Annotated in this window: 59 protein-coding genes and 1 pseudogene (2 of these 60 running past the window's edge); 36 read left to right on the top strand and 24 right to left on the bottom strand. The window is 69.9% G+C overall.

Annotated features, from left to right (window positions below; genetic code table 11):
* Window positions 1-285 carry the 3' portion of an orotate phosphoribosyltransferase gene (gene pyrE / locus ABDC25_RS16940; protein WP_021198216.1) on the top strand. 276 nt of this gene lie to the left of the window's left edge, so only the last 285 of its 561 coding nucleotides appear in the window; its start codon lies beyond the left edge, outside the window; the stop codon is at window positions 283-285.
* Entirely contained in the window at window positions 282-1,184 is a 903-nt protein-coding gene (locus ABDC25_RS16935; protein ID WP_167255306.1) for an ROK family protein, read from the top strand. The genes pyrE and ABDC25_RS16935 overlap by 4 nt, the downstream gene beginning before the upstream one ends.
* Before the next feature lie 23 nt (window positions 1,185-1,207).
* Here the strand turns inward: ABDC25_RS16935 and ABDC25_RS16930 are convergent, their stop codons facing one another.
* From ABDC25_RS16930 to ABDC25_RS16915, 4 genes are all read right to left on the bottom strand, one after another.
* A complete protein-coding gene (locus tag ABDC25_RS16930; protein ID WP_347123780.1) occupies window positions 1,208-1,543 on the bottom strand; it encodes a hypothetical protein in 336 nt (111 codons plus the stop codon).
* Window positions 1,544-1,547: 4 nt separating this feature from the next.
* Complete coding sequence (locus ABDC25_RS16925; RefSeq protein WP_347123778.1) at window positions 1,548-1,787, bottom strand: hypothetical protein; 240 nt, start codon at window positions 1,785-1,787, stop codon at window positions 1,548-1,550.
* Window positions 1,788-1,923: 136 nt separating this feature from the next.
* The gene (locus ABDC25_RS16920; RefSeq protein ID WP_167255310.1) at window positions 1,924-3,072 is read right to left on the bottom strand and encodes an MFS transporter; all 1,149 of its coding nucleotides are present in this window, start codon (window positions 3,070-3,072) and stop codon (window positions 1,924-1,926) included.
* Window positions 3,069-3,971, bottom strand: coding sequence for a MurR/RpiR family transcriptional regulator (locus ABDC25_RS16915; protein ID WP_029266345.1), 903 nt, complete (start codon window positions 3,969-3,971; stop codon window positions 3,069-3,071). The genes ABDC25_RS16920 and ABDC25_RS16915 overlap by 4 nt, the downstream gene beginning before the upstream one ends.
* A 165-nt stretch (window positions 3,972-4,136) precedes the next feature.
* On the opposite strand from ABDC25_RS16915, the gene ABDC25_RS16910 reads away from it, so the two are divergent.
* From ABDC25_RS16910 to ABDC25_RS16870, 9 genes are all read left to right on the top strand, one after another.
* A complete protein-coding gene (locus tag ABDC25_RS16910; protein WP_021198222.1) occupies window positions 4,137-5,684 on the top strand; it encodes an ABC transporter substrate-binding protein in 1,548 nt (515 codons plus the stop codon).
* Between the two features lie 66 nt (window positions 5,685-5,750).
* On the top strand, window positions 5,751-6,722 hold the full coding sequence (locus ABDC25_RS16905) for an ABC transporter permease (RefSeq protein WP_021198223.1): 972 nt from the start codon (window positions 5,751-5,753) through the stop codon (window positions 6,720-6,722).
* Window positions 6,719-7,606: an ABC transporter permease gene (locus ABDC25_RS16900; protein WP_021198224.1), complete on the top strand. Its 888-nt coding sequence runs from the start codon at window positions 6,719-6,721 to the stop codon at window positions 7,604-7,606. The genes ABDC25_RS16905 and ABDC25_RS16900 overlap by 4 nt, the downstream gene beginning before the upstream one ends.
* The gene (gene murQ, locus ABDC25_RS16895) at window positions 7,603-8,508 is read left to right on the top strand and encodes an N-acetylmuramic acid 6-phosphate etherase (RefSeq protein WP_347123775.1); all 906 of its coding nucleotides are present in this window, start codon (window positions 7,603-7,605) and stop codon (window positions 8,506-8,508) included. The genes ABDC25_RS16900 and murQ overlap by 4 nt, the downstream gene beginning before the upstream one ends.
* Window positions 8,508-9,698 carry an anhydro-N-acetylmuramic acid kinase gene (locus ABDC25_RS16890; RefSeq protein ID WP_347123773.1) on the top strand — a complete coding sequence of 397 codons (1,191 nt, stop codon included), beginning with the start codon at window positions 8,508-8,510 and terminating at the stop codon, window positions 9,696-9,698. The genes murQ and ABDC25_RS16890 overlap by 1 nt, the downstream gene beginning before the upstream one ends.
* Entirely contained in the window at window positions 9,695-10,198 is a 504-nt protein-coding gene (locus ABDC25_RS16885) for a GNAT family N-acetyltransferase (RefSeq protein WP_347123771.1), read from the top strand. Before ABDC25_RS16890 ends, ABDC25_RS16885 begins: the two co-directional genes overlap by 4 nt.
* A gap of 22 nt (window positions 10,199-10,220) precedes the next feature.
* The gene (locus tag ABDC25_RS16880) at window positions 10,221-11,345 is read left to right on the top strand and encodes a dipeptide epimerase (protein ID WP_347126020.1); all 1,125 of its coding nucleotides are present in this window, start codon (window positions 10,221-10,223) and stop codon (window positions 11,343-11,345) included.
* Entirely contained in the window at window positions 11,342-12,445 is a 1,104-nt protein-coding gene (locus ABDC25_RS16875) for a serine hydrolase domain-containing protein (protein WP_347123769.1), read from the top strand. The genes ABDC25_RS16880 and ABDC25_RS16875 overlap by 4 nt, the downstream gene beginning before the upstream one ends.
* Window positions 12,442-14,070 carry an ABC transporter ATP-binding protein gene (locus ABDC25_RS16870; RefSeq protein ID WP_029266335.1) on the top strand — a complete coding sequence of 543 codons (1,629 nt, stop codon included), beginning with the start codon at window positions 12,442-12,444 and terminating at the stop codon, window positions 14,068-14,070. The genes ABDC25_RS16875 and ABDC25_RS16870 overlap by 4 nt, the downstream gene beginning before the upstream one ends.
* Before the next feature lie 40 nt (window positions 14,071-14,110).
* On the opposite strand, the gene ABDC25_RS16865 is transcribed toward ABDC25_RS16870, so the two are convergent.
* From ABDC25_RS16865 to ABDC25_RS16845, 5 genes are read right to left on the bottom strand one after another with little or no spacing between them, the layout of a single operon-like run.
* Complete coding sequence (locus ABDC25_RS16865) at window positions 14,111-14,278, bottom strand: hypothetical protein (RefSeq protein WP_021198231.1); 168 nt, start codon at window positions 14,276-14,278, stop codon at window positions 14,111-14,113.
* Window positions 14,275-14,853 (bottom strand): YdeI/OmpD-associated family protein, encoded by a 579-nt coding sequence (locus ABDC25_RS16860; protein ID WP_347123766.1) that lies wholly within the window; start codon window positions 14,851-14,853, stop codon window positions 14,275-14,277. The genes ABDC25_RS16865 and ABDC25_RS16860 overlap by 4 nt, the downstream gene beginning before the upstream one ends.
* A gap of 3 nt (window positions 14,854-14,856) precedes the next feature.
* Window positions 14,857-15,669, bottom strand: coding sequence for an HAD-IIA family hydrolase (locus ABDC25_RS16855; RefSeq protein WP_021198233.1), 813 nt, complete (start codon window positions 15,667-15,669; stop codon window positions 14,857-14,859).
* Window positions 15,670-15,723: 54 nt separating this feature from the next.
* Window positions 15,724-16,356 (bottom strand): metal-dependent transcriptional regulator, encoded by a 633-nt coding sequence (locus tag ABDC25_RS16850; RefSeq protein WP_029259444.1) that lies wholly within the window; start codon window positions 16,354-16,356, stop codon window positions 15,724-15,726.
* A gap of 9 nt (window positions 16,357-16,365) precedes the next feature.
* Window positions 16,366-17,022, bottom strand: coding sequence for a TetR/AcrR family transcriptional regulator (locus tag ABDC25_RS16845; protein ID WP_021198235.1), 657 nt, complete (start codon window positions 17,020-17,022; stop codon window positions 16,366-16,368).
* A gap of 83 nt (window positions 17,023-17,105) precedes the next feature.
* On the opposite strand from ABDC25_RS16845, the gene ABDC25_RS16840 reads away from it, so the two are divergent.
* A complete protein-coding gene (locus ABDC25_RS16840) occupies window positions 17,106-18,719 on the top strand; it encodes an amidohydrolase (RefSeq protein ID WP_167255318.1) in 1,614 nt (537 codons plus the stop codon).
* A gap of 85 nt (window positions 18,720-18,804) precedes the next feature.
* Window positions 18,805-20,250: a Na+/H+ antiporter NhaC family protein gene (locus tag ABDC25_RS16835; protein ID WP_347123763.1), complete on the top strand. Its 1,446-nt coding sequence runs from the start codon at window positions 18,805-18,807 to the stop codon at window positions 20,248-20,250.
* A gap of 31 nt (window positions 20,251-20,281) precedes the next feature.
* Here ABDC25_RS16835 and ABDC25_RS16830 read toward each other — a convergent pair whose 3' ends face one another.
* On the bottom strand, window positions 20,282-20,581 hold the full coding sequence (locus tag ABDC25_RS16830; RefSeq protein ID WP_029259448.1) for a hypothetical protein: 300 nt from the start codon (window positions 20,579-20,581) through the stop codon (window positions 20,282-20,284).
* Window positions 20,582-20,600: 19 nt separating this feature from the next.
* The gene (locus ABDC25_RS16825) at window positions 20,601-21,869 is read right to left on the bottom strand and encodes an Nramp family divalent metal transporter (protein ID WP_347123761.1); all 1,269 of its coding nucleotides are present in this window, start codon (window positions 21,867-21,869) and stop codon (window positions 20,601-20,603) included.
* A 152-nt stretch (window positions 21,870-22,021) separates the two neighbouring features.
* On the opposite strand from ABDC25_RS16825, the gene ABDC25_RS16820 reads away from it, so the two are divergent.
* On the top strand, window positions 22,022-22,702 hold the full coding sequence (locus ABDC25_RS16820) for a TrmH family RNA methyltransferase (RefSeq protein ID WP_347123759.1): 681 nt from the start codon (window positions 22,022-22,024) through the stop codon (window positions 22,700-22,702).
* Between the two features lie 27 nt (window positions 22,703-22,729).
* Here the strand turns inward: ABDC25_RS16820 and ABDC25_RS16815 are convergent, their stop codons facing one another.
* Complete coding sequence (locus ABDC25_RS16815) at window positions 22,730-23,107, bottom strand: hypothetical protein (protein WP_031206665.1); 378 nt, start codon at window positions 23,105-23,107, stop codon at window positions 22,730-22,732.
* Between the two features lie 140 nt (window positions 23,108-23,247).
* Entirely contained in the window at window positions 23,248-24,570 is a 1,323-nt protein-coding gene (locus tag ABDC25_RS16810; RefSeq protein ID WP_021198243.1) for an MATE family efflux transporter, read from the bottom strand.
* Between the two features lie 106 nt (window positions 24,571-24,676).
* Here ABDC25_RS16810 and ABDC25_RS16805 point away from each other — a divergent pair, with 106 nt between their 5' ends.
* A complete protein-coding gene (locus tag ABDC25_RS16805) occupies window positions 24,677-25,228 on the top strand; it encodes a DUF1992 domain-containing protein (RefSeq protein WP_347123756.1) in 552 nt (183 codons plus the stop codon).
* Between the two features lie 71 nt (window positions 25,229-25,299).
* Here the strand turns inward: ABDC25_RS16805 and ABDC25_RS16800 are convergent, their stop codons facing one another.
* Both ABDC25_RS16800 and ABDC25_RS16795 read right to left on the bottom strand, forming a co-directional pair.
* A complete protein-coding gene (locus tag ABDC25_RS16800) occupies window positions 25,300-25,797 on the bottom strand; it encodes a DoxX family membrane protein (protein ID WP_167255322.1) in 498 nt (165 codons plus the stop codon).
* A complete protein-coding gene (locus tag ABDC25_RS16795) occupies window positions 25,794-26,249 on the bottom strand; it encodes a DM13 domain-containing protein (RefSeq protein WP_347123754.1) in 456 nt (151 codons plus the stop codon). The genes ABDC25_RS16800 and ABDC25_RS16795 overlap by 4 nt, the downstream gene beginning before the upstream one ends.
* A 167-nt stretch (window positions 26,250-26,416) precedes the next feature.
* Between ABDC25_RS16795 and ABDC25_RS16790 the strand changes: the two genes are divergently transcribed.
* The 5 genes from ABDC25_RS16790 to ABDC25_RS16770 all read left to right on the top strand — a co-directional run bounded on the left by ABDC25_RS16790 (window position 26,417) and on the right by ABDC25_RS16770 (window position 31,748).
* Entirely contained in the window at window positions 26,417-27,115 is a 699-nt protein-coding gene (locus ABDC25_RS16790; RefSeq protein WP_347123752.1) for a response regulator transcription factor, read from the top strand.
* Window positions 27,116-27,117: 2 nt separating this feature from the next.
* Complete coding sequence (locus tag ABDC25_RS16785; protein ID WP_029258557.1) at window positions 27,118-28,266, top strand: HAMP domain-containing sensor histidine kinase; 1,149 nt, start codon at window positions 27,118-27,120, stop codon at window positions 28,264-28,266.
* Between the two features lie 10 nt (window positions 28,267-28,276).
* The gene (locus tag ABDC25_RS16780; protein ID WP_347123750.1) at window positions 28,277-30,241 is read left to right on the top strand and encodes a M13-type metalloendopeptidase; all 1,965 of its coding nucleotides are present in this window, start codon (window positions 28,277-28,279) and stop codon (window positions 30,239-30,241) included.
* A 110-nt stretch (window positions 30,242-30,351) separates the two neighbouring features.
* Complete coding sequence (locus ABDC25_RS16775; RefSeq protein ID WP_136024119.1) at window positions 30,352-31,317, top strand: serine hydrolase; 966 nt, start codon at window positions 30,352-30,354, stop codon at window positions 31,315-31,317.
* Between the two features lie 29 nt (window positions 31,318-31,346).
* Window positions 31,347-31,748, top strand: coding sequence for a hypothetical protein (locus ABDC25_RS16770; protein ID WP_347123748.1), 402 nt, complete (start codon window positions 31,347-31,349; stop codon window positions 31,746-31,748).
* Window positions 31,749-31,766: 18 nt separating this feature from the next.
* Here the strand turns inward: ABDC25_RS16770 and ABDC25_RS16765 are convergent, their stop codons facing one another.
* Entirely contained in the window at window positions 31,767-33,206 is a 1,440-nt protein-coding gene (locus ABDC25_RS16765; protein WP_347123746.1) for an MFS transporter, read from the bottom strand.
* 100 nt (window positions 33,207-33,306) lie between these two features.
* On the opposite strand from ABDC25_RS16765, the gene ABDC25_RS16760 reads away from it, so the two are divergent.
* A complete protein-coding gene (locus ABDC25_RS16760) occupies window positions 33,307-33,996 on the top strand; it encodes a GNAT family N-acetyltransferase (protein ID WP_029258551.1) in 690 nt (229 codons plus the stop codon).
* 40 nt (window positions 33,997-34,036) lie between these two features.
* On the opposite strand, the gene ABDC25_RS16755 is transcribed toward ABDC25_RS16760, so the two are convergent.
* Window positions 34,037-35,506 carry an oligopeptide:H+ symporter gene (locus ABDC25_RS16755; protein WP_347123744.1) on the bottom strand — a complete coding sequence of 490 codons (1,470 nt, stop codon included), beginning with the start codon at window positions 35,504-35,506 and terminating at the stop codon, window positions 34,037-34,039.
* 115 nt (window positions 35,507-35,621) lie between these two features.
* On the opposite strand from ABDC25_RS16755, the gene ABDC25_RS16750 reads away from it, so the two are divergent.
* A complete protein-coding gene (locus ABDC25_RS16750) occupies window positions 35,622-37,007 on the top strand; it encodes a glycine--tRNA ligase (protein WP_021198255.1) in 1,386 nt (461 codons plus the stop codon).
* 49 nt (window positions 37,008-37,056) lie between these two features.
* On the opposite strand, the gene ABDC25_RS16745 is transcribed toward ABDC25_RS16750, so the two are convergent.
* On the bottom strand, window positions 37,057-38,016 hold the full coding sequence (locus ABDC25_RS16745; RefSeq protein ID WP_021198256.1) for a WYL domain-containing protein: 960 nt from the start codon (window positions 38,014-38,016) through the stop codon (window positions 37,057-37,059).
* Window positions 38,017-38,084: 68 nt separating this feature from the next.
* Between ABDC25_RS16745 and ABDC25_RS16740 the strand changes: the two genes are divergently transcribed.
* Window positions 38,085-39,233 carry an epoxide hydrolase family protein gene (locus ABDC25_RS16740; RefSeq protein WP_021198257.1) on the top strand — a complete coding sequence of 383 codons (1,149 nt, stop codon included), beginning with the start codon at window positions 38,085-38,087 and terminating at the stop codon, window positions 39,231-39,233.
* A 129-nt stretch (window positions 39,234-39,362) separates the two neighbouring features.
* On the opposite strand, the gene ABDC25_RS16735 is transcribed toward ABDC25_RS16740, so the two are convergent.
* The 3 genes from ABDC25_RS16735 to ABDC25_RS16725 are packed head-to-tail and all read right to left on the bottom strand — an operon-like array spanning window position 39,363 to window position 41,684.
* A complete protein-coding gene (locus ABDC25_RS16735; protein WP_021198258.1) occupies window positions 39,363-39,788 on the bottom strand; it encodes a DUF1801 domain-containing protein in 426 nt (141 codons plus the stop codon).
* Entirely contained in the window at window positions 39,785-40,357 is a 573-nt protein-coding gene (locus ABDC25_RS16730) for an HhH-GPD-type base excision DNA repair protein (protein WP_021198259.1), read from the bottom strand. The genes ABDC25_RS16735 and ABDC25_RS16730 overlap by 4 nt, the downstream gene beginning before the upstream one ends.
* A gap of 31 nt (window positions 40,358-40,388) precedes the next feature.
* Window positions 40,389-41,684, bottom strand: coding sequence for a glutamyl-tRNA reductase (locus ABDC25_RS16725; RefSeq protein WP_029258544.1), 1,296 nt, complete (start codon window positions 41,682-41,684; stop codon window positions 40,389-40,391).
* Between the two features lie 87 nt (window positions 41,685-41,771).
* Here ABDC25_RS16725 and hemE point away from each other — a divergent pair, with 87 nt between their 5' ends.
* Window positions 41,772-42,794: a uroporphyrinogen decarboxylase gene (hemE, locus tag ABDC25_RS16720; RefSeq protein WP_347123740.1), complete on the top strand. Its 1,023-nt coding sequence runs from the start codon at window positions 41,772-41,774 to the stop codon at window positions 42,792-42,794.
* Between the two features lie 2 nt (window positions 42,795-42,796).
* On the opposite strand, the gene ABDC25_RS16715 is transcribed toward hemE, so the two are convergent.
* The gene (locus ABDC25_RS16715) at window positions 42,797-43,189 is read right to left on the bottom strand and encodes a hypothetical protein (RefSeq protein WP_347126033.1); all 393 of its coding nucleotides are present in this window, start codon (window positions 43,187-43,189) and stop codon (window positions 42,797-42,799) included.
* Between the two features lie 34 nt (window positions 43,190-43,223).
* Window positions 43,224-43,700, bottom strand: a pseudogene (locus tag ABDC25_RS16710) (NAD(P)H-binding protein); the annotation flags it as partial.
* 67 nt (window positions 43,701-43,767) lie between these two features.
* Between ABDC25_RS16710 and ABDC25_RS16705 the strand changes: the two are divergent.
* The 11 genes from ABDC25_RS16705 to ABDC25_RS16655 all read left to right on the top strand — a co-directional run bounded on the left by ABDC25_RS16705 (window position 43,768) and on the right by ABDC25_RS16655 (window position 52,570).
* Entirely contained in the window at window positions 43,768-44,100 is a 333-nt protein-coding gene (locus ABDC25_RS16705) for a metalloregulator ArsR/SmtB family transcription factor (RefSeq protein WP_021198263.1), read from the top strand.
* A gap of 46 nt (window positions 44,101-44,146) precedes the next feature.
* Window positions 44,147-45,748, top strand: coding sequence for an FAD-dependent oxidoreductase (locus tag ABDC25_RS16700; protein WP_347123738.1), 1,602 nt, complete (start codon window positions 44,147-44,149; stop codon window positions 45,746-45,748).
* A 162-nt stretch (window positions 45,749-45,910) separates the two neighbouring features.
* Window positions 45,911-46,369, top strand: coding sequence for a hypothetical protein (locus ABDC25_RS16695; protein WP_347123736.1), 459 nt, complete (start codon window positions 45,911-45,913; stop codon window positions 46,367-46,369).
* Window position 46,370: 1 nt separating this feature from the next.
* Window positions 46,371-46,778, top strand: a complete 408-nt coding sequence (locus tag ABDC25_RS16690) for a phage holin family protein (protein ID WP_021198266.1) — start codon at window positions 46,371-46,373, stop codon at window positions 46,776-46,778.
* A complete protein-coding gene (locus ABDC25_RS16685) occupies window positions 46,765-47,037 on the top strand; it encodes a hypothetical protein (RefSeq protein WP_347123733.1) in 273 nt (90 codons plus the stop codon). Before ABDC25_RS16690 ends, ABDC25_RS16685 begins: the two co-directional genes overlap by 14 nt.
* Window positions 47,038-47,116: 79 nt before the next feature.
* Window positions 47,117-47,797 (top strand): hydrogen peroxide-dependent heme synthase, encoded by a 681-nt coding sequence (gene hemQ, locus ABDC25_RS16680; protein ID WP_021198268.1) that lies wholly within the window; start codon window positions 47,117-47,119, stop codon window positions 47,795-47,797.
* Between the two features lie 4 nt (window positions 47,798-47,801).
* The gene (gene hemC, locus ABDC25_RS16675) at window positions 47,802-48,797 is read left to right on the top strand and encodes a hydroxymethylbilane synthase (RefSeq protein ID WP_021198269.1); all 996 of its coding nucleotides are present in this window, start codon (window positions 47,802-47,804) and stop codon (window positions 48,795-48,797) included.
* Window positions 48,794-49,591, top strand: a complete 798-nt coding sequence (locus ABDC25_RS16670; RefSeq protein ID WP_021198270.1) for a uroporphyrinogen-III synthase — start codon at window positions 48,794-48,796, stop codon at window positions 49,589-49,591. The genes hemC and ABDC25_RS16670 overlap by 4 nt, the downstream gene beginning before the upstream one ends.
* Window positions 49,588-50,565: a porphobilinogen synthase gene (gene hemB, locus ABDC25_RS16665; protein ID WP_167255346.1), complete on the top strand. Its 978-nt coding sequence runs from the start codon at window positions 49,588-49,590 to the stop codon at window positions 50,563-50,565. The genes ABDC25_RS16670 and hemB overlap by 4 nt, the downstream gene beginning before the upstream one ends.
* A 22-nt stretch (window positions 50,566-50,587) precedes the next feature.
* Window positions 50,588-51,910: a glutamate-1-semialdehyde 2,1-aminomutase gene (locus ABDC25_RS16660; RefSeq protein ID WP_347123730.1), complete on the top strand. Its 1,323-nt coding sequence runs from the start codon at window positions 50,588-50,590 to the stop codon at window positions 51,908-51,910.
* 210 nt (window positions 51,911-52,120) lie between these two features.
* Window positions 52,121-52,570, top strand: coding sequence for a hypothetical protein (locus ABDC25_RS16655; RefSeq protein WP_021198274.1), 450 nt, complete (start codon window positions 52,121-52,123; stop codon window positions 52,568-52,570).
* 102 nt (window positions 52,571-52,672) lie between these two features.
* On the opposite strand, the gene ABDC25_RS16650 is transcribed toward ABDC25_RS16655, so the two are convergent.
* Complete coding sequence (locus tag ABDC25_RS16650) at window positions 52,673-54,787, bottom strand: ATP-binding cassette domain-containing protein (RefSeq protein WP_347123728.1); 2,115 nt, start codon at window positions 54,785-54,787, stop codon at window positions 52,673-52,675.
* Window positions 54,788-54,900: 113 nt separating this feature from the next.
* Between ABDC25_RS16650 and ABDC25_RS16645 the strand changes: the two genes are divergently transcribed.
* On the top strand, window positions 54,901-55,015 hold the beginning of the coding sequence (locus tag ABDC25_RS16645; protein ID WP_347123726.1) for an enoyl-CoA hydratase/isomerase family protein. Its footprint extends 947 nt past the window's final position; 115 of the gene's 1,062 nt are visible here — the first part of the coding sequence; its start codon is at window positions 54,901-54,903; its stop codon lies off the right edge, out of view.

Genomic DNA, 55,015 nt, shown 5'->3' with positions numbered 1-55,015 from the left:
CTCGACGCGTTCGTCGTGCGCAAGGAGCCGAAGGACCACGGCCGCGGCCGCCAGATCGAAGGCGCCGATGTCAAGGGCAAGCGCGTCGTCGTGCTCGAAGACACTTCGACCACCGGGCAGTCGGCGCTCAAGGCCGTCGAAGCCCTGCGCAAGGAAGGCGCCGAGATCGTCGCCGTCGCCGTGATCGTCGACCGCAAGACCGGTGCGCAGGCGGCGATCGAAGCCGAGGGCCTCGAGTGGCGCGCGGCCTTCGACCTCGACGACCTCGGACTCGACCCGCAGTGACCCGCTACGCCCTGGCCGTCGACGTCGGCGGCACCAAGATGGAGGCCGCGCTCGTCGCGGAGGACGGCGTGCTCGTCGAGGGCAGCCGGAGCCGGCAGACGACCGGTCGCGAAGCGACACTCGCGTCGCTCGACGCCTCGGTGGTCGCGATCGTCGAACATGCTCTCGCGGCTCTGCCCGCGGACGCCCTGCTCGTCGGAGCGGGAGTCGGCAGCGCCGGCCCCATCGACCGCACCGCCGGCGCGATCATGCCCGTGAACATGCCTCTGGCGCGTGGTTTCAGGCTCGAGGAGTCGGTCCGTGCGGCGGCATCCACGGTCATGGGGAGCGACGTGCCCACCGTGCTCGGTCACGACGGTGGTGCACTCGCGCTCGCCGAGTCTTGGCTCGGGGCCACGCAGGGGGCCGGTGCCTCGCTGTCGATCGTCGTCTCGACCGGAGTCGGTGGGGGCTTCGTCGCGAACGGTGCGTACATCCCCGGAGCCACCGGCAACGCCGGCCACCTCGGTCAGGTCCGTCGCGAAGGCGGTCTGACGCTCGAAGAGATCGCCTCAGGGCCGGCGAGTGCGGCCTGGGCGCAGCGGCAGGGATGGACAGGCGCCACGGGTGAAGACCTCGCACGGGATGCGGCTGCCGGTGACCTCGTCGCGCGGGCGGCGATCGAACGTTCGGCGCGCGAGGTGGGAGAGGCTCTCGCGGATGCCGCCACCCTCGTCGACCTCGACGTGGTCGCCATCGGCGGCGGATTCTCGCGGGTGTCGGCGGACTACATCGACCTCGTGCAGCAGGCTCTGACCGGCAGCGCGGCGCATGAGTACTCGCGTCGCACCCGGGTCGTGCGCTCGGGGCTCGGTGACGAGGGGCCGCTCATCGGCGCCGCCGCCCTCGTGCTGCGGTAGGGAGGTCCGTCCGCACGCGCTGATCAGCCGCGCGCCGCGAGCAGATGTCGTGGTGGTCCTTCGAGGCGGGCGACGGAGATCTTGAGGTCGGTGACGTCGGCGGCCACAGCGTCGATGCGGGTACTGAGCTTCTCATCGACGGCGTCGATGCGAGCTGTCAGCTTCTCGTCGACGGCATCGATGCGTGCGCTGAGCTTCTCGTCGACGGCGTCGATGCGGTCGGTCAGCTTCTGCTCCACCGTGTCGAAGCGGTCGTCGACCCGGCGGACCATCCAGGCGCCGGCGGCGAAGAGGCTGGTGCCGAGGGTGAGCACGATGCCGATGGCGCTGAGGACGATCGTGAGGGTCTCGGTGGTCACGGTCTCATCCTCTTCCCGTGGTGAGCAGGTGTCGTGGGGGTCCTTCGAGGCGGGCGACGGAGACCTTGAGGTCGGTGACGTCGGCGGCCACAGCGTCGATGCGGGTGCTGAGCTTCTCATCGACCGCGTCGATCCTGTCGTCGATGCGGCGGACCATCCAGGTGCCGGCGGCGAAGAGGCCCGTGGTGATCGTCAGCGCGACGCCGATCGCGCTGAGGACGATCGTGAGGACCTCGGTGGACACGCGCGCTCTCCTTTACTGCCGATGGGTGTGCTGCGGATAGGTATGTCAGCGAGGTTACGCCGCAGTCGCCCCTGTGTGCGCCGGTATTCCAGCATCTGTGAAGAGGCTGCCGGCGCCGCGAGATGTGGAGAGGAGGTCAGTCCGCAGCAGGTGTCGGCCGGGGCGATCGTGCGGCGACCAGCACGAGCATCGGGACGAGCGCGCACAGGGCGGCGGACACGAGGAACGTCGTGCTCGATGCCGGGTCTCGACCGATCAGGAGGATCAGGGCGGGCACGAAGGTGCCGCCCACGGCTCCGCACGCGACGAGGGCGCCGGTCACCGCGGCGCTGCGAGCGGGGTCGAGGTGGTCGAGCGCGAGGCCCAGGATGAGCCCGTAGCTCGGGGCGAGGAGCACGACCACGGCGGCCAATGCAACGAGTGCCCCCGCGGGTGCGGACGCCACCAGCAGTCCTGCGACCGCCATCAGGATCGCGGCGGCGCCCGTGGCGGTGATGAGGATCGCGATCGGTGACACGGAGAGACGGCGCAGGGCCGCCGCGCCGAAGCGACCGACGGCCATCAGCGTCCAGAACGCCGAGGTCCCCAGCGCGGCGAGGCCTGGGTCGACCCCGAGGATCCGCTCGGGGATCACGGCCGACCAGCCGGAGAGCACGGTCTCGACGCCGACGTAGAGGGGGAGGGCGACGGCGAACGGCAGGAGCACGAGCAGCCCGCGGACGTCGCGGCGCGCGGGAGCCGCGGTGCGGGCATCCGGCGACACCGACCCCGTGAGCATCGCGATCGTGAGCAGCGGAACGATCGCCAGGATGCCGAGCGTCGCACGCACACCCGAGCCGGCGGCGACGATCAGCGGGGTGACGGCGGCGCAGACGGCCACCGTGCCGAGCAGTGCGCTGAGCAGACCCGTCGCGCTGCCGACCGACAGGGACTTCGCGGCGACCGACCCGGAGGCCTCGACCAACCCGAACCCGAACCCGGCGACGACAGCCGCGGTGATGAACACGGCGGGCGTGCCGGCCAGGGCCACGGTGACGATCGCGGCGGCCTGGAGGGCGCTGCCGAGCATCAGCACGGTGCGCGGAGGCCGGCGCATCAGGAGCGGACTCGACGCCAGCACCCCGACCAGGAGCCCGGCGAACAGCGCGGGCACGGCGGCGCTGAGGTCGGCCGTGATCGTCCGCTCGGTGGAGGGGAGGATGGCGGGAACGAACGCGGCCGTGACCCCGAGACCCGCGAAGGCGGTGAACAGTCCCGTCCGCGCGCGTACGATCCCGTCGGTCACGCCCCCGCCGTCCGCACGCGGTGCACGGCGGCGAATGTGTCGCGCAGCGCCTCCATCGAGCGGTCGTAGTTCGACTGGGCGACGCCGATGAAGATGCAGTCGACCACCATGAGCTGGGCGATCCGGCTGCCGAGCGCGCCGGAGCGGAAGCCGGTCTCACGGGCGGCCGTCGTCAGCACGATGTCGGCCTGATCGGCCAGCGGTGCGCCGGCGTGGTTCGTGATCGCGATGGTGGTCGCTCCGGCCTGCCGGGCGAGCAGCAGGAACTCGATCGTGTCGGTGGTGGCACCGGTGTGCGACACCGCGATCGCGACATTGCCGGGGCCGAGCGTCGCCGCCGAGGTCCACGCCGCGTGCGGGTCCGACCACTCCAGCGCCGTGCGTCCGATACGGGTGAGCTTGCGCTGCAGGTCGAGTCCGACGATGGAGCTCGCGCCCACACCGAAGATGTCGACCCTGGTCGACGAGGTGATGGCGTCGACCGAGGCCCGCAGCGAATCGGTGTCGAGCACCTTGGCGGTGTCGGCGAGGGAGAGCGTCTCGGCGAGCGACACCTTCGCGACGATGTCGGTCAGGGTGTCGTTGCGGTCGATGTCGCCGGAGACGGCGGGGAGCGCGGCCGTGTCGAAGGTCTCGCGCTCGACGTCGCGCAGCACGTGGTTGCGCAGCTCGCGCACGTGCTCGTATCCGAGGCGTTTGCAGAACCGCACGACCGAGGTGGTCGAAGTGTCGCAGCGCTGGGCGAGCTCGGCGACGGAGAGGCCGGCGGTGCCCGCGGGGTCGGCGAGGAACAGATCGGCGATGCGCTGTTCACTCGGACGCAGTTCGGGGCGGATCGCGCGCATGCGGACGAGGACGGGGTGTGCGCCGGCATCGTCGCGGGCGGCTTCATGAGGCATGGGGTCTCCGATCACTGTTCATAACAGTAGAGGAACTTCTGTTACATCTGTAGTGACCTTCGTGTACTTTTGGTACCAACCACGACCGACGACGTTCACGGGGCGGCAGGCAACAGCGCCTGACCCGACGCCACGGCGGCGCGTCACATTCAGGAGGATCCAGCAATGAGCACAGCACGCTGGGCGTCACTCGGCGCTCTCACGGCGACGGGCCTCGCCTTCGCCCTCGTCATCACCGGGTGTTCCGCACCCGCATCCGACCCGAAGCCCTCCGAGGGCGCGGCGGGCGGCGACCTCGTCATCGGCGTCACCAGCGACCCGGACACCCTGTTCCCCTGGAAGGCCACCCAGTTCCAGGCCGTCAATGTGCTGCAGAACCTGTACGGCACGCTGACCGAGTTCGACGAGGACCTCAACGTGGTCCCCGGCCTCGCCGAGTCGTGGGACGTCTCCGAAGACGGCCTCACCCTGACCTTCCACCTGCGCGAGGGCGTCACGTTCGCCGACGGGAGCACCTTCGGTTCGGAAGACGTCAAGTACTCGCTCGACGCGATCGCGGCTGAGGCGACGGCCGCCGTCGCGCGCAGCTCCCTCGCCTCGGTCACCGCGGTCGAGGCCACCGACGAGAAGACCGTCACCCTCACCCTCAGCGCTCCCGACGCCGCGCTCCCCGCGAACCTCGCCGTGATCAACATGGCGATGCTGTCCTCGGACGACACCGAAGAGGGGCTGAACACCACGCCGAACGGCACCGGCCCCTTCATCCTCGACGACCGCAAGGCGAGCCAGTCGATCACGCTCGCCAAGAACGAGGACTACTGGGGAGACACCGCGCTGCTCGACACGGTCGAGTTCCGCGTGATCCCCGACGAGTCGTCGATCGTCTCGGCGATGCAGTCCGGCAACGTGCAGCTGGCCGTGTTCGACGACCCGCTGGTCGCGCAGACCGCCGAGGGTGCCAATGTGGAGGTCGCCACGACCCCGCAGCTGAGCTACCACGCGCTGCAGCTGAACGCCACGCGCGGCGACCTCACCGACGTCAACGTGCGCCTCGCGATCCAGTGCGCGATCGACCGTCAGGAGGTGCTCGACACCGCTGCGCTCGGCGAGGGCGAGGTCACCGGCCCGATCACGTCGCCCGCGTACAAGTCCGACCCGGATGCCCGTCCGTGCCCCGAGCGCGACCTCGACAAGGCCGCCGAGTACCTGAAGAAGGCGGGCAAGGAAGACGGCGTCACCATCAAGACGATCGTCTCGCAGGGGGAGTACGCCACCTCGGTCAACGAGGCGCAGAACCTCAAGGCCCAGCTGGCGGACGCGAACATCACGCTCGACCTCGAGGTGCTCGAGTCCGGCGCGTTCGTCGACCGCTGGATCGCGGCCGACTTCGACGCGGCGGTCGCGCTCAACGGCGGTCGCCCCGACCCCGACGGCATGTACGGCCGGTACTTCACGAGCACCGGAAACCTGAACAAGGTCGCCGGCTACTCCTCGCCCGAGCTCGACGCACTGTTCGCCGAGGGCCGCCAGACGGCCGACCCGGACAAGCGGAAGGACATCTACGCGCAGGTCTCGGAGAACCTCGAGGACAACGCCGCGTGGATCTGGCTGTTCACGAGCTACACCTACACGGCGACCGCGTCGACCGTCGACGGCTTCGTCCCGATGGTGAACGGCTCGCTGCAGTACCTGCGGACCACCTCCATCAAGTAGCGGATCGAGGGGGCGCGGCCACCCCGCGCCCCCTCCCTCCCCGACGACAGGCACCCACACACGCGCATGTTCAGACAGCTCCTCCGCAACAGCGTGCTGCGACGCATCCTCGCAGCCCTCGGCACGCTCCTCGGCGTCGCCATCTTCGTCTTCCTGATGCTGCGCGCCATCCCCGGCGACCAGATCAGCTCCGGCCTCGGCACCGAGGCGGCCGCTCTCACGCCCTCGCAGCGCGCCGCCCTCGAGTCCTACTACGGCCTCGACCAGCCGCTCGTCGTGCAGTTCTTCTCGTGGCTGGGCAACATCTTCACCGGCAACCTCGGCTTCTCGTCACGGGCGCAGACGAGCGTCCTCGACCTCACCGCCGCCGCCCTCCCCGTGACGTTCGAGCTGGCGATCTTCTCGATCGTGATCGCGCTGGCCATCGGCATCCCGCTCGGCATGCTCTCCGCCTCGAAGCCCGACTCGTTCCGCGACGGCGTCGGACAGGTCGTCGGCCTCGCCGGTCTCTCCATCCCCGCGTTCCTGCTCGGCACGGCACTCCTGGCGATCCTCGCCTCGTCGTTCGGCTTCAACCCGAATGGCCAGGCCTACGCCACGCTGTTCGAGGATCCGCTGCTGAACCTCCAGCAGATGCTGCTGCCCTCGATCGTGCTCGGCTTCGGCATCGCCGCACCGATCATGCGCACCACCCGCACGGCCGTGCTCGAGATCCGCTCCAACGACTTCATCCGCACCGCCAGGGCGAAGGGCGTCCCTCCGCGTCGCCTGCAGGTGCGCCACGTGCTCGGCAACGCGCTGGTGCCCATCGTCACGATGACCGGCCTGCAGTTCGGCTACCTCCTCGGCGGTGCCGTCGTGGTCGAGCAGATCTTCTCGCTCCCCGGCATCGGACGCCAGGTGCTGCTCGGCATCCAGCAGAAGGAGTACGCGCTCGTGCAGAGCACCGTGCTCGTGATCGCGCTCGCCTTCGTCATCGTCAACCTGCTCACCGACCTGCTGTACCGGGTCATCGATCCTCGGGTGCGTGCCGCATGACCGACATCTCTCAGACTCCGGCCCTCGCCCCCGGCGGCGGGCGCACCATGGAGCGCGTGCGTCTCCTGCTGCGCAGCCGCAGCGGACTCACCGGCCTCATCATCGTGGTCCTGCTCGCCGTGCTGAGCCTCGTCTCGGCGTTCGGCCTGCTGCCTTTCGACCCGCTCGCGCAGGACCCGCCGTCTCGCCTGCAGCCGCCGTCGGCCGTGCACTGGTTCGGCACCGATCAGTTCGGGCGCGACGTGTTCTCGCGCGTCGCCGCCGGCGTCGCCAACTCGGCGCTGATCTCGGTCGTCGCCGTGGCCTTCGCGACCGTGGTCGGCACCGTGTGCGGGCTCATCGCCGGGTTCTACCGCGGCTTCTCGGACGGGGCGATCACCGCGGTCACGAACGTGCTGTTCGCCTTCCCGCCGCTGCTGCTCGCGCTCTCGCTGGCCTCGGTGTTCGAGCGCAATTGGTTCACCATCGCCGTGGCCATCGCGATCGTCTACGTGCCGATCTTCATCCGCGTCACCCGCGGGCCCGTGCTGTCGCTGCGCGAGGTCGAGTACGTCAAGGCCGCGAAGAGCACCGGCCAGAGCCGCATGGCGACCATGTTCCGCCACGTGCTGCCGAACATCACGTCGATCATCATCGTGCAGGTCACGCTCTCGCTCTCGTGGGCTGTGCTCACCGAGGCCTCGCTGAGCTTCCTCGGACTCGGCACGCCGCCGCCCGCACCCTCGCTCGGCTCGATGATCTTCGAGGCGCGCACGCTCGTCACGATCGCCCCGTGGACCATGATCGCGCCCGGCGTGATCGTGGTGCTCCTCGTCGTCGGACTGAACCTGCTCGGCGACGGGCTGCGCGACAGCCTCGATCCCCGGAACAGAGGGAAGCGATGACCATGGAGGATCTCGGTGGACTGGCCACGGAGGCCAGCGATCCCCGCTATGCGGAGCTCGACCTCATGAGCGTCGCCGAACTCGCGCAGACCATGAACGAGGCGGATGCCACGGTGCCCGCCGCGGTGCAACGTGCCCTCACGCAGATCGTGCCCGCGATCGAGGCGACGGCCGATCGCATGGCGCAGGGCGGACGCCTGGTCTACGTCGGCGCGGGCACCCCCGGCCGCATCGGTGTGCTCGACGCCTCGGAGTGCCCGCCCACCTTCAGCACCCCGCCCGAGCTGGTGTTCGCGATCATGGCCGGAGGGCCGGGCGCGATCGTGAACCCCGTCGAGGGAGCAGAGGACGACGCGGAAGCGGGCGCTGCGGCCATCGATGCCGCGGGCATCGGTCCGCTCGACACCGTGATCGGCATCGCCTCGAGCGGACGCACGCCCTACGTGATCGCCGCTGTCCGTCGGGCGCGCGAACGCGGTGCCCTCAGCATCGGTCTCTCCTGCAACGTCGGGACCGCCCTGAGCGCGGCGGCGGAGCACGGGATCGAGGTCGAGGTCGGCCCCGAGGTGCTCTCCGGCTCGACGCGGCTCAAGTCGGGTACGGCCCAGAAGCTCGTGCTCAACATGTTCTCGACCATCTCGATGGTGCGGAACGGCAAGGCCTACGGCAACCTGATGGTGGACGTGAAGGCCACCAACCACAAGCTCCGCGAGCGGGCGATCCGAATGGTGCAGACCATCGCGGATGTCGATCGGGGCGCGGCGAAGGCGGCACTGGAGGCGACCTCATACGACGTGAAGCTCGCGTCGATCATGATCCGCCGCGGCGAGGACCTCGCCGCGGCCACCGCACGACTGGACGCGGCCGACGGTCGGCTGCGCACTGCACTGGAGGAGAACTGATGCGCGTCCTCGGACTGATCTCCGGCACCTCGCACGACGGGATCGATGCCGCCGTCGTCGACTTCACGACCAGTGGCGGCTTCACCGCCCACGGCGTGGATCTGCACGGCACGGTGCTCGCGGCGACGAGCGTGCCCTACGCCCCCGAGCTGCGGGCGCGCCTGATCGCTGCGCTGCCACCGGCGCAGACCACGCTCGCCGAGGTGGCGGAGCTCGACACCCTCATCGGGCAGGCGTTCGCCGCGGTCGCGGCCGACATCGCGGCAGAGGTCGGCGGTGTCGATGCCGTGTGCTCGCACGGGCAGACCGTCTACCACTGGGTCGACGGCGCGCACGCGCTGGGCACCCTGCAGATCGGGCAGCCGGCCTGGATCGCCGAGAAGGTCGGCGCCCCCGTGGTCTCCGACATCCGCATCCGCGACATCACGGTCGGCGGCCACGGCGCCCCGCTGGTGTCGTTCCTCGACGAGCTGCTGCTGCGTTCGCGCGCCGGGGTCTCTGCAGCCCTCAACCTGGGCGGCATCTCGAACATGACCGTGGTGCGGCAGGACGGCCTTGTCGCGTACGACATCGGCCCCGCGAACGCACTGGTCGACGCGGTCATCGTCGAGCACGACCTCAACCCGCTCGGCTACGACGACGACGCCGCGATCGCCCGCACCGGTCAGGTCGACGAGGCGCTGCTGGCTGCTCTGCTCGACGACCCGTACTACGCTCTCACCCCGCCCAAGAGCACGGGCAAGGAGCACTTCCACCTCGGCTACGTGCAGGAGCACCTCGCCGCGCAGAACCGGGAGATCCCGGTCGCCGATGTGGTGCGCACCCTGACCGAGCTCACGGTCCGCACGGTCGCGGGGGACGTGGAGGCCGCCGGCATCGGGTTCCTCGCCGTGTCGGGCGGCGGATGCCGCAACCCGCTGATCCTCGACGGACTGCGCGCCGCGCTGCCGGACACCGAGGTCGTGCTGGCCGACGAGCTGGGCGCCGCGGCCGACAGCAAGGAGGCGATCCTCCTCGCTCTCATCGGCTGGTCCACGATGCACGGCGTCCCCGCGATCGTCCCCGGCGGCACCGGAGCGCGCGAGCCGCGCATCCTCGGCACCATCACGCCCGGTGTCGGACCGCTGCAGATGCCCGAACCCGTCGCCTCCATCGACTCCCTCGTGCTCACGGAGGCCGCGGCATCGTGAGCCTCCAGGTGCGCCCCGCGACCCCGGACGACCTGTCCGGGGTGCTCGAGGTGTTCCTCGCGTGCTGGCGCGAGAGCTACCGGGGTGTGCTGCCCGACGCGGCGATCGACGCGATGACCGATGAGCGTGCCGAGGCCCTGTGGCGCCGGGTGCTCGCCGAACCGGTCGGCGTCGTGCTCGTGGCCGTCCGCGACGGCGGGATCGTCGGGATCACCCGGTACGCCGCGACCACTGCCGACGACGGGCGGATCGACGGGGCCGTGCATTCCCTGTACGTTTCGCCACGCGCCCATGGCGGTGGGATCGGCGGCGCGCTGCTGGCGCAGGCGACCGCGGACCTGCGGGACGCCGGGGCCGAGGCCGCGACGCTGTGGGTGTTCGCGGCGAACGCGCCGTCGATCGGCTTCTACGAGGCGAAGGGCTGGCACCCCGACGGCGCCACCCACACGCAGCCGGAGTTCGGTGAGCCCGAACAGCGCATGCGCAAGGAGTGGGCATGAGCGGAGTCCTGAGTTGAGTGCCGTGGAGCGCATCCGCGTGCTCCGCGTCCCGTCGCCCCTGGTGCGTCCGTTCGTCACGGCGGTGCGGCAGACGGAGCACCTCGACGTCGTGCTCGTCGAGGTGAGCGACGTCGACGGTCGTCGAGGATACGGCGAAGCCGCCGTGAGCTGGCGCGTGACGGGGGAGAGTCCGCCGAGCGTCGCCGCCGTGGTGGCAGGACCCCTCGCCGAGGTCGTGCTCGGACGGAACGTCGGTGATCCCGGGATCGCCGCCGACATCGCCCGTGCAGTGTGGGGCAATGCCGCGGCCCGCAGCGCGGTCGAGTGCGCCGTCGCCGACCTCGCCGCCCAGCAGCGCGGACTCCCGCTTGCGCAGAGCCTCACGAGCGCACCGGCGCCCGCGCGCATCCGCACCGACATGACCCTGTCCGCGGGCGAGCCGTCCGCGCTGGCAGCCGTTTCCGAGGAGCACGTCGCCGCGGGCTTCGGATGCCTCAAGATCAAGGCGTCCGCGGCGCACGACACGGTCGCCGGGCTCCGGGCCGTGCGTGCCGCGGTCGGGCCTGCCATCACGCTGCGCGTCGACGCCAACCAGGCCTGGGATGTCGAGACCGCGATCCGGGTGATCCGGGCCGCCGAAGACGAGGGGCTCGGGCTCGAACTCGTCGAGCAGCCGGTCGCGGCGCACGACCTCGACGCGCTCGCCGCGGTCACGGCCGCCGTCGGCACGCCGATCATGGCCGACGAGTCGGTGCGCACGGCGCGGGATGTCCGGGTCGTCGCCGACCGTGGTGCCGCAGACCTCGTGAACATCAAGCTCGCCAAGACCGGCGGCCTGGCCGAGGCCTTCGTTGCGGCAGAAGTCGCCCGCACAGCGGGTCTGGGCGTGGTGATCGGCTGCATGATGGAATCGCACGTCGGCGTGACGGCCGCCGCCCACCTGGCCGCCGCTGTCGCCCCCGACGTGGTGCACGACCTGGATGCCGCGTTGTGGCTGCGGAGCTCGCCCGTGGTGGGTGGCGTGGCGCTGTCCGGAGACATGCTGGAACCCGGATCGGGCACCGGACTGGGCATCACCACCCTCGCATCCGATACCCGGCCCGACACCCTCGTCGACCTCGTCGACCGCTCGGAGGTGCGCGCATGACCGCCGCCGTTGCCGTCACCGCTGTTCTGGCGACGGATGCCGCGCCGCGGGGCGCCGTCGCCGGTGTCGTGACCGATGCGGGCCGTGACGTCGCCGCGGGTGGTCTGGCGGACCTGGCCGGAACCCCGATGACCACCGCGACTTCCTTCGACATCGCCTCGGTGTCGAAGGTCGCCGCGACGACGACCGCGATCCTGCGACTGGTCAGCCGCGGTGACCTCGGCTTCGACGACCCGGTCGACCGTTTCGTGCCCGGCACCGCCTGCGCCCCGGGCACGACCGTGCGCCACCTCCTGCAGCATCGTGCGGGCCTGTGGGAATGGCAGCCGCTGTACCTCGACCGCGAGCACGCCGGTGATGCCGCTGCGGCCGCCGACGCCCTCCCGCTGCGCTACGGCCTCGACGAAGGTCGTCATTACTCCGACCTCGGGTTCATGCTCCTCGGCCGCATCGTCGCGGCCGTCACCGGACTGCCCCTGGATGCCGCGGTGCGCGAACTGGTGACCGCGCCCCTCGGCCTCGATCACACCGGGTACGGACCCGTCGACCGCCCCGTCGCCTCGTCCGCCGTGGGCGACGCCGCCGAGCGTCGCATGGTCGCGACCGGAGAGCCGTATCCGATCCTCACCGTCGACAAGGACTTCGCCTGGCGTGACGGCGAGATCGCCGGCGTCGCGAACGACGGCAACTGCTTCCATGCGTTCGGGGGTGTCTCCGGTCACGCCGGGCTGTTCAGCACCGTCGATGACCTGCTGACCCTGGGGGCGGCGCTCGCCGCTCCGGAGCGGCATCCGGAGCTGTGGGGGCCGGATACGGTTGCCGAACTGTTCCGGGACGGACCGGATGCCGGGCAGGCGCTGGGCTGGCGCAGCGAGACGATCGCCGTCTCCGGGCGGCCGACCCGCATGGTCTGGCACCCCGGCTACACCGGCTGCGCCCTCGGGCTCGTTCCGGGAACGGGAGCAGCCGCCGTGCTGCTGACCAACCGCCTGTTCGCGGTCACACCCGCACCGACCGATCTGCTGTGGCGCGCCGCGCTTCCCGCACTCCTCGACGACCACGAACCTCTCCGCGAAAACGAAGGAACGAGAACACCATGAGCACCACCGAGCCCGTGCTGAGCATCAGCGGCCTCGCCGTCGCCTTCCGGACCGGTTCCGAGCTGGTCACCGCGATCAGCGACGTGAACATCGACATCGCCGCCGGTGAGACGGTCGCGATCGTGGGCGAGTCGGGGTCGGGCAAGTCGACCACCGCGGCCGCGGTCAACCGTCTGCTCCCCGAGAACGGGGTGATCACGGCCGGCAGCATCCGCTTCGACGGGCGCGAGCTGACCGACCTGCCCGAGAACGCGATGATCTCCCTGCGCGGCGCCGGGATCGGCCTCGTGCCGCAGGACCCGATGTCGAACCTCAATCCGCTCATGCGCGTGGGCGAGCAGATCGGCGAGGCGCTCGAGGTGCACGGCCACACACACGGCGATGCCACGAAGGCGCGGGTCGTCGAGCTGCTCGAGATGGTGGGGATCGCGGATGCCGCGCAGCGCGCCCACCAGTACCCGCACGAGTTCTCCGGCGGCATGCGCCAGCGCGTGCTGATCGCGATGGGTCTGGCCTGCAAGCCGCGCCTGCTGATCGCGGACGAGCCCACCTCCGCCCTCGATGTGACCGTGCAGCGACGCATCCTGGACCAGCTCGACACGCTCACCGACGAGCTCGGCACCGCGGTGTTCCTGATCACGCACGACCTGGCCCTCGCCGCGGAGCGCGCCGACCGCATCGTCGTGATGTTCCGCGGCCGCGTCGTCGAGGAGGGCACCTCGGCGCAGGTGCTCGGCGCCCCGCAGCACGAGTACACCCGGCAGCTGCTCGCCGCGGCCCCGAGCCTCGCCTCGCGCCGGGATGCGCTGCCGCAGCGCGAGGCCGCCACGGGCACGCCCTTCGTCGAGATCCGGAACCTCCGCAAGGAGTTCGCCCTCCGCGCGCCCAAGGCCGGGGAGCCGCAGACCTTCACGGCCGTCGACGGCGTCAGCTTCGAGATCCGCCGCGGCACCACGGTGTCGATCGTGGGAGAGTCGGGCTCCGGCAAGTCCACCACCGCGAACATGGTGCTCGGGCTCGAAGACGCCACGTCCGGCTCGATCCTGTTCGACGGGCTCGACCTCACCACGCTCCGCCGCAAGGAGCTGTTCGCCCTGCGTCGTCGTGTGCAGCCGGTGTTCCAGAATCCCTACGCCTCGCTCGACCCGCGCTACACGATCGAGCAGTCGATCGCCGAGCCGTTGCGCGTGCACCGCATCGGCACCACGGCCTCGCGTCACGCGCGCGTGCTCGAGCTGTTGGAGCAGGTCGCGCTGCCGGCCGCCATGGCCGAGCGCCTGCCGCACGAGCTCTCGGGCGGACAGCGTCAGCGTGTGGCGATCGCCCGGGCCCTGGCGCTCGAACCCGAGCTCGTGGTGCTCGACGAGGCGGTGTCGGCGCTCGACGTGCTGGTGCAGGCGCAGATCCTCGACCTGCTCGCCGATCTGCAGAAGCGCCTGGGCCTGAGCTACCTCTTCATCAGCCATGACCTCGCCGTGGTGCGGATGATCTCCGACGACGTGCACGTCATGCAGCGCGGTGTCGTGGTCGAGAGCGGCACGCCCGAGCGCATCTTCGACGCCCCGCAGCACCCGTACACGCGCGAGCTGCTGGCCGCGATCCCCGGGGCTTCGCTGGCGTCCTGACAGAGTTCCGATCCCGCGAGGTTCTCCGGCGGCCGCAGGCTCAGCGTCTGCGGTCGTCGTCGTCCCAGGGGCCTTCCCACCAGCCGGCGCGCCCGTCGTCCGAGCCGCCGCGTCCTCGACGCGAGCGCACGAACTGCACGATGAACACCGTCAGCGAGCTGAGCAGGATGAGGAAGACGACGAGGAACAGCAGGTCGTTCTGGTTCACGGGCGTTTCCCCTCCGCGGCATCCGCCACGATCTTCGCGATGCGGGCCGACCGGGTCTCCGGGCGTTTGGCCATCGCGATGTGCGTGAGGCCGAACTTCTTGACCGACTTCGGGAACGCGTCCCAGTTTTCGCGCGCGGCGGGGACGGCATCGAGCGCGGCGGCGAACTCCTCGGGTTCGATCCCGGCCTCCGGTCCGTCGAGAACCGTCCAGGAGCCGTTCGCCTTCGCCACCTCGAGCACACGGATGCCAGCGGGAGCCAGCAGCCCCTCGGCCTCGAGCTCCGCGATGCGCGCCTTGTTCGTGGCCGCCCAGCCGCTGCCGGGACGACGAGGAGAGAACCACTGACCGTTGGCGCGGTCGCCCGTGCCGTCGTCGAACACGCGCACCGGGCCGTCGATCCATCCGAAGCAGAGTGCCTGCCGCACGGCGTCCTCGTAGCCGACGCCGTCGGACGATCCGCGCACGCTGAGCAGCCAGACGCCCGCCGTGCGCTCATGGTTCTCCGCGAGCCAGGCGCGCCAGGCCGCGGCATCAGCCGCTCTGAGCCGTTCGCCGTCGTCGAGCGCGCCCATGGGCTACTTCTTGGTCTTCACCGTCGTGATCGTCTCGGTGATCCGCGGCAGCAGGTCGGCCACGGACTGCACGATCTCGTCGGGGCGGAACGGGTACTTCTCGATCTCGGCCTGATCGCTGATGCCGGTGAGTACCAGCACCGTGTGCAGGCCGGCCTCGATGCCGGCGACCACGTCGGTGTCCATGCGGTCGCCGATCATGCCGGTGCGCTTCGAGTGCGCGCCGATCTTGTTCAACGCCGAACGGAACATCATCGGGTTCGGCTTGCCGACGACGTACGGCTCCTTGCCGGTGGCCTTGGTGATGAGGGCGGCGATCGCTCCGGTGGCGGGGAGCGGTCCGTCGGTGCTCGGGCCCGTGGCGTCGGGGTTCGTGACGATGAAGCGCGCGCCGCCGATGATGAGGCGGATGGCCTTGGTGATCGCCTCGAACGAGTAGTTGCGCGTCTCGCCGACGACCACGAAGTCGGGGTTCGTCTCGGTCATGATGAAGCCGGCGTCGTGCAGGGCGGTGAGGATACCGGCCTCGCCGATCACGAACGCCGAGCCGCCGGGGAGCTGCTGCTTCAGGAAGTCGGCGGTCGCGAGCGCCGAGGTCCAGATGCGCTCCTCCGGCACGTGCAGCCCGCTGATGCGGAGGCGTGCCGACAGGTCGCGCGCGGTGAAGATCGAGTTGTTCGTGAGCACCAGGTACGGGATGCCTGCGCTCTCCCATCCGGCGAGCAGTTCGGAGGCTCCGGGGATGGCGTCGTTCTCATGGACGAGCACGCCGTCCATGTCGGTCAGCCAGCATTCGATGTCGTCACGTTGTGCCATGTGCACAGCCTAGAGGCCGGAGGTGACGCGCACCTGACCGTGTTGCGGCGGTGGCTAGGCGCTCAGCCAGACCACCTGGGCCGCGCCATCGGGCAACGCCGCTTCCGTGCCGTCGATCTCGGCCCCGGATGCCGTGACCGTCACGGTCGACGCGACCGCCAGTCCGAGTGCTTCGAGGGCTCGGAGCAGCTCGGGGTCGCGGTCGTCGACCCGCAGCACCTGTCCCGTGTGCCCGACCGGCGCGTCGGCGAGCAGCACGAACGGTACGCGCTCGATGCGACCGTCGGCGTCGGGGATCGCGTCGCCGTGCGGATCGAAGCGGGGGCGTCCCAGGCGCGCGTCGATGCCTTCGAGCAGTCGGTCGCTGATGGTGTGCTCGAGCACCTCGGCCTCGTCGTGCACCTCGTCCCAGCCGTAGTCGAACTCCTGCACCAGCCAGGTCTCGATCAGGCGGTGTCGGCGCACCATCGCGAGGGCGCGCGCCGTGCCCGTGTCCGTCAGCCGCACCGCGCCGTAGGGCACGTGCGAGACGAGGCCGGCGGCGGCGAGCTTCTTCACCATCTCGGTGACGGACGACGGCGCGATGCCGAGCTTCGCGGCAAGCACCGAGGGAGTGATCGGTGCGTCCTGCCACTCGGTGTGCGCGTAGACGGTCTTCAGATAATCGTCAGCTGCCGGGGATGCCACCGGTCCAGCCTACGTGGTGCTGTCGCGCGCCCACGCGGTGAGTCCGTGGATGAGTGCCCGCACCCCGATCTCGAACGTGCGGCGGGCGGGGTCCGTGCTGAGCTGCGCCCTGGCGGCCTCGGCCTCGGCGAACGTCGGGAAATCCGGCGCGAGTGCACCCGGGGCCATGTTGTCTGCGGGCGCGAGGGCATCCAGGGCGGAGCCGATGATGAACGACTCCAGCGCCACGATGGCGTCCACGATGGTGACGGTCGGCCAGCCGTCGTCCGCGAGCAGGCGTGCGATCTGCTCGTAGTCGGCGAACGAGCCCTCGTCGGCATCGATCGGTGAGGTCGCCAGCATCACCATGGCCTCGGGGGCGGCGATCGCGGCGTCGCGGTAGCTGTGGGCCCAGGTGAGCAGTGCCTCCTCGACGGACATCTCGTGCCGCACGGGGGAGATGAGCGCGCGGCTGACCTGCCCGCGCATGGCCCGGATCACGGCGTCGCGGTTCGCGAAGTGGTGGTAGAGCGCCGAGGTGCGAACGCCCAGGGATTCCGCGAGCGCGGTCATCGTGAACTGGCGCGGTGTGCGCTGCGCGCTGAGGGCGAACGCGGCCTTCAGGATGCGCTCCTCGGTGAGCACCCGGGTCGACGGTCGGCCGACGCTGCGCGGAGATTTCGTCATCGTGCTCGATTCTGCTCGGGCGTCTGGTATTTTATTGAAACTCTTTCAATACCGAAGGATCCAATACCGACGAAGGTACAGCCATGACCGGTTTCGACGCCGACACCATTGTCACCGGCGCGCACGTGGTGACGATGGACCCGCGCCGCCCGCATGCCACCGCGTTCGCGGTGCGTGACGGTCGCTTCCTCGCCGTGGGTGACGATGCCCTGGTCCGCGAGCTGCGCGGGCCCCGCACCGTCGTGCGCGACCTCGGCGGCGCGACCGTGACCCCCGGCCTCATCGACGCGCACCTGCATCCGATCCAGGGGATCGAGCTGACGGCCGGGATCGACCTGGGCGGTCTCACCACCGGCGCGGCGCTGCTGACCGCGCTGCGCGCCGAGGCCGATCGTGCGCTCGCCGAAGATGCCGACCCGTGGGTGCGCGGCTGGAACCTCGACTACGACGTGTTCCACGAGCTGCCCATGACGGCGGAGGCGATCCAGGATGCGGTGCGCGGACTCCCCGCACTGTTGATCGTGTTCGACGGCCACACCGCCCTCGCCAGTCGTGCCGGGCTCGAGCGTGCGGGCATCACCCGCGCACGCGAGTTCGAGGACTCGTCCTGCGTCGTCGTCGATGCCGATGGCCGCCCGACCGGGGAACTGCGCGAGCTCGGCGCCTATGAGCCCGTGCGACTGAGCGCCCCGGCACTGACCCGCGATCAGACCCTCGCGGTCGGCCATGATCTGCTGCGCGGCCTGCGCGACTCCGGCCTCACCGGCGGCACGATCATGGATGGCGGCTTCGCCACGCTCGCACTGCTCGACGCCCTGGAGCAGGGGCCGGGGCTGCCGATCCGCATCGTCTCGGCCATCGACCACGAGCCCGGCTTCGACGAGGATCGGACCGCCGCGAACCTCGCGATGCGCGACCGCCGTGGTGACCGGTGGCGCGGGGGCGTGGTCAAGCTCTACGCCGACGGCGTGGTCGAGACCGGCACCGCCTGGCTGCACGAACCCGACAGCGCGGGCGCGGGCCTGGAGCCGTTCTGGAAGGACGCGGCCGCCTATGCCCGCACCGTGCGCAGATACGCCGAGGCCGGATTCCAGGTGGCGACGCACGCGATCGGCGACCGGGCCGTCGGGGAAGTTGTCGACGCCTATCTCGCGGCCGGGGTGCGCAGCGCCGCAGGAGCTCCGCACCGCATCGAGCACCTCGAGACCACGACCGACCGCGACGTGGCCCGTATCGCCGCAGCCGGGATCACCGCCTCGATGCAGCCCCTGCACATGCAGTGGCGCAAGGCCGACGGCTCGGATGACTGGTCGAGCAGGCTCGGGCCCGTGCGTGCGGCTCGCGCCTGGCGTGTGCGCGACTACTGGGAGGCCGGGGCGCCCCTCGCCCTCGGGTCGGACTGGCCCATCGCGCAGAACGATGCCCGCATCGGCCTCGCGTGGTCGATGCTGCGCCGCCGCCCGGGCGACCCCGACGCCCCGGTCTTCGAGCCCGACCAGGTGCTCACCCCGTACCAGGCGCTGCACGGATACACCGTCGGCGCCGCCCGGGCCCAGGGAGATGCCGACCTCGGCTGCATCGCCCCCGGGTTCCGGGCCGACTACGCCGTGTGGGCGGAGAACCCGCTGCACGTCTCCCCGGACGACCTCCCCGACCTCCCCGTGCAGGGGACCGTCGTCGGTGGCACCGAGCCCTGACCCCGGGCTCGACCGCACCCTCCCGCACCTTCCCGCGCTCTCCCTTCGGATTCGTACCCCCCCCCTTCACACTGAGGTGACTCCCATGCCTGAATTCGGCGCTCTCGCGCTCCTCCCGATCGTGGTGATCCTGATCGTCGCGGTCGCCACCAGACGCACCCTCTTCGCCCTGTTCTGCGGCACCGTCGCCGGGGCACTGATCCTCGGCGGCTGGGGCGGCTTCGACGTCTGGGTCGAATACACCGGAAAAGCCCTCTCCAACGAGACGGCGCAGTGGCTGCTGCTGATCGTCGCGCTGTTCGGCATCCTGATGATGCTGTTCGAGAAGTCCGGCATCGTGACCGACTTCGCGAACTGGGCCGAGCGGTTCGTCACCTCCCGCCGCAAGTCGATGGTGCTGACGTTCCTGTTGTCGGTCGTGCTGTTCGTCGACGACTACCTGAACGTGCTCACCACGGGCACGTCGATGAAGCAGGTCACCGACCGCTACCGGGTGCCGCGCACGCAGCTCGGCGCGATCATGAAGATGACGGCCGCGCCGATCGCCGTCCTGATCCCGGTCTCGACGTGGGCGCTGTTCTTCTCCGGACTGTTCGAGGCGCAGGGGGTCACGGTCGGAGGCACCGGGTTCGGTGCCTACCTGCAGGCGATCCCCTTCATCTTCTTCGGCTGGGCGGCTCTCGCCGTCGCGCTTCTCATGAGCATCGGCTGGCTACCGAAGCTCGGCGCGATCAAGCGTGACGCGATCCGGGCGGAGCGGGACGGCGACGTCTTCCCGCTCGGCACCACCGACGACGAGCGACGGGCCGAAGGCGCGGCGCTCCTGGCCGAGCTGAAGGCCGACGACCCCGACGGCTCGACCGCGCAGCGTGTCGCGACGGCGCTCGCGACCTCGACCGAGACCGACCGCAAGCCGCAGCCGTGGGGTTTCCTGATCGCCATGGCCGTGCTCGTCGGAGTGACGATCGCGACGAACGCCAACGTCGTCGCCGGCACCGCCGCGTCTCTCGCCGTGACGATCGTGATCGTGCTCGTGCAGCGCCGACTCCGCATCCGTGGGGTGCTGGATGCCGCGCTCGAGGGCATCGAGAGCATGCTGTTCGTGATGATCCTGACGGTCCTCGCGTTCATGGTGCAGGAGATGAACATCACCCTGCAGCTGGCCGAGTTCGTGATCCAGGTCACCGAGCCCGTGCTCACCCCGGCGCTGCTGCCGGCGATCGTGTTCGCGGTGTGCGGCATCTATGCGTACGCGACCGGGTCGTTCTGGGATCTCGCCGCGGTGATCACCCCGGTCGTGCTCCCGCTGGCGCTCGCGCTCGGTGCCGATCCGATCCTCGCGGGCGCCGCGGTGTTCTCCGGGGCGGCGTTGGGCAGCACCACCTGCCTCTACGGCGACGGCATCATCCTCGCGTCGCGATCGATCGGCATCAAGCCGATCAACCTCATGCTCGCGATCCTGCCCTATGCGGGCATCGCCGCGGGGCTGTCGTTCGTGCTCTACCTGGTGACGGGTTTCGTCACGGCGTAGGCGGGACGAGTCGGTTCGCGACGGCGAGGAGTCAGTTCGCGACGGCGACGAGGATGCCGAACGCGGCCTGGCCGGCGAAGAACAGCACGAGGAATCCGAGGAGGGCGGCGGCCAGCGAGAGTCGGCCGTCGAACCCTTCGACCTCGGCCATGCCGATCTTGCGGGCCCGGAAGGCCAGTACGAGCGTGGCGACTCCCAAGGCGAGCTGCACCCACGGACTGCCGAACCCGATGACCGTCGGGAACGCGATCAGCAGGCCGCCGATGACGCCGGTCGCGAAGCCGATCCAGGTGAGGATGCGGACGTTGCGACGGGCGTTCTCGGCAGACATGGTTCGAGCCTATCCGGGCTCACGCTCCCGTCAGCACCAGCCAGAGCAGGGCGCCGTTGAGCGCGATCAGGAACACGGAGGCGATGACCCCCGCAGCCGTCGTCCATCGCCGGTTGACCCAGGCCCCCAGGGTGCGTCGTTGCGCGGTGAGCACGACCAGGGGGATCAGCGCGAACGGGATGCCGAAGGAGAGCACCACCTGGCTGAGGACCAGCGCGAGGGTGGGGTCGAAGCCGATGCCGAGGATCACGAGCGCGGGGATCAGCGTCACGAGGCGCCGGACGAGCAGCGGGATGCGCACATGCAGCAGTCCGTGCATGATCTCCGCCCCCGCGTAGGCGCCCACCGACGTCGATGCCAGTCCCGAGGCGAGCAGTCCCACGGCGAAGAACGTCGCCACCACCGGTCCGAGTCCGGCGGCGAGAGCGGCATGTGCGCCCTCCAGCGAGTCGGTGCCCTCGACGCCGGCGAGGTTCGCGGCGGCGAGCAGCAGGATGCAGAGGTTGACGGATCCCGCGATCACCATGGCGATGGAGACATCCCATCGGGTGGCGGTGAGCAGTCGGCGGATGCGCGAGGTCTCGGTGCGCACCGCCTCGTCGCCGGCGTGAGAGGTCGAGGCGCCGAAGCGATCGCGGGCGAGTGAGGAGTGCGCGTAGATCGCATGCGGCATGATCGTCGCGCCGAGGATCGACGCGGCCAGCAGGACCGAGCCCGTGTCCTCGAAACGGGGGACCATCCCGCCGATGACCCCCGCCGGGTCCGGCGGGGCGACGAACACTCCCGCGACGAATCCGATCGTGATGATCGCCATGAGGCCGATGATCACGAACTCGAACGGACGGGCGCCGCGCCGGCTCTGCACCGTGAGCAGGATCATGGAGACGGCACCCGTGATCAGGCCGCCGAGCAGCAGCGGCACGTCGAACAGGAGGTTCAGGGCGACCGCGCCGCCGATGACCTCGGCCAGGTCGGTGGCCATCGCGACGAGCTCGGCCTGCAGCCAGTATGCGCGGCGTGCCCATGGACGCTTCAGCCGCGCCCCCAGCACCTCGGGAAGGCTCTGCCCGGTGACGACGCCCAGCTTCGCTGAGAGGTACTGGATCAGCCACGCCATCACGTTGCCGGCGAGCACGACCCACACCAGCAGGTACCCGTACTGGGCTCCTGCGGTCATGTTGCTGGCGACGTTGCCGGGGTCGAGGTAGGCGACGCCCGCCACGAGGGCGGGGCCCAGCAACCACAGGCTGCGAGGGGCGCGGGCGGGGGGCGTGGCAGCAGTCGTCATCGGGACAGGGGAATTTTTAGGCACACCGAAACCGTAGCGTATTTTTCGGTGTACCTAAATATCTTTCGAAGCGCGTGGATTGCTGCAAAAGTGGCCCGGAGGGAGCCTGTTGCGCGATTCGAACGGGGATGCGACGGCGATAGCCTGGCGGGATGGATGACGCCGCCCCGCACAGCACGAGTCCCGATGCCCCCGTGGGCGCGGTGAGCACCGGGTCGATCGCTCAACCCGGCTACGGCGTCGGGCCCTGGCCCGGCGGCGAGGAGGCCTGGCCCGAAGGTGCGGAGTACGACCGGGAGCTGTTGGCCACCGGCGACACCCGCAACGTGATCGACCGCTACCGCTACTGGCGCATGGACGCGATCGTCGCCGACCTCGACACCCAGCGACACCCGTTCCACGTCGCGATCGAGAACTGGCAGCACGACATGAACATCGGGTCGATCGTGCGCAGCGCCAACGCGTTCCTCGCCGACACCGTGCACATCATCGGCCGCCGCCGCTGGAACAAGCGCGGGGCGATGGTCACCGACCGCTACCAGCACGTCGTGCATCACGAAGACGTCGATACGTTCGCCGCCTGGGCCGCGGCCGAAGGGGTTCCGATCATCGCGGTCGACAACGTCGACGGCGCAGTGCCCGTCGACAGGGCCGACCTGCCGCAGCGTTGCGTGCTGCTGTTCGGCCAGGAGGGCCCGGGGCTCTCCGCCGAGGCGCTCGCCGCCGCTTCCGCCCACATCGAGATCACGCAGTACGGCTCGACGCGCTCGATCAACGCCAGTGCCGCGGCCGCCGTGATCATGTACGAGTGGTGCCGGAGATACGCGGCCTGACCCTCGCCATCTCGACAGTGCCCGGCGTCACCCGCGGTCGATGCCGAAGAGATGACGGTAGATCGCGTTCACGTCGCGATCGAGGTGATCCATGCGCTCATGCACCGTCCGGATCTCCGTGCGCACGCCGGCGAACTCGCTGCCCGTCTCCGTGCGTACGCTCGCGAACTCGTTCCGGAACTCGGTCCGCACGCTCGCGAACTCGTTTCCCATCTCCGTCCGCACGCTCGCGAACTCGTTTCGCATCTCGGTCCGCACGCTCGCGAACTCATTCCGCATCTCCGTGCGCACGCCGTCGAACCCGTTCTGCATCGTGCGCAGGAACATCGTCGAGATCAGCGTGATGGTGCCGAACATCCCCGCGGCGAAGACGCCGATCAGTGTCCAGACCTGTGGTTCGGTCATCCCCAGCATCCCTTCAGTGTCCCCCGATCATCGTCGAGGGCGCCAGGGGCAGGCGACGTAGTATTCCGCGGATTCCAGCGGTTGTGAAGAAGTCGCGATCGTCGATGTCCGTGCAGGAACAGCCGGACGCGGCGGCGGCGTCAGACGGTGGCCGAAAGCCAGCGACCGGACCGCACCCGCCACCCCAGGGTGCCGAGCCGTGCGAGCAGGTAGACGCCGAAGAAGGCGACCGCGAGCCAGACGAGACCGGCGGTGCCGTCGACCCCGGTGGCGGCGACGATCCAGAGCGCGGGCAGGAACGGCACCAGGTTCAGACCACCGGCGATCGCCAGGTATCGGGCGTCGTTCGCGCCCATCAGCACGCCGTCGAGCACGAAGACGACACCGGCGATCGGCTGGGCCACGGCGAGCACGAGCAGTGCCGGCTGCACAAGCGCTGCGATCTCCGCCGATCCGGTGAAGACGATGCCGAGCACGCCCGAGAGCGCGGCGATCAGCCCGCCGACGGCCACGCCGAACCAGGCGCCCCACGCGACGGTGCGGGCCAGCACACGGTGCACCTGCTGCTCGTCCCCGGCTCCGAGCTCCTTGCCGATGAGGGCCTGGGCCGCGATCGCGAGTGCATCGAGGGCGAAGGCGGCCGCGGAGAAGATCGTGAAGACGATCTGCCACCCGGCCAGCTCGTCGGTGCCGATGCCGGTGGCGACGCCGACGGTCGCGAGCAGTGCGACGCGCAGGCTCACGGTGCGCAGGAACAGCCAGCCGCCCGACGTCGCGGTGTTGCGCATGCCTGCGCCCTGTGCGCGCAGCGAGGCGCTGTGCCGGGTGGCGAGGCGGCGCACCACCAGCACGTAGGCGGCGACCATTCCCCACTGCGCGGTCACGGTGCCCGCCGCAGAACCCGCGATGCCCCAGCCGAGTCCGTAGATGAACAGCCAGTTGAGCAGGGCGTTGGCCCCGAATCCGAGCCCCGCGATCCACAGCGGCGTCATCGTGTCCTGCATGCCGCGCAGCAGACCGGTCGCGGCGAACACGATGAGCATCGCCGGCAAGCCCCACATCGAGATCACGAGGTACTCGTTCGCCTGCGCGGAAACGGCTTCGCTCGCCCCGAACAGCGAGACCAACCAGGGGGAGGACACGGCGCCGATCACCGCGAGCACGGCGCCGAGCCCGAGCGCCAGCCACATGCCGTTGACGCCGACGGAGACGGCCTCGCCGGGCTGTCCCGCCCCGAAGCGGCGAGCGACCGCCGGGGTCGTCGAGTAGGCCAGGAACACCATCAGTCCGACGATCGTCTGGAGTACAGCCCCCGCGATGCCGAGCCCGGCGAGCGGAGTGGTCCCGAGATGCCCGACGAGCGCGGCATCCACGATCAGGAAGGCGGGCTCCGCGATCAGTGCGCCGAGCGCGGGGACGGCGAGCCGCAGGATCTCTCGATTGAGGGAGGCGCGCGCGGTCATCCTCCGAGCCTATGACCTGGGGCCGACCTCACCGGCTGCGGGCCCGATCCGGGCGGTGGCGGTCGTCGTAGGGTGGAGGGGAGCTCGGATGCCACGGAGGTGCATCATGACGGATCCCAGAGAAGCGGCCGCACGATATCTCGCGAGCAGACAGCACGGCGAGAGCGTGGACGGCGACGAGGAGTCGGGCACGCCGCCCGGGATCGCCGCGGCGGTCGATCGTGCCGCATTCATCGAGACGGCCATCCAGGTGGCGATCCGCCGGGGGGAGTTCGACGACCTTCCCGGTGCGGGCAAGCCTCTCGAAGGACTCGGCACCCATCACGACCCGGACTGGTGGATCCGTCGCAAGATCGAGACCGAGAACCTCACCGGTCTCGGTCCGCCGGCGATCCTGCTGCGCACCGAGGATCGGGAGCTGGACGATCAGCTCGACCTGCTGGGGCGCGAGTCCGATGTGCGCGACGTCCTCGAGGACTTCAATCGGCGAGTGCGGGAAGCGCGCCGCCAGCTGCAGGGCGGCCCGCCCGTGGTCACCTCGCCGCGTGACGTCGACGCCGAGGTGGCCGCCTGGGCCGGGCGTCGGGCGGCGCGCCCGAAGGCCGCGCCCGCCGAGCAGCCGCGACGCCGCCGCTTCTCCCTGCGACGCCGCGGCTGATACGGATGCGACCGGGCCCCCACCCGGCCGCACCCGCGTCCCCGTTTGAACGGTCGGGCTCTGCCGACGCTTCAGGCCTCCCACAGACCGGAAGTCGCAGCAGTCGCTTCGGTCGCTTCGCGCCGACGAGCGCGCAGCCATCCGTCCATCCCGAATCGTCCGGAGACGGTGAGGAGGAGCACGACTGCGGAGAGCACGACCATCGCCGGGTACTGGGCGATCAGCTGATCCGCGCTCCAATAGAGCATGAGCGTCCCGATCGACAGGAAAGCCGCGATCCTGGTCAGGAATCCTGCGACCAGCAGCACGCCGAGAGCGACCTCGAGAGCGGGCATCACCACGCCGAACACACCGGGCGCCATGCCCATGAACGACGCGAGCGGCTCGAAGAACCACGGCACCCGAGGGTTCCCCTCCGTGCTCTGCGCCACCAGCTCGATGTCGGCCGCTCCGAATCCGGCCCGGTACTTCAGGATGCCCTCGATCAGCCAGAGCACCCCGACCGCCACCCTGGCCCCGGCGCCGAGCAGCGAGAGGGTGAGGACGCCTGCGGGTCGCGATCCGATCATGAGAGCTCGGCTGCTCCGAACACGGCCTTCGCCTTGTCGCAGTGGATCACGACGTAGGAGTACTCCGAGGTGTCGACGCCGTCGAGCGTGAAGGTCTGGGTGGCGGTGTCGAACGAGACGGCATCCACGAGCATGCCCGCAGAGACGGCGGCCTCATCGGTGCCGTTCGTGAGGTAGACGTGCAGATCGGGGCCTTCATCTGACGAGAACCCGGACAGGGCGATCTCGTCGTCGGTCACGGTGACGGTGCCCGACACCTTCTTGTCGTTCAGGCCCGCGAAGGTGCCCGTCTTCTCGGCCATGTCCATCTTCGTGGTCGAGATGCCGGAGTCGGCACTCTGCGACGCCGAAGACGAGGGCTTGGCGTCTTCCGTTGCAGCCGGCGAGCTGCACGCCGACAGGGCCAGGGCGAGGGTGAGGGCCGCGGTGGCGGCGAGAGCGATCTTGCGCATGAGATTCTCCAGTTCACTGTGTGTGCGACTCTGTGCCCGGAGCGACGGATGCCGCGGCGGATCGCACTTCGATGAACGCTACGAACGCGCAGACGCCGGTGGAGAAGACCTTTCAAGACTGTAAGGAACCGGCCGGGGGCGTGCATCGCGCGACTAGTGTCGACCCCATGCAGGAGCCAGCCGAGGTCGTCGTGGTCGAAGACGACCCCACGGTCAGGGAGGCGGTGGGTGCCTATCTGCGCGCCCACGGCTACGCGGTCTCCAGCTTCGGCGACGGTGTCTCGGCGCGGACGGCGCTGCGCGGGAGCATCCCGGACGTGGTGATCGTCGACCGGATGCTCCCGGGCATCAGCGGTGATGAGCTGTGCCGTGATCTGCGCTCGTTCTCCGACGTGCCCATCATGCTTCTCACCGCTCTCGGACAGGTGGAGGACCGCATCGAGGGCTTCCAGTTCGGCGTCGACGACTATCTCGCGAAGCCGTTCTCGCTGCGGGAGCTGCTCATGCGCGTCGGTGCGCTGGTACGGCGCTCGCAGGTGACGCAGGCCGCGGTCGGCGAGGTGCGTGCCGGCGTGTTCGCGATCGATCCGCTCCGTCGGCGCGTGTGGGTGCGCGGCGAGGAGATCGACCTCACCGGTCGTGAATACGACCTGCTGCACTTCCTGGTGCGCAACGAGGGGCGCCCGCTCGGTCGCGAGGAGATCCTCCGCGAAGCCTGGGGCTGGAGCTTCGGCGAGGCCTCGACGGTCACCGTGCACGTGCGCCGGCTGCGGGAGAAGATCGAGGCGGATCCGCGACACCCCGTCCACCTGCGCACGGAGTGGGGCGTCGGATACCGTTTCTCGGCAGAGGGGGATCACTCGTGATCATGCTCGCCGGGGCCGATGTGCTGCTGATCGTGATGACGTGCCTGCTCGTGGCGGTCTGCGTCGCGGCGCTCACGCTCGCCGTGCTGCGAGTGCTGCGCCGTCGCTCTGTCCGCGCGCAGTTGATGCTGGTCGCGAGCGCGGGGGTCGTCACGATGGCGGCCTCGGTCGTTGCGATCTCGCTGGAGATGTACATCTCGACGCACGACCTGACCGTGCTCCTCGTGGTGATCGGGGTGTCCCTTGTGCTCGGGATCACGACTGCCTGGGTGGTGGCCAGGGCGATGCGTTCGTCGTTCGATCGTCTGTCGGCATCGCTCGACGAGGTGGGCCGCGGAGGTGTGATCGTCGCCGAGCAGGGAGGATCGCGCGAGCTGGACGATCTGTCGGTACGGCTCGCCGAGGTGTCGGCGAAGGTCGATGCCGCGAATGCCGAGCTGGAGCGGCTGGACTCGGCGCGACGGCGGTTCTTCGCCTGGATCTCGCACGATCTGCGCACGCCCCTGACGGCGGTCCGTGCGCTCGCCGAGTCGATCGAAGACGGCGCGGCCGATGCTCCGGAGCGCTTCGCCGGGCAGGTGCGGGTGCAGGTGGAGACGATGAGCCGCATGGTGGACGACCTTTTCGAGCTGTCGACGCTGACCTCGGGAGCCGTGCAGCTGCAGACCCAGCAGGTCGAGCTGCTCGACGTGGTCTCGGATGCGGTCGCCGACGTCGCGGCCGCCGCAGATCGCCACGGCGTGCGCATCGTCGAGCGCGGCGTGGGCGGTCACGTGCTCTGGGCGGACCCGCATCAGCTCGGACGGATCGTCGTCAACCTGCTGACCAACGCGATCCGACATGCGCCGCGCGGCACGGACATCGTCATCTCGGCCACCGAGGTCGAGCGGAACCGCCTCGTGCTCGGCATCCTCGATCACGGCGCGGGTGTCGCGGTGGAGGATCTCGACCGCATGTTCGACGTCGGCTGGCGCGAGGACGCGGCCCGCACGGCCCCGATCGACCAGGACGGCGTGGCTTCCGGGGCCGGTCTCGGCCTGTCGATCGCGCGCGGCCTGGCGCGTGCGCACGGCGGAGAGGTCTTCGCCGAGCGGACCGACGAGGGGTTCCGCATGAACGTGCTCCTGCCGTTCGGGGGAGGCGGGTCATAGGCTGGAGCGCATGACTGACGTTCTTCCCGTGGGCCTCGCCCTTGATGAGTTCAGCTCCGACATCCGCCCGCAGGACGACCTCTATCGTCACGTGAACGGGGCGTGGCTCGCCCGCACCGAGATCCCGGGCGACAAGGCGCGCTGGGGCTCGTTCCACCTCCTCGCCGAGCAGGCGGAGAAAGACGTGCGCGCGATCATCGAGGAGTCGCAGGACGCCGAGGAGGGTACCCTCGCCCGTAAGATCGGCGATCTGTTCGCGAGCTTCATGGACACCGAGCGCATCGATGCCGCCGGAGTGACGCCGCTGGCCGAGACCCTCGCCGAGATCGACGCGATCGACGGCATCCCCTCGTTCCTGCGCACCGTCGGCACCTACGACCGCGACGGCCGTGCATCGGTCATCGGCCTGTACGTCGACGGCGACCCGGGCAACCCCGAGCGCTACCTTCCGGTGCTCGTGCAGGCGGGTCTGTCGCTGCCGGACGAGAGCTACTTCCGCCTCGACACGTTCGCCGCCACCCGGACCGCCTACCGTGCACACCTCGAGCGGCTGCTCGGCCTGGCCGGCGTCGCCGACGCCGCGACGACCGCCGACCGTGCGATCGCGCTCGAGACCGAGCTCGCCGGGCACCACTGGGACAACGTGCGCAGCCGTGACGCGGTGGCCACCTACAACCTCAAGACGTGGGACGAACTGCAGGCGCTCGCCGGGGTGGACCTGACCCCGTGGCGCGAGGCGGTCTCGCCGTCGAACCCGGCGGCCTTCGATGAGGTCGTGGTCTCGCAGCCCAGCTTCTTCGAGGGGCTCGGCTCGCTCCTGACGCCCGAGCGCCTCGACGACTGGAAGGCGTGGCTGCGTGCCAAGGTCGTGCACGCGGCGGCTCCGTACCTGACCGATGATCTCGTGCAGGAGAATTTCTCGTTCTACGGCACCGAGCTCACCGGCGTTCCCACCATGCGCGAGCGCTGGAAGCGCGGCGTCTCGCTCACCGAGGGCGCGCTCGGCGAGGCGATCGGCAAGGTCTACGTCGAGCGGCACTACCCGCCGACGGCGAAGGCCGCGATGGACGAGCTGGTCGCGCACCTGATCGAGGCGTATCGCCAGAGCATCACCGAGCTCGAGTGGATGACGGCCGAGACCCGCGAGCGCGCGCTCGCCAAGCTCGACTCGTTCACCCCGAAGATCGGACACCCCGAGGTGTGGCGCGACTACTCCAGCCTCGAGATCGACCGGGCCGACCTGTTCGGCAACGTGCGTCGCGCATCGATCTTCGAGCACGACCGCAACGTCGACAAGGTCGGCAAGCCCATCGACCGCACCGAGTGGCACATGCCGCCGCAGATGGTCAACGCGTATTACAACCCGTCGATGAACGAGATCGTGTTCCCCGCAGCGATCCTGCAGTACCCGTTCTTCGACGCCGGTCGCGACGCCGCCGCGAACTACGGGGGCATCGGGGCGGTCATCGGTCACGAGATCGGCCACGGATTCGACGACCAGGGCAGCCGCTACGACGGCGACGGCCGGTTGCAGGACTGGTGGACGGATGCCGACCGCTCGGCTTTCGAGGAACGCACGAAGGCCCTGATCGCGCAGTACGACGCGCTCGTCCCCGAGGGGCTGGATGCCGAGCACCACGTGAACGGCGCGCTCACGATCGGCGAGAACATCGGCGACCTCGGCGGACTCGGCATCGCGTTGAAGGCCTACGAGCTGTCGTTGGACGGCGCGGCGGCCCCGGTCATCGACGGGTACACGGGCGTGCAGCGCCTGCTGCTGTCGTGGGCGCAGGTGTGGCAGCAGAAGAGCCGGGATGCCGAGACGCTGCGCCTGCTGACGATCGACCCGCACTCGCCGAACGAGTTCCGCTGCAACCAGATCGTGCGCAACATCGACGCCTTCTACGAGGCGTTCGGAGTGAGCGAGACCGACGCCCTCTGGCTGCCCGCGGCATCGCGAGTGACCATCTGGTGACCAATCGTCGCACTCTGTGAAGCATCCCCCGGCGGTGGGGTTACGATAGCCCTGCCGCTGGGGAGCGTCTCCCCTCGGTATCCCGCACATCCACCCCCCTAAGGATCAGCGTGGGCGCTCTCGAGCCTGGTGAAGGCTTCCGCAACTCCTCGGCCCCCGAGTCCCTCGACGGCGCCCCGGAGGCATCCGGCGCGGGTCGCCGCTCCCAGCGCACCAGCCGTCGACTCCCGCGACGAGCCGCCGCCGGACGCCGGTCGTTCACGGCCACCCTCCGCTCGCTGGAGGGGCTCGTCGATTCCGGTGCGCAGGTCTCGGTGCACGTCGTCGACCTCGACAACCACGTGCACGTGCTTGCCGGCGACGACCACGTCACGATGCCGATCGCGGGCCTCGGAGTGGTGCCGCTCCTGATCGAGGTCGCTGCGGGCTTCCAGAGCGGTGCTCTCGATCCGTTCGAGATCGTCGAGCGCGAGAGTGTCGAGGCCGTGGAGACCTCGGGACTGTGGCGTCATCTGCATGCGCCGGCGCTGCCCCTCGAAGACCTCGCCGTGATGGCGGCGACCGCGGGAGATCCCATCGCGGTGAACGCGCTGCTGCAGCGGGTCGGACACGATCGGGTGCGCGAGCGCATCGAATCGCTCGGGCTGCGTCGCACCGCGCTGCTCGACCGCTTCCGCGACCGCCGCGGGCCCGACGACGCCCCGCAGGTCGCCGTGGGATCCGCGCGGGAGCTCGCCGGGCTCTTCTCCGCTCTGGTGAACTCGCAGGTGGTCGACGCCGCCGTCAGCGCGCAGGTGTCGGAATGGCTGAGCCTCAACCAGGATCTGAGCCTGGTCGCAGCCTCCACGGGTCTCGACCCGTTCGCGCACGATCACGATGCGCACGGCCTCCTGTTCGTGAACAAGACCGGTCGCGATCGTGGAGTGCGCGCCGAGGCGGGTGTGCTCGCCGGTCCTCGCGCCGGGGTCGCCTACTCGCTCATCGTGTGCTTCGACGACCTCTCGATCACGCATCGCCTGCGTGCGCACGACGCCTTCCGCGTGCTCGGCGTCGAGCTCATGGAGTACACGCACTGACCCAGGGGCCCCCTCGCTAGCATCGAGGGATGCCGCGATCTGACTGGACCCCGCACCGCCGTGAGGACGGCGAGCTGCTCGGATGGATCCACCCCGATGGGGACGAGTGGGTGCCCGTCGACGTTCTCGGGCGACCCGTCTCCGCTCCCGCGGAGTGGCTCGATGCCGAGGCTGCTCTCGAACAGCACGGCATCGCCTGGCTCGCCGACCCGTGGATGCTGGACGGCGAGGACGAGCGCCCGCTGCAGGTGCGCATCCTCGAGGTGACTCCCGACGAGCACGGTGCTCCGGGACGGATCGTGGTGAAGATCGACGACTTCGGCGATATGACCCGTCCAGCGACCACGCAGTTCATCCTGTCGTGGCCGATCCCGGACCGGCTGCGCCCACCGCGCGAGGACGACCCGGATTCGCGCACGATCGCGCGCTGAGGTGGGTCGCTGACGGGCTCAGTCGGGCAGTGACGGATGCTGCTCCGCTGCGCGCTGCCTCGGGATGAAGAGCGACAGCACCATGGCGATCGCCCCCGCGGCGATCGCGAGCCAGAAGCACACCTCGAACGCGGCCCTGGTGGGAACGGCGACGCCGTCGATGTCCATGCTCATCGCGGCCAGGACGCCACCCATCACGGCTGAGGCTCCCGACGTTCCGATCGACCGGAACAGCGCGTTCAGCCCGTTCGACGCTCCGGTCTCGTTGGCCGGGACGGAACGCATGATGATCATCGGCATCGCGGCGAACGTGAAGCCGATCCCGACGCCGATCAGCAGGTTCGCGATGAGGACGTGCCACACCTCGCTCGACCACAGCAGCACGAACACGTAGGCGAGCACGATCGCGGTGGCGCCGACCGTGAACAGCGGGCGCGGACCGACCGTGCGCTCGAGCCAGCCCGAGAGCGGCGAGATCACCATCATCACCAGGCCTGCCGGCATGATCACGAGTGATGCGGCGACCATGTCGAGGCCGAATCCGCCACCGGTGGCCGGCGCTTCGAGCATCTGCGGGAACGTCACGTTCGAGGCGAAGAGCGCGAAGCCCATGCCGATCGCGGCGATGTTGGTGAACAGCACCGCCGGCCGCGCGGCGACTCGGAGATCGAGCAGAGGGTCCGTGGTGCGCAGCTGGTACCAGCCCCACACCAGGAGCACCGCGAGTCCGCCGATGATGCACGTGAGCGTCAGTGGTGAGGTCCAGCCCCACTGCGCGCCCCGCGAGACGAAGAGAAGGATGCCGGTGAGGCCGATCGCGAGGCCGATGGCGCCGATCACGTCGAGTCGGCCGGGGGAGCGCAGCACGTCCTCGGGGATCACCGCGAGCACCAGCGCGAGGCCGACGGCACCGAGGGCGGCCGCGAGCCAGAAGAGCATGTGCCAGTCGGCGTTCTGGGCGAGGAGGGCGGCCACGGGCATGCCGATCGCCCCACCGACGCCCATCGTCGCGCTCATGAGGGCCACGGCGGTGCCGAGGCGCTCGGGTGGCAGCACGTCGCGCATGATCGCGATGCCGAGCGGCACGACGCCCGTCACCGCACCCTGGAGTGCGCGACCGATGATCACGCCGACGATCGAACCGGAGACCGCGGCGATCACGGAACCGAGGATCAGGATCGCGAGGAGTGCGATCACGACCCGGCGCTTGCCGTACATGTCTCCGAGGCGGCCCGAGATGGGGGTGGCGACCGCGGCGACGAGCAGGGTGATCGTGACGACCCACGTCGTGTCTTCGCGCGAGGCGTTCAGCAGCTGCGGCAGCTCGGCCTGCAGCGGCACGACCAGCGTGAACATGAACGACGAGCAGAGGCCCGCGAAGGCGAGCACGGCGACGATCGCCCACTTGGGAGGGGTGCGGGAGAGCCGCTTCCTGGCTCTGTCGTCACTCGCACCCACCGGCTCAGGCTATCGGCGATCGAGCGGTGCGGGGTCGATCAGCGGATGCGATACGCGCCTCCGATTCCTCGAACGGGCCGAGGAGGGGCAGACTGGGTGCGTGCGAACCATCCGTGATCTCGACACCGTTGAACTCATCCTCGACGCGCAGGGCCTGCTCGACTCCATCCGGGGTCCGCAGCGCGTGGTGGATGCCGGAACCCTGCGTGCCCTGCAGCAGTCGGGCAACTACGTCGTCGGCTTCTTCGACGGTGAGGGCGACGACGAGCGCATGGTGGGCGCCTCCATCGCCTTCTTCGGCGAGCCCGCGCGCCGTGCGATGCACTCGCACATCACCGCCCTGCTCCCCGAATACCGCGGTCGCGGTTGGGGTCGCGAGCTCAAGGAGCACCAGCGCCAGTGGGCGTTCTCCCGCGACGTCGGCCGCATCACGTGGGTGTTCGATCCGCTCGTGGCACGCAACGCGCACTTCTTCTTCACCGTGCTCGGCGCACGCGCGACCGGCTACTCGGTCAACCGCTACGGCATCTTCGGCGGCGGCGACGCGGGCGATGAGAGCGACCGCCTCGATGTCGAGTGGGCGCTCGCCGACATCGCCAAGCCTCCGGCCGACGACACGGTCGTGGAGACCCTCGAGATCCCGGCCGACATCGAGGCGCTGCGCGTCTCCGATCCTGCGGCCGCTCACGAGTGGCGCCTGCGCCTGCGTGCGCAGATGGAGGGTCTGCTCGGCAGCGGCCTCCGGATCGCCGGGTACGACACCGCGCGCGGCTACCTCTTCACGGCCTGAGAGGATCCGCTTCACCGCGTGATCTGCGGACGCGGAGCGCTCAGCGCACCCCGCGCATGAGCTTCAGCACGGGCTTCACGCTGAGCAGCAGCCCGATGCCGACCACGATGGCGATGCCGCCGAGGATCGAGAAGAAGGGCACCTCGTTCTCCGGGTCGTAGAACTGCACGAGCCAGCCGGAGATCGCCGTGCCCAGCGCGATCGACAGGAAGAACAGCGCGACCATCTGCGTGCGGAACACGGTCGGCGCGAGCTTGGTCGCCGCCGACAGGCCGACCGGCGAGATGAGCAGCTCGGCCACGGTGAACACGAAGAGGATCCCGACGATCGCGAGCAGCGGCGTGGAGTTCGCTCCTCCGCCGGCGAACGGCAGGAAGAGCAGGAACGCCGATCCCATGATGATCGCGGCCAGCGCGAACTTGACCGGGGTCGAGGGCTGTCGCTTCCCGAGCTTGGTCCAGATCGCCGCGAAGACGCCGGACAGGATGATGATGAACACCGGATTGATGGACTGCACCCACGACACGGGCATCTCCCATCCGAAGAGATTCCGGTCCAGGCGCTGGTCGGAGTAGATCGTCAGCACGGTGAACTGCTGCTGGTACAGCGACCAGAATGCGACGCTCGTGATGAACAGCGGCAGGAACGCCCACACCCGGGAGCGTTCGGTGGCGTCGATGCGACGGCTGCCGAGGATCACCGAGAAGTAGGCGACGGCGGCGACGATCGTGACGCCGATCACGAGGGTGGCGAGGTTGTCGGGCCGGATCACGCCGGTCAGCACCAGGACGGCGACGAGTACGACCGCGCCACCGGCGATGAGCCCGACCAGAAGGTAGCGGGACTTCGGGAGCGGGTTCGGCACCTCCCGCGCCGAGGCGGGCAGCGACGTGCGGCCGAACGCGTACTGGATGAGTCCCAGCGTCATCCCGACGGCCGCGAGCCCGAAGCCGTAGTGGAAGCCGAGCGAGGACTGCAGGATGCCGGTGAGGATCGGACCCAGGAAGGCGCCGAGGTTGATGCCGAGGTAGAACAGCGAGAACCCGGCATCCCGTCGTGGATCGTCGGCGCTGTAGAGACTGCCCACGACCGACGTCGCATTGGCCTTGAGTCCACCGGAGCCGAGTGCGACGAGCACCAGGCCGACGCCGACACCCACCGCTCCGGGGAGCAGGGCGAGGGCGAGGTGTCCCGCCACGATCACCATCGCGCTGACGAACAGCACCCGCTCCGCGCCGAACAGGCGATCCGCGAGCCACGCGCCCAGGATCGTCGAGAGGTAGACCGATCCTCCGTACGCGCCCACGATGCCGCCCGCGATCGCCTTGGGGATGCCGAGGCCGCCTTCGGTCAGCGAGAAGTACAGGTAGATGAGCAGGATGCCCTGCATGCCGTAGAAGCTGAAGCGCTCCCACATCTCCACGCCGAAGATGTGCACCAGGGCCCACGGTTGCCCGAAGAACCGGGTGTCGTCGTCGCGGGTCCGCGGTGTTCGCGCTGCAGTGCTCATCCCCAGGACGCTACTCCGGCGCAGCCGCCGGGGCCAGGGAGCGCGCGGGAACCACGGATAGAATGAGGTGCCCGTGTTCACGGGTTTCCTCCCGCATCCGACCATTGGAGCCACCATGGCCGAACAGTCCCGCCTCGACAAGGTCATCGCCCTCGCCCGCCACCGCGGGTTCGTGTTCCAAGCGGGTGAGATCTACGGCGGTTCCCGGTCGGCCTGGGACTACGGCCCCCTCGGTACGGAGCTCAAGGAGAACATCCGCCGGCAGTGGTGGCAGACGTTCGTGCGCGGTCGTGGCGACATGGTCGGCCTCGACTCCAGCATCATCCTGCCCAAGCGCGTGTGGGAGGCGTCGGGTCACGTCGCGACCTTCACCGACCCGCTGGTCGAGTGCCTGCAGTGCCACAAGCGCTTCCGCGCCGATAACCTCATCGAGGACTTCGAGGCGCGCAAGGGTCGGAAGGCCGAGAACGGTCTCGCCGACATCCCCTGCCCGAACTGCGGCACCAAGGGGCAGTACACCGAGCCCAAGGCATTCTCCGGTCTGGTCAAGACCTACCTCGGCGTCGTCGACGACGAGTCGGGTCTCTACTACCTGCGCCCCGAGACTGCGCAGGGCATCTTCGTGAACTTCTCGAACGTGCTCACCGCGAGCCGCAAGAAGCCGCCGTTCGGCATCGGCCAGGTCGGCAAGGCGTTCCGCAACGAGATCACGCCCGGAAACTTCATCTTCCGCACTCGCGAGTTCGAGCAGATGGAGATCGAATTCTTCACGCCGCCGGCCGAGGCGCAGGAGTGGTTCGAGCACTGGGTCGAGGCCTGCTGGAACTGGTTCATCGATCTCGGCATCGACCCCGAGAACATGCGTCAGTTCGACGTTCCGGAGGACGATCGCGCGCACTACTCCGCCGGCACGATCGACGTCGAGTACAAGTTCGGCTTCACCGGCAAGGAGTGGGGCGAGCTCATGGGCGTCGCCAACCGCACCGACTACGACCTCTCCAGCCACAGCGAGGCGTCCGGCCAGAGCCTGACGTACTTCGACCAGGCAACGGGCGAGCGTTACACCCCGTACGTGATCGAGCCGTCTTTCGGTCTCACCCGCGCGATGATGGCGTTCCTCGTCGACGCCTACCGTGAGGAGCAGGTGCCCAACGCCAAGGGTGGCACCGATGTGCGCACGGTGCTCAAGCTCGACCCGCGCCTGGCTCCGGTCAAGGCCGCCGTGCTGCCGCTGAGCCGCAACGAGAACCTGTCGCCGCTCGCGCGCGAGGTCGCCGACACGCTCCGCAGCTCGTGGGCTGTCGACTTCGACGACGCCGGTGCGATCGGTCGCCGCTACCGTCGTCAGGATGAGATCGGCACCCCGTTCTGCGTCACGGTCGACTTCGACTCCCTCGACGACCGTGCCGTCACCGTGCGCGACCGCGACACCATGGCGCAGGAACGCGTCTCGATCGACGAGCTGCACGCGTACCTGGCCGAGCGCCTGCGCGGCGCCTGAGCACGCGGCATCCGGACCCCGTCGGCCTCATGCAGGCCGGCGGGGTCTTTCATGTGCTCCCGGCCACCGCGCGTGCGTAGCGCTCGGAGAGCAGCTGCAGGCGCGGGATCAGCTCGGGCGGACTCTCGACCGTGAAGTCCATCATGAGCATCCCGATGTAGGCGGCGACGGTGTCGAGGCTGTCGGCGCCGGTGACGAGGATGCAGTGCTCGTCGTCGACCGGTTCGACCACCCCGACCGCGGCGTGGATCCGTGCGAGCACCGCCGCGGCCGGCGCATCGATGCGCAGCCGGGCGTGCACGATCCACCCGCTCACGGCGATGGTCCGCATCGCGAACGCCGTGTAGTCGCCGCCGGGCAGCGGCTGGGGATCGAAGCGGCGATGGGTCGGCATCCGCAGCTCCATCCAGTCGACACGGTACGTCCCCCACTCGTCGGTCGCGGGGTTGCGGGCGACCAGATACCAGCGCCGCACCCAGGTGAGCAGCCGATACGGCTCGACCAGCACGGGCGCGCCCTCGTAGTCGAAGCGCAGCCATTCCTCGTTGCGGATCGCGCTCGCGATGGCCTGCAGCGACGCGGCGTCGACCTCCGGGTCCGGCGCGTCGGTGTCGTTGTTCTCCGGGGCGCGGTCGACGCTCGAGCGGAGCGCATCCACCGTGGGGCGCAGGTGCGAGGGCAGCACCTGTTCGAGCTTGGCGAGAGCCCTGGCCCCCGACTCCGCCACCCCGGCGATGCCCGCTGCAGCGCGGAGTCCGACCGTGACCGCCACCGCTTCCTCGTCGTCGAGGAGCAGCGGGGGGAGCTTGCCGCCCGCGCCGAGACGGTATCCGCCTACGGATCCGCGCGTGGCGTCGACCGGGTATCCGAGGTCGCGCAGCCGCTCGATGTCGTGCCGCACGGTGCGGGAGGAGACACCGAGCCGGGCGGCGAGCTCGGTTCCGGAGCGCTCGGGTCCGGTCTGCAGCAGGGCCAGCAGGGCTAGCAGCCGCGCGGTGGGATCAGCCATGAGAGCTCCTCGAAAGTTCTTCATCCATTAGGAACGGATCCAACCTAATGCCCTCGTACCTTCGAGATATGGAAAACACGACGCTCACGTTCCGCCCCTTCACCGTCTCGGTCCCCGCCGCCGAGGTCGCCGATCTCCAGGATCGCCTCGCCCGCACCCGTCTTCCGCAGCCGTCGCCGACGGATGACTGGGATGCCGGCACCCCCAACTCCTACCTGCGCGAGGCCATCGCCGCCTGGCGCGACTTCGACTGGGCTGCTGCTCAGGAGCAGATCAACGCCGTTCCGCACTTCGCCACCGAGATCGACGGCCAGACGATCCACTTCATCCACGTGCGGTCGGCTCACGAGAGCGCGACGCCGCTGCTGCTCGCGCACACCTACCCCGGTTCGGCGGTCGACTACCTCGACGTGATCGACCGTCTCGTCGACCCGGTGGCGCACGGCGGCCGCGCGGAAGACGCGTTCGACGTCGTCATCCCGGATGCGCCGGGGTACGGCTTCTCGCAGCCGCTCGCCTCTGCGGGGTGGACGACCGCCCGGGTCGCCCAGGCCTACGACCGGCTGATGCGCGGGCTCGGCTACGACAGCTACGGCATCCACGGCTCGGACAACGGCGCCATGGTGGCGCGCGAGCTGGGACTGCTGAACCCGGAGGGTTTCCTCGGACTGCACGTGCTGCAGCTGTTCTCGTTCCCCTCCGGTGACCCGGCGGAGTTCGAGAGGCTGGAGCCCGCGGACTACGCCGGCCTCGAGCACATGCAGTGGTTCCAGTCGGTCGGCGGGTACAACGCGATGAACTCCTCGCGCCCGCAGACCGTGTCGGTGGGGATCAGCGACTCCCCGGTCGGGCTGCTGGCTTACAGCGAGCTGTTCAACTCGTTCGGCAACGGCACCTCCCTCGTACCGCTGGAGAAGATCCTGCTCGAGGTCAGCGTGAACTGGTTCGCGAACGCGGCATCCGGCATGAGCCGCAGCTACCTGGAGAACGCCAGGGCCGACGCCGCGGCCGAAGGCGCCGAGCCGCGCATCAACGCCGCGCGCACCGGAGTCGCGGTCTTCGCCGACGACTTCCAGACGATCCGGGTCTTCGCCGAACGCGACAACTCCAACATCGTGCACTGGAGCCGCTTCGACGAGGGCGGGCACTTCGCCGCTCTGGAGCGCCCCGACCTGCTCGCCGGCGACATCCGCACCTTCTTCGCCGCTCAGGCCTGACTCCTGTCACGTCGGGCCAGACCCACGCTCCTCGCCGAGACCCATCCGCGCAGACGCTGCTGCGGATGGGTCTCGGCGCGCAGCATGGGTCTCGAACCTCGAACCCTGCGAGCATGCTCGCGACGCGACTCAGCCCGTGACGGTGAGCTGCACCTCGGGGGTGCCACCCGCCTCGACCCAGGCCAGTGAGCGCTCCAGGATGCCGCGCAGCACGTCGAGGTCGATCTGCTCCAGGTCCTTGATGTAGAGGCAGCCGACGCCGGTGGTGTGCGGGCCGAGCTTCGCGAGGGCCTCGCTGTGCGCGGCGACGCCGTCGAACAGGTAGATCGTGGTGGCAGCCTTGCGCGGGGCGAAGCCGAGCAGTCCGCTGTCGCCCTCGGTGCCGGTGGGGTAGCGGTAGTGGCAGGATCCGAACCCGATGATCGTGCCCCAGGTCTGCGGTTCGCGTCCGGTGATCTCCTGCATGAGCGCGGTCAGGGTCTCGGCGTCCCGGCGGCGGACCGCGGGGGAGGAGCGGGCGATGAGCCCTGCGACGTCGTCCCCCGTGGGTTTCACTTCGAGGCCTTCGCCGCAGCCTTCATGGCCTTCTTGTGCTCGCGCACCTTCGCGAGCGAGTCCGGCGAGACGATGTCGGCGACGCTGCGGTACGACCCGTCCTCACCATAGGGAGCGGAGGCCTCACGCCACCCCTCGCCCGTGAAGCCGTACTGCTTGCCGAGGAGGGCGAGGAAGATCTTGGCCTTCTGCTCTCCGAAGCCGGGAAGGGCTTTCAGTCGCTTCAGCACCTCGGGCCCCGACGGGTCCCCTTCGGTCCACAGCGTGGCGGCGTCGCCGTCCCAGTCGTCGACGAGGGTCTGGCACAGTGTCTGCACGCGTGTCGCCATGGACCCGGGGAAACGGTGCACGGCCGGAGTCTGCTTGAACGCCTCGAGGAACTCGTCCGGTGCCATGCCGGCGATCGTCGCGGCGTCGGCTGCTCCGGTGCGCTGCTCGATCTTGAGCGGACCGGCGAACGCGGTCTCCATCGGAACCTGCTGGTCGAGCAGCATCCCCACGAGGAGGGCGAGCGGATTGTCGGTCAGCAGCTCGTCGGCGGCGGTGTCTCCGGTGATGTGAAGGGCCATGCCTCCAGTGTCCCACCCACGCGTGCGCGTGTCAGGCGGTGGCGGCGTCCTCCGACGACTCAGCCTCGGGTGCGATGCCGTAGAGCGCGGCCAGTGCCGCGGTGAACTCGTCGGCACGACCCGCCGCGGCGAGCTCGTGAGCGCGCACGGTCGGAGTGTGCAGCAGCACGCCGGAGAGGTGACGCAGGGCCTGTTCGACCTTTCCGTCCTCGTCGCCGCGGGCACGGGCGCGATCGATCTCGCGCTCGAGCAGCTCGAAGATGTGCGAGCGGAAGGCCACGACCGACGGGGTCACGCTCTGACGCGCGCCCACGACATGGAAGGTCTCTGCGGCTTCGCGGACGACGCTGCGAGCGGCATCCGTCGCCTGCAGTTCTTCGAGCGGTGCGTGCAGGCGGATGGTCTCGAGGTCGAGCAGTGCGACGCCCTCGAGGGAGGCGACGGCGGGGTCGACGTTGCGCGGCATGCCCAGATCGACCACCAGCTGGCTGTGCGCGCCCACGGGGCAGCCGGCTGCGGCGGGACCTGTCGGCAGCTGCAGATGCTCGGGGCCGAGCACGGGCTCCGTGGCCGTGGTACAGGTGATGAGCAGGCTCGAGTGTGCGGCGGTACGGGCGTACTCGTCGGCGGTGATCGGACGGATGCCGTGCTTCGCGGCGAAGACCTCGGCGCGGCCGGAGGGCGAGTACACCGAGATGTTCACGGCGCCGCGCTCGCGGAGCGTGGCGAGAGTGACCGCGGCGTAGGCGCCGGTGCCGACCAGAAGCACGCGCTCGGCGGACCAGTCCGCGATGCGGCTGTCGGCGAGTTCGAGCGCGAGGCGCACGAGCGAGCGGCCGGCACGACCGAGGGCGGTGACGTTCTTGACCTTGCGCTGTGCCTGGCTGGCGCGCTGGAACAGGCGCTCGAGCTCGGGTGAGGTGGTGCCGTCCTTGCGGGCCGACTTGAGGGCGCGGCGCACCTGGCCGGCGATCTCGCCCTCGCCGGAGACGACGGATTCGAGGCCGGAGGCGACGGAGAAGAGGTGCTCGGCAACGCGTCGACCCGAGTGCACGGTGTAGGCGCCGTCGAGGTCGGCGGCGGAGATGCCGGTCGCGGACTCGACCGCCTCGATCACGGCCTCGACGCCGATGGCGCCGGCGGCGGTGACCGGTTCGTCCATTTCCACGTACGCCTCGAACCGATTGCACGTCGCCAGGACGACCGCACCCTGCACGCACGGCGTCATGCCCACGATGGTGGGAGCGACGTCGTCGGGGGTGCGGCTCAGGCGTTCGAGCAATTCGAAGGAGGCGGTCTTGTGACTCGCCGTCACACACAGCAGCACAGATCGATTGTACCGGAGCGTCTGCGGGCGAGGGTCCGACCCTTCGAACTCGGCGGCTCCATAAGGCGCGGATGGGAGGATGGACGCATGGCCCTCTCCGACGCCCCGCTCCTGCGCGCCCTCGCCGGCGACCGTCCTGCCCACCCTCCGGTGTGGTTCATGCGACAGGCCGGCCGGTCGTTGCCCGAGTACCGCGAGCTGCGCGTCGGAACCAGGATGCTCGATGCCTGCCTCACCCCTGACCTCGCCGCCGAGATCACGCTGCAGCCGGTGCGTCGCCACGGGGTCGATGCGGCCGTGTTCTTCAGCGACATCGTGATCCCGCTGCGCCTCGCCGGCGTCGATGTCGAGATCGAGCCCGGTCGCGGCCCGGTGTTCGCGAACCCGGTGCGTACGGCAGCCGACGTCGAGCGCATCACCGCGATCGACCCGGACGGCCTGGACGGCACGGCCATCGCCGAAGCGGTCCGTCTCGTCACGGCGGAACTGGGCGACACCCCGCTGATCGGGTTCGCGGGCGCGCCCTTCACGCTCGCGGCCTATCTCGTCGAGGGCGGTCCCTCCAAGGAGCACCTGCGGGCCAGGGCGATGATGCACTCCGACCCGGATTCGTGGAACCGTCTGGCTGGCTGGCTCGCCAAGGTCTCGCGCCGCTTCCTCGAGACGCAGCGCGACGCCGGAGCCTCGGTCGTCCAGCTCTTCGACAGCTGGGCAGGATCCCTCAGCACCGCCGACTACCGCGCCTTCGTCGCCCCGCATTCGCACGCGGCGCTTGCAGGCATCGGTCTACCGACGATCCACTTCGGCGTCGGCACCGGCCCGTTCCTCGCCGATATGCGCCTCGACGGTGCGGCCGACGGGGTGGGAGTCGACTGGCGCCAGCCGCTCGACGAAGCGGCCGCGATCCTCGGACCGGATGTCACGGTGCAGGGCAACATCGACCCGGCGCTCCTCGCAGCCCCGTGGCCGGTGCTCGAGGCCCACGTGCGCGACGTCGTCGAGCGCGGCCGTGCGGCGCGAGCCCACATCCTCAACCTCGGCCACGGCGTTCCTCCGGAGACCGATCCCGACCAGCTCACCCGCATCGTCGAGCTGGCGCACACGATCTGACCTCAGGCCCTCCGTGCCGGCTGCAGGCGGTGCGTGATCCGCAGGTCGTCGAGGGTGAAGCGTCCCTGCGGAAGTGCTTCGCGGATGCGCGCATCGTCGAACGGGCGTGACGGCCGGATCCCGAGGGGTGCTTCCGGAGCGAACGGCGCGGGTTCGCTCACGCCTTCGGCGAGCATCCGCGCCTGGGCCTTCGCGACGAGCGGCACGACCATGGTCCACTCCGTCACCTGCGCCAGCGCGCGCACCATCCATGTCGGCACGGGGACGAAGGCGGGTCGGCGTCCGGCGACGCGGGCGATGCGGCGGATGGCCTCGCCGAGCGTGATCTCGTCGGCCCCCCATGACGGCGATCGTCGGTTCCTCGATGCGGCCCTCGAGAGCGGCGACGAGTACATCGACCGCATCCTCGACCGGTACCGGCCGTGCCGTGCGCTCGCGATATCCGACGGTCCAGAAGAACGGCAGGGTCCGCACCGCCTTGGTCACGTGGTCGATCATGTGGTCGCCGGGGCCGTAGATCATGCCGGACTTGAGGATCGTGTGCGGGATGCCGGAGGCGCGCACGATCTGCTCCGCCTCCCACTTCGACTCGTGATAGCCGGACCCGCAGTCGGGGCGTGCCCGGAGGAAGCTGACGAGGACGATGCGCTGCACCCCCGCGCGGCGAGCGGCCTCCACGACGGCTCTCGTGCCGTCGACGTGCACGCGACGGAAGGTCTGCTCTCCGATCTCGCGGTTGATCCCGGCGCAGTGCGCGACGGCGTCGCACCCCTCGAACGCGGAGGCCAGCGCGTCGACGTCGGTGATGTCGACGCCGTTTCGACGGGAGACGACGACCGCATCGTCGAGACGTTCGGCGAGGTTCCTGCCGACGAAACCGGTACCGCCCGTGATGGCAACTCGCATGATGCCTCTCCTTCGCTCATTAGCTACTCGGCTAAACGCTATCTAGCAAAGGTGCTATATTGCAACCATGGCAGACAGCGCGACCGACATCTTCGCAGCGCTGGCGCACCCTACGCGGCGCCAGATCCTGCAGGACCTGAAAGACGGTGAGCTCGCGGCCGGCGAGATCGCGTCGCGCTTCTCCGCGAGCGGCCCGACCATCTCCCGTCATCTGAGCGTGCTCCGCCAGGCCGGACTCATCAGCGAGCGCCGCGACGCCAATCGCATCCTCTACTCCCTCGTCGGCGAGCGCCTGGCTCTCTCGGTCGGCGACTTCCTCTCCACGGTGTGCCCTGAGCAGATCGTGCTGCGCGAGGTGCGCAAGCGCGGGCGCGGTGCGTCGGAGCCCGTCGAGGCGTGAATCGTCCGTCGCCGGGGCCCGACCGGCCCGGTGCGAGAATTGACGCATGAGCCCTGAGCCCTCCGCTGCCGAGCCGTCCGACCTCGCCGCCCGTGCGGCGGACAAGCATGTCGTCGTGGTCGGAGGCGGCATCGGGGGCCTCGTCGCTGCGCGGGAGTGCGCCAAGGTCGGGATGCGCGTCACCGTGCTCGAGGCTGCCGACGATCTGGGTGGCGCGATCCGTCGAGTCGATCTGGATGGCGTGATCGTCGATGCCGGCGCCGAGAGCTACGCGACCAGGGGTGGCCTCGTGCGAGCGCTCGTCGAGGAGCTGGGACTGGCCGACCGCATCGTGGTCCCGCAGGCCGGCGGCGCATGGCTCGCCGGCATTCCCGGAGTGGGCGCGGCACCTCTCCCGGCCGGCGGCATCCTCGGCATCCCCGCCAACCCTTTCCAGCCCGACGTCCGCCGCATCATCGGGTGGTCCGGCGTCTGGCGCGCCTATCTGGATCGCGTGCGGCCGCCACTCACGATCGGCCACCAGCTCAGCCTCGGCAAGCTCGTCGCCTCGCGCATGGGGGCGAAGGTGCGGGATCGCCTCGTCGCTCCCGTGACGACCGGTGTCTACTCCGCCTCTCCCGACGACGTCGACATCGATGTCGCGGCGCCCGGACTCAATGCCGCCCTGACCCGGGTCGGCTCCCTCTCGGGGGCTGTGCAGACGCTCCGTGACGAGGCTGCGGCGAAAGCCTCTCACGCCGCGTCGGGGGCGAAGTCGCCAGCAGCGAAGACCCCCTCTACGACACCGGGAGCCGCCGTGGAGGGACTCTCCGGAGGAATGAGCACCCTCGTCGACGCGCTCGCCGCCGACCTGGTGCGGCTCGACGCCGACGTGCGCACGGGCGTGCGCGTGCGCCGTGTGCGCAAGGTGGGGGCGGACTGGACTGTCGACGTCGAGGTCGCGCCTACCCGTGAGGTTCCCTCGAGCGTGGACGACGCAGACGCGCTCGTGGTCGAGCTGCAGGCGGCCGTCGAGGATTCCGTGCCGCCCGTGATCGAGGAGCTCGCCGCCGACGCCGTCATCATCGCGACCCCCGAATCCGCAGCGCGGGAACTCCTCGCCTCGGCGGTGCCCGACCTTCTGAAGACAGAGGCCGCAGCCTCTCCCGAGATCGAGATCGTCACCCTCCTGCTCGACGCGCCGGAACTCGCCACCCCGCCCCGCGGTACCGGCGTGCTCACCGTCCCGGGCAGCCACACCGCCAAGGCGCTCACCCACTCGACGGCGAAGTGGGGCTGGGTGCGCGAGGCCGCAGGTGCTCGGCAGATCGTCCGGGTGTCGTTCGGCGCGCAGGGCGAGCCGGCGGCCACCGCGGGCCTGAGCGACGACGCGGCCGCAGACCTGGCGCGGCGAGAAGCCGCCGCCCTGCTCGGCGTCGCCATCGGCCCTGCGGCCGTCGTCGCCTCGCATCGTGGGCGCTTCGTGCAGTCGCAGCCGGCGTCGATCATCGGGTCCGGAGAAAGGCGCACAGCGGCGCGCGCAGCTGTCCAGGCGGTGCCCGGTGTGGCCGCGGTGGGGGCCTGGCTGGCGGGAACGGGGCTCGCCCAGGTGGTCCCGGATGCGCGGGACGAGGCCGACCGTCTGCGACGCGCCCTGTTGTGGGACTGATCGTCGGAGTGGGAGTGCCCTCCGTGTCAACCCTCTGACCCATAGATGCCGAAATCGGCATACGGGGTTACGCTGGGTACCTGGCCGCGGGGTGCGAAAGCCTGCGGCCGGTCCCAACCGGGCGAATCTGGCCGGACTACCGGAACAAGGTGAGGAGACCCCATGAAGGGGAAGATCGGACTCGTCGTCGGGCTCGGCGTGGGCTACGTCCTCGGCGCCCGTGCCGGACGTGAGCGCTACGAGCAGATCAAGACGCAGTGGCTCAAGGTGTGGAACCTCGATCCCGTGCAGGAGCAGGTCACCAAGGTCAAGGGCTTCGTCGGCGACAAGGCCGCGGCCGTCCCCGGCGCTCTCTGGACCGGGGTCGTGAAGGTCGCGAAGTCGGTCAGCGGCAACGGCACGCCCGGTCAGCGGCTCGACTCCGCCATCGCCACCGGACGCGAGGCGGCGGAAGACCTCGCCGAGGCGACGGAAGAGGCGGTCGAAGCCGCGAAGGCCACCGCGTCGTCGAATGCCTCGTCGAGCAAGACGTCGACCAAGACCGCAGCCAAGCCCGCCGCGAAGAAGCCCGCGGCCAAGAAGCCGGCTGCGAAGTCCGCCCCCAAGAAGTCCGGCGCCTGACATGCCCCGCGGATACCGCGATCGCGCCGACGACAGCCTGCTGACTCTCCTCGGAGACCTGCCGGAACTCGTCACGAATCTGGTCAAGGCCGAGATCGACGCCGCGAAGGCGTGGATCTCGCGCACCTCGAAGGACGCCGGCATCGGTTCCGTGTGGTTCCTCGTCGCGCTGTTCTTCCTGTTCTGGGCCGTGCCGGTGATCCTCGTGTTCGCGATCGCCGGGCTGTCCTCCTGGTGGCCCGTGTGGCTCTCCGCGATCGCGGTGTTCGGCATCCTGATCCTCGCCGTGCTGCTGTTCGCGCTGCTCGGGATCCTCAAGTTCCGCAAGGTGCTCGCCCGCCAGAACCCGGCGCAGGCCGTCGCCGAGGACATCCGACTCGTGAAGGAGGCCGGCGATGACGAATTCTGAGTCGCTGCCGCGCACCGCCGTTCCCGGCGGGATCGTCGACCCCGTCGCCTCGGCCCGCGCCGAGCTGAAGGCCGCCCTCGCGGCGATCGAGGTCAGGGGGAACATCCCACGCCGGGTCGAGAAGGCATCGACGCGTGCGGCGGCGAAGGCCCGCGTGTTCGCGGACCGCAACCCGATCGGGGCGATCGCCGCCGCGGTCGGCATCGCCGCGGCGGTGGGGGGCGCGGTCTGGGCGATCGCGCGCTTCCTCTCGCGCTGAGGTGCAGCATTCCAGGATGCCGTGAGCAGCCCTCGCGGGTGATTAGCGGCTCCTGCGCAAACGAGGCAGACTGGGGAGCATGATGTCCGAAGAGCGCGATGAGAACCCGTCCGGCTTCACCCTCTGGGCTGTCTGGCGACGAAACCCCGACGTCCCCGTGACGGAGACCGACTCGACCGAGCTCGAGACGATCGTCTCCTACATCGAGGACTCCGGAGTCACCGTCCGCGGCTTCTACGACGTCTCCGGCCTCAAGGCCGATGCCGACCTCATGGTGTGGCTGCACGGCGACACCGCCGAGGAGCTGCAGAAGGCGCTCCGCCGCCTTCGTCGCACCGAACTCCTGCGTGCGCTGCTCCCGGTGTGGAACGTGATGGGCGTGCACCGCGACGCCGAGTTCAACCGCTCGCACGTTCCGGGCTTCCTCCGCGGGGTCGACCCCAAGGAATGGCTGTGCCTGTACCCGTTCGTGCGCACGCCCGAGTGGTACCTCGCGCCGGAGGAGGAGCGTCGCAAGATGCTCGCCGACCACGGCCGCAAGGGTGCCGCCTTCAAGGGTGTGCTCGCGAACACCGTCGCGTCGTTCGCGCTCGGCGACTACGAGTGGCTGCTTCCGCTCGAGGCCGATGAGCTCACCGACCTCGTCGACATGATGCGCGACCTCCGCTACACCGACGCCCGCATGTATGTGAAGGAGGAGGTGCCCTTCTACACGGGGCGCAGGCTCCGGTTCGACGAGATCGCGGACGTCCTCCAGTAAGCCCATGAGCACCCCCATCCGTCTGGGTACCCGTCGCAGTGCGCTCGCGCAGGCGCAGTCGGGCCATGTCGCCACGGCCCTCGAGAAGCTCTCGGGGCGTCGGGTCGAACTCGTCCCGATCACCAGCGAGGGCGACACGAATCGTGCATCCCTCTCCGAGATCGGCGGCCAGGGCATCTTCGCCACGCGCCTTCGCGAGGCGCTGTTCGCGGGGGAGTGCGATTTTCTCGTGCACTCGTTGAAGGATCTGCCGACGGCGATCCCCGATGGCCTCGTGATCGCCGCGACGCCGAAGCGTGAGGATCCGCGCGATGTGGTCCTCACCCGCGACGGCACCGCACTGCACGAACTGCGCTCCGGCAGCACGGTCGGAACCGGTTCGCCGCGGCGTATCGCGCAGGTGCGTCGTCGGGCGCCGGGCGCCGAGGTGGTCGACATCCGCGGCAACGTCGACTCCCGTCTCGCCCGGGTCGCCTCCGGGGAGCTGGATGCGGTGATCCTCGCGGCGGCGGGCCTCTCGAGACTCGGAGCGAAGTCTCCGCTGCGACGGGAAGAGCTCGGTCTCGCCGAATGGCCGACCGCGCCCGGGCAGGGATCGCTCGCCGTCGAGACCCGTGCCGATGCACCGGAAGAGCTGCTCGCGGCTCTCGCCGGTCTCGACGACGCCGACACCCGTCTGGCCATCACCGTCGAGCGCGCGATCCTGCAGGGACTGGATGCCGGATGCCAGGCGCCGATGGCCGCGCACGCCGTGGTGGACGGCTCCTCGATCCGGGTCAGGACGGTCGTCTATGCCGCTGACGGAGGGCGCCGGATCGGCCTCGACGTCACCGAAGACCTGAACGGGGAGTATATTCGTCGGAACGGCAGTGGCAATGGAGCGGATGCTGCCGATGGTGCAGACCCGATGCACGCAGCGCGCGAGCTCGGGTTCACTGTTGCCCGTCGGCTGCTCGATCAAGGGGCGGCCGGCCTCGTATCCCGAGAGCAATCCTCATGACCACTTCCGAAATCAAGCAGGACCGACCGCTGGACGGCTGGCGCATCCTCGTGCCCCGTGGCGGGCCGTGGGGCGACAGCGTCGCCGCGAGTCTGCGCGCGCTGGGCGCCGTGCCCGTCGTCGCGCCGCTCATCAACTTCGCGCCGACGACCGATCAGGCGACGCTCGACTCCGCGCTCGCGCAACTGGCCGCGGGGGAGTTCGACTGGCTGACCGTCACCAGCGCCACCACCGTCGACGTGCTCTTCGCGCACCGGGCCGTCGTGCCGCGTGCGACCAAGATCGCCGCCGTCGGTGAGACGACCGCCGCGGCTCTGCAGGCGGTCGGCTACGAGGTGACGCTGGTTCCCGAGCAGGACAACTCCGCCGAGGGGATGGCGCAGCAGCTCATCGCCCTCGAGAAGGAGCCGCGCCGTATCCTCGCCCTGCGCAGCGAGATCGCGAAGCCGGTGCTGAGCCGGTTGCTCTCCGAGGCTGGTCACGACGTGCACGGCGTCGTCGCCTATCGCACGGTGGGAGTGCCGGTGACGGAGCGCATCCGCCGCGACGTCGAGAACGGACGGATCAACGCGATCCTGATCACCAGTGGGTCGGTCGCCGAGCAGGTGCGCGAGCAGTTCCCGGAGATCCCGGACGAGACGCTGCTCGCCGCGATCGGACCGCGGACCGCGAAGGACGCGCAGCGTGCGGGCCTGCCCGTGTCGGTCGTCGCCGACCGCCAGACCGTCGACGCGCTCATCGATGCGGTCTCGCACTTCACTCTTCCGCACGCGGCCGACGAGTTCGCGCCGTGAGCTTTCCCGACGTTCGACTGAGGCGTCTGCGGCAGTCGCGGGCGGTGCGAGATCTCGTGCGTGAGACCTCGCTGCAGCCTCGACAGCTCGTGCTTCCGCTCTTCGTGCGCGAAGGCATCTCCGAGCCCGTGCAGATCGGCTCGATGCCCGGCGTCGCTCAGCACTCCCTGGATTCACTGCGCGCGGCGGCGGTCCAGGCGGCGGAGACCGGTGTCGGCGGAGTGATGCTGTTCGGCGTGCCCGCCGTCCGCGACGCCGTCGGGTCGGGAGCCGACGATCCGCACGGCATCCTGAACGTCGCGACCGAGGCGCTGGCCGCCGAGGTCGGCGACGCGCTCGTCGTGCAGACCGACCTGTGCCTGGACGAGTTCACCGATCACGGCCACTGCGGCGTTCTGGCCGCCGATGGCTCCGTCGACAACGACGCGACTCTCGAGCGGTACACCTCGATGGCGCTCGCACAGGCGCGCGCAGGTTCTCAGCTGCTGGGGCTCTCCGGGATGATGGACGGCCAGGTCGCGGTGATCCGCCGGGCGCTCGACGCCGAGGGGTTCACCGACACCCTCCTGCTCGCGTATGCCGCGAAGTACGCCAGCGCCTTCTACGGACCCTTCCGCGAGGCTGTCGACTCTCAGCTCACCGGCGATCGTCGCACGTACCAGCTCGACCCGGGCAACCGGCGCGAGGGTGTGCGCGAGGCCGTCGTCGATGAGGCCGAGGGAGCCGACATCGTCATGGTGAAGCCGGCGATGGCCTTCCTCGACGTGCTGCGCGAGGTGCGCGACACCGTGAGTATTCCAGTGTGGGCATATCAGGTCTCCGGCGAGTACGCCATGATCGAGGCCGCCGGTGCGAACGGGTGGATCGACCGTCGCGCGGCCATCCTCGAGTCCCTTCTCTCCATCCGCCGCGCCGGTGCGGATGCGGTGCTCACCTACTGGGCCACCGAAGCGGCCGGCTGGCTGCGCGACTGACTTCTGCGAGGAGCTCTCCTTCATGACCGACCGCAACGACGACCTGTTCTCCGCTGCCCGCGCGGTGATTCCCGGTGGGGTCAACTCGCCGGTGCGCGCCTACGGATCGGTCGGTGGCACGCCGCGGTTCCTCGCCTCGGCGAAGGGCGCGAGGGTCACCGATGCCGCCGGTCGCGAGTACGTCGATCTCGTCGCCTCGTGGGGTCCTGCGCTTCTCGGGCATGCGCACCCGGAGATCGTCGCCGCGGTGCAGGAAGCCGCGTCCCGTGGGCTCTCGTTCGGCGCTCCGACCGAGGGCGAGGTCGAACTCGCCGCGCTGATCGCCGACCGTGTGCGGTTCGGCGAGACCCGACCCATCGAGCGCGTGCGCCTGGTCTCCACGGGCACCGAGGCGACCATGACGGCCATCCGCCTCGCGCGCGGTGCCACCGGTCGCGACCTGCTCGTGAAGTTCGCCGGTCACTACCACGGCCACTCCGACGGCCTTCTCGCGGAAGCCGGTTCCGGCGTCGCGACGCTCGCGCTGCCGGGCTCCGCCGGGGTGCCCGCGCCGATCGCCGCCCAGACCCTCGTGATCGGCTACAACGACCCGGAGGCTCTGGCCGCCGTGTTCGCCGAGCACGGTCAGCGCATCGCCGCCGTCATCGTCGAGGCCTCGGCTGCGAACATGGGCGTGGTCGCTCCGCTGCCCGGATTCAACCGTCTGATCGCCGAGACCGCGCATGCTCATGGCGCACTGATGATCCTCGACGAGGTGCTCACCGGATTCCGGGTGCACCCGGCCGGATTCTGGGGGCTGCAGGCCGCCGCCGGCGAGGACTACCTGCCCGACATCTTCACGTTCGGCAAGGTCGTCGGCGGGGGCATGCCGCTGGCCGCGCTCGGTGGACGTGCCGAGGTCATGGACCTGCTGGCCCCGCTCGGGCCGGTCTACCAGGCGGGCACACTGTCCGGAAACCCGCTCTCGGTCGCTGCGGGTCTCGCGACGCTGCGGCTCGCGACCCCCGAGGTCTATGCGACCGTCGACGCCGCATCCGCTCGGGTGTCCACCGCGCTCGACGCCGCGCTCACGTCGGCCGGTGTCACGCACGCGGTGGCCACCGCCGGCAACCTGTTCAACGCTTCTTTCCGGGCCTCGGCGCCGCGCAACTATGCCGAAGCGCAGGCGCAGGAGTCGTTCCGCTACGCGCCGTTCTTCCACTCGCTGCGCGAGCAGGGCGTCGCTCTTCCGCCGAGCGTGTTCGAAGCCTGGTTCCTCACCGCCGCACACGGCGAGGAGGAACTGCAGCAGATCGAGGCCGCACTTCCAGTCGCTGCGACCGCTGCGGCTGCGGCGCGGCCGTAACGCGGGCACACGCGCACACGGGTTTCACTCTTCGACGCCGACGCCAGCGGTGCTTCTCGGCGCCCGGATGCCGCGATGAATCGAGTATAGTACATATATTCGAATCTCGGGAGGAATGCGTGATGACTGGTGCTGATCGACAAGGGATCGTTGCGTTCCTGTGAGCAACTTCCAGACAACTGGCAGGGCCGCGCTGGCAGACTGGGGGACATGGTGACGTTGCTGCTGGACCAGACGCAACTGGAGGTCGTGCTCTCGCCGATCGAACGTGCCGCCACCTTCCACCGCGACAACCTCCGTATCGCGCGCGACACCATCACCAAGGTGCAGCTGACGGAAGACGCCTGGACCTGGCTCCGCGGAGTCCCGAACCCGGGGACGCACATTCCCGGTGTTCTCGCCGCAGGCAGCTGGAAGGCCGCGGGCAGCCTCGACTTCGTGCTGATCCGCCGGCGTCGCCCGAGCGTCGTGATCGATCTCGAAGGCGACCCGCAGTACCGCCGACTGATCCTCACCACCAGCCACGGGCTCGCGCTCACTCAGGCACTCCGGCTCGATGTGTCGACCGAACCGGCGAACGTCGAGGAGATCGTGGCCACAGCACCGGTCCCGGTCTCGAAGGGCCGACGACGCCCCGTCATCCGCCCCCGGCCCGCCTGACGCCGACGTCGGGAGGCGGTGCCTCGCGATGCACGGCCTCCCTTCAACGCAGAACGCCCTCCAGACCCGCAGGTCCGGAGGGCGTTCTCGTCGGCGAGGCGCTCAGCCGTGCTGGTGATCCCCGTGCTGGTTCTCGCCGTCGTGGTTCTCGCCGTCGTGGTTCTCACCGTCGTGGTTCTCGCGAGTGCTCTCGTCAGAGTCATCGGGAGTCGTCTCGTCGCCTCCCGCGGAACCCTCGGCCAGGGGCACGGTGTCGATGACGCCCGTGGAGGCGACGCTCCAGTGTGCGTTCTCCGCGGGGGCCTCCGGCGTATCGACGTCCGCAACCTCGCCGTCCGCAACCTCGCCGTCCGCAACCTCGCCGTCCGCAACCTCGACGTCCGCAGCCTCGAAGTCCGCAGCCTCGCTGTCCGACGCCTCGCCCTGGGCGGGCTCGTCCTCTGCGCCCAGGGGGTAGTCCTTGGGCTCGTCCTCGTAGTACGCGCGGGCGGCGGCCGCGAGCATGGAACTCACCGCTGCAGAGCGCGGGTCCTCCTCGTCATCGTCGGAAGAGCTGGTGTCCTCGGTGTCGGCGGATGAGGGGCCATCGCTGTGGGAGGACAGCGCGTCCGATTCCGTGGCGACCGATGCGGGGTCGAGATCCGCGAAGATCTCGACCCCGCTGTGGTCCTCGTCACCGGAGGTCAGGTCGGACGGCGTCGTGTCTGCGGTGTCCGCCGGCACGGCGGCGCCGAACAGGATCTCATCGAAGGATCGAGCCGGAGCCTGTTCGTCGGTGGACTGTTCGCCGAGGGTCGGAGCGTCGCCCACCTCGAACGCACCCGAGGCGACGTCGCCGGACTCGCCGATCGATGCTTCTTCGCCCGGTGTTTCGTCGACAGAAGCCTCTTCGTCCGAAGCCTCTTCGTCGGGAGTCTCCTCCTCGGACGTCGACTCTCCGGTCGCGATCGCATCGGTGGAACCAGTGTCGGCAGGCGATTCGTCCGCAGCGCTCTCCGTGCCCTCTGCCTCGGATGCGTCTGATACCTCGGATGCGTCAGATACCTCGGATGCGTCAGATACCTCGGATGCGTCAGATACCTCGGATACGTCAGAGCCGACGGAGGCTGCCAGATTCGAGGCCACGGCCTCGCCTGCGGGAGCAGACGCAGCCTCGGCCGCCCAGGCGGCTGCTGCGGCCACCGGGATGGCGACCACGGAGTCGGCGGGTCCCGGAGATGCTTCTTCGGGAGCGGCCTCTGCGGGAGTCGACTCCTCGGATGCGGTCTCCGGGGTGTTCGGCGCGACGAGCGGGCTCGCCGTTGCGGGAGTGTTCGGCGCGAACCGGCCACCCCGCATCAGGTCGATGAAGACGTCTTCGAGAGTCGGCCCGCGCTGCACCAGGGTGCTCAGGGCGATGCCTGCGTCGGCCGCGACGGCTCCCACGGTCTCGGCGTCTCCGCCGCGCACGGTCAGACCCGAGCGCAGCACTTCGATGTCGAACCCGGCCGCAGCGAGCGCGGACGTCAGCCCGGCGCGATCCGCGGCGTCCACGATCACGGAGCCGCCCTTGGGGTCGGCGAGCGTCTCGATTCCGCTGGCCAGCACGAGCGTGCCCTTCGAGAGCACGAGCACGTTGTCGGCGACCTGTTCGACCTCGCTGAGGACGTGCGACGACACGAGGACCGTGCGTCCCTCGTCGGCGAGGCGACGCATCAGGAGTCGCATCCAGCGGATCCCCTCGGGGTCGAGTCCGTTGGCCGGCTCGTCGAAGACGAGGGCCCCGGGGTCGCCGAGGAGCGCGTTCGCGACGCTGAGCCGCTGACGCATGCCGAGCGAGAAGCCGCCGATGCGCGAGTCGCCCTCGCCCTCGAGGCCGACCAGGGAGAGCACTTCGCCGACGCGTGCCAGCGGGATGCCGTTCGCCTTGGCGGCGATGGTCAGCTGGCGCTCGGCGGTGCGACGGGGACGGTAGACGGTCTCTTCGAGTACCGCTCCGATCGTGCGCAGCGGCTGGCGGAGCTCGGCATACGTCGTGCCGCCGATCGTCGCCGTGCCGGATGTGGCGCGCACCTGGCCGAGCAGGATGCGCAACGTGGTGGTCTTGCCGGCTCCGTTCGGGCCGAGGAAGGCGGTGACGGCTCCGGGCTCGACGCGCGCGGAGAAGTCCGAGACGGCGGTCACCTCATTGAAGCGCTTCGTCACGTGCGTGAACTCGAGCACCTGTCCTTCAGGCATCCGTGACCTCTCGTCGCATTTGAACAGTTCCTCCCTATCCTGCCGGAAAACCCTGTCGGATCCCGCATTTCGCGCGGAATGACGCCCTTGCCGAAAGGGGTAGCCTGGCCAGCGTGACCGATTCTCACGCTGCATCCCGCGTCCTCGTCCGCACCGAAGGGGCGCTCGGGCGGCTCACGCTCAACCGCCCCGAGGCCATCAACGCCCTCGACGTCGGCATGATCGAGA

The sequence above is a fragment of the Microbacterium sp. SY138 genome (genome assembly GCF_039729145.1).
GTDB lineage: Bacteria > Actinomycetota > Actinomycetes > Actinomycetales > Microbacteriaceae > Microbacterium > Microbacterium maritypicum_A.
Note: the sequence above shows the minus strand (reverse complement) of the source record. Positions and strands in the feature narration are given on the sequence as shown.

Excerpts from the sequence above, each read along its gene's own strand:
- ABDC25_RS16755 (WP_347123744.1), bottom strand. The coding sequence starts at position 35,506 with ATGAGCACTGCAGCGCGAACACCGCGGACCCGCGACGACGACACCCGG.
- ABDC25_RS16730 (WP_021198259.1), bottom strand. The coding sequence starts at position 40,357 with ATGGCCCTTCACATCACCGGAGACACCGCCGCCGACGAGCTGCTGACC.
- ABDC25_RS16655 (WP_021198274.1), top strand. The coding sequence starts at position 52,121 with ATGGTGACGTTGCTGCTGGACCAGACGCAACTGGAGGTCGTGCTCTCG.
- ABDC25_RS16830 (WP_029259448.1), bottom strand. The coding sequence starts at position 20,581 with ATGTCTGCCGAGAACGCCCGTCGCAACGTCCGCATCCTCACCTGGATC.
- ABDC25_RS16650 (WP_347123728.1), bottom strand. The coding sequence starts at position 54,787 with ATGCCTGAAGGACAGGTGCTCGAGTTCACGCACGTGACGAAGCGCTTC.
- ABDC25_RS16750 (WP_021198255.1), top strand. The coding sequence starts at position 35,622 with ATGGCCGAACAGTCCCGCCTCGACAAGGTCATCGCCCTCGCCCGCCAC.
- ABDC25_RS16840 (WP_167255318.1), top strand. The coding sequence starts at position 17,106 with ATGACCGGTTTCGACGCCGACACCATTGTCACCGGCGCGCACGTGGTG.
- ABDC25_RS16740 (WP_021198257.1), top strand. The coding sequence starts at position 38,085 with ATGGAAAACACGACGCTCACGTTCCGCCCCTTCACCGTCTCGGTCCCC.
- ABDC25_RS16845 (WP_021198235.1), bottom strand. The coding sequence starts at position 17,022 with ATGACGAAATCTCCGCGCAGCGTCGGCCGACCGTCGACCCGGGTGCTC.
- hemE (WP_347123740.1), top strand. The coding sequence starts at position 41,772 with ATGGCCCTCTCCGACGCCCCGCTCCTGCGCGCCCTCGCCGGCGACCGT.
- ABDC25_RS16890 (WP_347123773.1), top strand. The coding sequence starts at position 8,508 with ATGCGCGTCCTCGGACTGATCTCCGGCACCTCGCACGACGGGATCGAT.
- ABDC25_RS16835 (WP_347123763.1), top strand. The coding sequence starts at position 18,805 with ATGCCTGAATTCGGCGCTCTCGCGCTCCTCCCGATCGTGGTGATCCTG.
- ABDC25_RS16745 (WP_021198256.1), bottom strand. The coding sequence starts at position 38,016 with ATGGCTGATCCCACCGCGCGGCTGCTAGCCCTGCTGGCCCTGCTGCAG.
- ABDC25_RS16770 (WP_347123748.1), top strand. The coding sequence starts at position 31,347 with ATGCCGCGATCTGACTGGACCCCGCACCGCCGTGAGGACGGCGAGCTG.
- ABDC25_RS16685 (WP_347123733.1), top strand. The coding sequence starts at position 46,765 with ATGACGAATTCTGAGTCGCTGCCGCGCACCGCCGTTCCCGGCGGGATC.
- ABDC25_RS16660 (WP_347123730.1), top strand. The coding sequence starts at position 50,588 with ATGACCGACCGCAACGACGACCTGTTCTCCGCTGCCCGCGCGGTGATT.
- ABDC25_RS16810 (WP_021198243.1), bottom strand. The coding sequence starts at position 24,570 with ATGACCGCGCGCGCCTCCCTCAATCGAGAGATCCTGCGGCTCGCCGTC.
- ABDC25_RS16705 (WP_021198263.1), top strand. The coding sequence starts at position 43,768 with ATGGCAGACAGCGCGACCGACATCTTCGCAGCGCTGGCGCACCCTACG.
- ABDC25_RS16715 (WP_347126033.1), bottom strand. The coding sequence starts at position 43,189 with ATGTACTCGTCGCCGCTCTCGAGGGCCGCATCGAGGAACCGACGATCG.
- ABDC25_RS16860 (WP_347123766.1), bottom strand. The coding sequence starts at position 14,853 with ATGGGCGCGCTCGACGACGGCGAACGGCTCAGAGCGGCTGATGCCGCG.
- ABDC25_RS16790 (WP_347123752.1), top strand. The coding sequence starts at position 26,417 with ATGCAGGAGCCAGCCGAGGTCGTCGTGGTCGAAGACGACCCCACGGTC.
- ABDC25_RS16795 (WP_347123754.1), bottom strand. The coding sequence starts at position 26,249 with ATGCGCAAGATCGCTCTCGCCGCCACCGCGGCCCTCACCCTCGCCCTG.
- hemC (WP_021198269.1), top strand. The coding sequence starts at position 47,802 with ATGAGCACCCCCATCCGTCTGGGTACCCGTCGCAGTGCGCTCGCGCAG.
- ABDC25_RS16905 (WP_021198223.1), top strand. The coding sequence starts at position 5,751 with ATGTTCAGACAGCTCCTCCGCAACAGCGTGCTGCGACGCATCCTCGCA.
- ABDC25_RS16785 (WP_029258557.1), top strand. The coding sequence starts at position 27,118 with ATGCTCGCCGGGGCCGATGTGCTGCTGATCGTGATGACGTGCCTGCTC.
- ABDC25_RS16800 (WP_167255322.1), bottom strand. The coding sequence starts at position 25,797 with ATGATCGGATCGCGACCCGCAGGCGTCCTCACCCTCTCGCTGCTCGGC.
- ABDC25_RS16805 (WP_347123756.1), top strand. The coding sequence starts at position 24,677 with ATGACGGATCCCAGAGAAGCGGCCGCACGATATCTCGCGAGCAGACAG.
- ABDC25_RS16780 (WP_347123750.1), top strand. The coding sequence starts at position 28,277 with ATGACTGACGTTCTTCCCGTGGGCCTCGCCCTTGATGAGTTCAGCTCC.
- ABDC25_RS16695 (WP_347123736.1), top strand. The coding sequence starts at position 45,911 with ATGAAGGGGAAGATCGGACTCGTCGTCGGGCTCGGCGTGGGCTACGTC.
- ABDC25_RS16700 (WP_347123738.1), top strand. The coding sequence starts at position 44,147 with ATGAGCCCTGAGCCCTCCGCTGCCGAGCCGTCCGACCTCGCCGCCCGT.
- ABDC25_RS16875 (WP_347123769.1), top strand. The coding sequence starts at position 11,342 with ATGACCGCCGCCGTTGCCGTCACCGCTGTTCTGGCGACGGATGCCGCG.
- ABDC25_RS16670 (WP_021198270.1), top strand. The coding sequence starts at position 48,794 with ATGACCACTTCCGAAATCAAGCAGGACCGACCGCTGGACGGCTGGCGC.
- hemQ (WP_021198268.1), top strand. The coding sequence starts at position 47,117 with ATGATGTCCGAAGAGCGCGATGAGAACCCGTCCGGCTTCACCCTCTGG.
- ABDC25_RS16870 (WP_029266335.1), top strand. The coding sequence starts at position 12,442 with ATGAGCACCACCGAGCCCGTGCTGAGCATCAGCGGCCTCGCCGTCGCC.
- ABDC25_RS16855 (WP_021198233.1), bottom strand. The coding sequence starts at position 15,669 with ATGGCACAACGTGACGACATCGAATGCTGGCTGACCGACATGGACGGC.
- ABDC25_RS16690 (WP_021198266.1), top strand. The coding sequence starts at position 46,371 with ATGCCCCGCGGATACCGCGATCGCGCCGACGACAGCCTGCTGACTCTC.
- ABDC25_RS16900 (WP_021198224.1), top strand. The coding sequence starts at position 6,719 with ATGACCGACATCTCTCAGACTCCGGCCCTCGCCCCCGGCGGCGGGCGC.
- ABDC25_RS16815 (WP_031206665.1), bottom strand. The coding sequence starts at position 23,107 with ATGACCGAACCACAGGTCTGGACACTGATCGGCGTCTTCGCCGCGGGG.
- ABDC25_RS16820 (WP_347123759.1), top strand. The coding sequence starts at position 22,022 with ATGGATGACGCCGCCCCGCACAGCACGAGTCCCGATGCCCCCGTGGGC.
- ABDC25_RS16825 (WP_347123761.1), bottom strand. The coding sequence starts at position 21,869 with ATGACGACTGCTGCCACGCCCCCCGCCCGCGCCCCTCGCAGCCTGTGG.
- murQ (WP_347123775.1), top strand. The coding sequence starts at position 7,603 with ATGACCATGGAGGATCTCGGTGGACTGGCCACGGAGGCCAGCGATCCC.
- ABDC25_RS16910 (WP_021198222.1), top strand. The coding sequence starts at position 4,137 with ATGAGCACAGCACGCTGGGCGTCACTCGGCGCTCTCACGGCGACGGGC.
- ABDC25_RS16915 (WP_029266345.1), bottom strand. The coding sequence starts at position 3,971 with ATGCCTCATGAAGCCGCCCGCGACGATGCCGGCGCACACCCCGTCCTC.